Origin of the sequence: Pseudomonas rhodesiae, from assembly GCF_007858255.1 — a bacterium.
In the GTDB taxonomy this organism is placed as follows: Bacteria; Pseudomonadota; Gammaproteobacteria; order Pseudomonadales; family Pseudomonadaceae; genus Aquipseudomonas; species Aquipseudomonas rhodesiae.
Genome location: NZ_VFEU01000031.1, coordinates 1 through 56,607, shown reverse-complemented (window position 1 = coordinate 56,607; position 56,607 = coordinate 1). Strand labels below are relative to the sequence as shown.

At 57.9% G+C, this 56,607-nt stretch carries 55 protein-coding genes and 2 pseudogenes (1 of these 57 only partly in view); 25 read left to right on the top strand and 32 right to left on the bottom strand.

Annotated elements, in window-relative coordinates; all coding sequences use genetic code 11:
• The 3 genes in view from FIV35_RS26180 to FIV35_RS26170 are tightly spaced (at most 50 nt apart) and all read right to left on the bottom strand, a layout consistent with a single transcriptional unit that may run on beyond the window.
• Positions 1-894 carry the 5' portion of a thioesterase, FlK family gene (locus FIV35_RS26180; RefSeq protein ID WP_017736574.1) on the bottom strand. Its footprint begins 99 nt before the window's first position, so 894 of the gene's 993 nt are visible here — the first part of the coding sequence; the start codon lies at positions 892-894; its stop codon lies beyond the left edge, outside the window.
• Positions 891-2,504: a class I adenylate-forming enzyme family protein gene (locus FIV35_RS26175; RefSeq protein ID WP_017736575.1), complete on the bottom strand. Its 1,614-nt coding sequence runs from the start codon at positions 2,502-2,504 to the stop codon at positions 891-893. The genes FIV35_RS26180 and FIV35_RS26175 overlap by 4 nt, the downstream gene beginning before the upstream one ends.
• 50 nt (positions 2,505-2,554) lie before the next feature.
• On the bottom strand, positions 2,555-3,979 hold the full coding sequence (locus FIV35_RS26170) for a purine-cytosine permease family protein (RefSeq protein WP_017736576.1): 1,425 nt from the start codon (positions 3,977-3,979) through the stop codon (positions 2,555-2,557).
• A 143-nt stretch (positions 3,980-4,122) separates the two neighbouring features.
• Here FIV35_RS26170 and FIV35_RS26165 point away from each other — a divergent pair, with 143 nt between their 5' ends.
• Complete coding sequence (locus tag FIV35_RS26165; RefSeq protein WP_017736577.1) at positions 4,123-5,040, top strand: LysR family transcriptional regulator; 918 nt, start codon at positions 4,123-4,125, stop codon at positions 5,038-5,040.
• 149 nt (positions 5,041-5,189) lie between these two features.
• A complete protein-coding gene (locus tag FIV35_RS26160; protein WP_017736578.1) occupies positions 5,190-5,810 on the top strand; it encodes a tyrosine-type recombinase/integrase in 621 nt (206 codons plus the stop codon).
• A gap of 116 nt (positions 5,811-5,926) precedes the next feature.
• Here FIV35_RS26160 and FIV35_RS26155 read toward each other — a convergent pair whose 3' ends face one another.
• Entirely contained in the window at positions 5,927-6,145 is a 219-nt protein-coding gene (locus FIV35_RS26155; RefSeq protein WP_017736579.1) for a hypothetical protein, read from the bottom strand.
• Between the two features lie 233 nt (positions 6,146-6,378).
• Here FIV35_RS26155 and FIV35_RS26150 point away from each other — a divergent pair, with 233 nt between their 5' ends.
• A complete protein-coding gene (locus FIV35_RS26150; RefSeq protein ID WP_017736580.1) occupies positions 6,379-6,711 on the top strand; it encodes a hypothetical protein in 333 nt (110 codons plus the stop codon).
• Positions 6,712-7,195: 484 nt separating this feature from the next.
• On the opposite strand, the gene FIV35_RS26145 is transcribed toward FIV35_RS26150, so the two are convergent.
• The 5 genes from FIV35_RS26145 to ehuB form a co-directional block, all read right to left on the bottom strand.
• Complete coding sequence (locus FIV35_RS26145) at positions 7,196-7,435, bottom strand: hypothetical protein (RefSeq protein WP_017736581.1); 240 nt, start codon at positions 7,433-7,435, stop codon at positions 7,196-7,198.
• A 100-nt stretch (positions 7,436-7,535) separates the two neighbouring features.
• Positions 7,536-8,330, bottom strand: coding sequence for an ectoine/hydroxyectoine ABC transporter ATP-binding protein EhuA (gene ehuA, locus FIV35_RS26140; protein WP_017736582.1), 795 nt, complete (start codon positions 8,328-8,330; stop codon positions 7,536-7,538).
• An 80-nt stretch (positions 8,331-8,410) separates the two neighbouring features.
• Complete coding sequence (gene ehuD / locus FIV35_RS26135; protein ID WP_017736583.1) at positions 8,411-9,067, bottom strand: ectoine/hydroxyectoine ABC transporter permease subunit EhuD; 657 nt, start codon at positions 9,065-9,067, stop codon at positions 8,411-8,413.
• Entirely contained in the window at positions 9,064-9,723 is a 660-nt protein-coding gene (ehuC, locus tag FIV35_RS26130) for an ectoine/hydroxyectoine ABC transporter permease subunit EhuC (protein WP_019818793.1), read from the bottom strand. Before ehuC ends, ehuD begins: the two co-directional genes overlap by 4 nt.
• A gap of 69 nt (positions 9,724-9,792) precedes the next feature.
• Positions 9,793-10,650: an ectoine/hydroxyectoine ABC transporter substrate-binding protein EhuB gene (gene ehuB / locus FIV35_RS26125; protein WP_017736585.1), complete on the bottom strand. Its 858-nt coding sequence runs from the start codon at positions 10,648-10,650 to the stop codon at positions 9,793-9,795.
• A 276-nt stretch (positions 10,651-10,926) separates the two neighbouring features.
• Between ehuB and ehuR the strand changes: the two genes are divergently transcribed.
• The 15 genes from ehuR to FIV35_RS30130 all read left to right on the top strand — a co-directional run bounded on the left by ehuR (position 10,927) and on the right by FIV35_RS30130 (position 25,033).
• Positions 10,927-12,321: a MocR-like ectoine utilization transcription factor EhuR gene (gene ehuR, locus FIV35_RS26120; RefSeq protein ID WP_017736587.1), complete on the top strand. Its 1,395-nt coding sequence runs from the start codon at positions 10,927-10,929 to the stop codon at positions 12,319-12,321.
• A gap of 108 nt (positions 12,322-12,429) precedes the next feature.
• Positions 12,430-13,401 (top strand): hydroxyectoine utilization dehydratase EutB, encoded by a 972-nt coding sequence (eutB, locus tag FIV35_RS26115; protein ID WP_019818796.1) that lies wholly within the window; start codon positions 12,430-12,432, stop codon positions 13,399-13,401.
• A 36-nt stretch (positions 13,402-13,437) separates the two neighbouring features.
• Complete coding sequence (eutC, locus tag FIV35_RS26110) at positions 13,438-14,430, top strand: ectoine utilization protein EutC (RefSeq protein WP_017736589.1); 993 nt, start codon at positions 13,438-13,440, stop codon at positions 14,428-14,430.
• Positions 14,431-14,473: 43 nt separating this feature from the next.
• On the top strand, positions 14,474-15,664 hold the full coding sequence (gene doeA, locus FIV35_RS26105) for an ectoine hydrolase DoeA (RefSeq protein ID WP_019818799.1): 1,191 nt from the start codon (positions 14,474-14,476) through the stop codon (positions 15,662-15,664).
• A 3-nt stretch (positions 15,665-15,667) separates the two neighbouring features.
• On the top strand, positions 15,668-16,669 hold the full coding sequence (gene doeB / locus FIV35_RS26100) for a N(2)-acetyl-L-2,4-diaminobutanoate deacetylase DoeB (RefSeq protein ID WP_017736591.1): 1,002 nt from the start codon (positions 15,668-15,670) through the stop codon (positions 16,667-16,669).
• Positions 16,670-16,808: 139 nt separating this feature from the next.
• Positions 16,809-17,288, top strand: coding sequence for an Lrp/AsnC family transcriptional regulator (locus FIV35_RS26095; protein WP_017736592.1), 480 nt, complete (start codon positions 16,809-16,811; stop codon positions 17,286-17,288).
• Positions 17,289-17,433: 145 nt separating this feature from the next.
• Positions 17,434-18,906 (top strand): NAD-dependent succinate-semialdehyde dehydrogenase, encoded by a 1,473-nt coding sequence (locus tag FIV35_RS26090; protein WP_017736593.1) that lies wholly within the window; start codon positions 17,434-17,436, stop codon positions 18,904-18,906.
• An 11-nt stretch (positions 18,907-18,917) separates the two neighbouring features.
• Positions 18,918-20,303 carry an aspartate aminotransferase family protein gene (locus tag FIV35_RS26085; protein WP_017736594.1) on the top strand — a complete coding sequence of 462 codons (1,386 nt, stop codon included), beginning with the start codon at positions 18,918-18,920 and terminating at the stop codon, positions 20,301-20,303.
• Positions 20,304-20,598: 295 nt separating this feature from the next.
• Positions 20,599-20,928, top strand: a complete 330-nt coding sequence (locus FIV35_RS30010) for a hypothetical protein (protein WP_074059157.1) — start codon at positions 20,599-20,601, stop codon at positions 20,926-20,928.
• 92 nt (positions 20,929-21,020) lie between these two features.
• Positions 21,021-21,989, top strand: a complete 969-nt coding sequence (locus FIV35_RS26075; RefSeq protein ID WP_017736596.1) for a DUF932 domain-containing protein — start codon at positions 21,021-21,023, stop codon at positions 21,987-21,989.
• A gap of 75 nt (positions 21,990-22,064) precedes the next feature.
• Complete coding sequence (locus FIV35_RS26070) at positions 22,065-23,069, top strand: YqaJ viral recombinase family nuclease (RefSeq protein WP_019818805.1); 1,005 nt, start codon at positions 22,065-22,067, stop codon at positions 23,067-23,069.
• A 91-nt stretch (positions 23,070-23,160) separates the two neighbouring features.
• Entirely contained in the window at positions 23,161-24,111 is a 951-nt protein-coding gene (locus FIV35_RS26065) for a recombination directionality factor (RefSeq protein WP_034139437.1), read from the top strand.
• On the top strand, positions 24,083-24,580 hold the full coding sequence (gene radC, locus FIV35_RS26060) for a RadC family protein (RefSeq protein ID WP_017736599.1): 498 nt from the start codon (positions 24,083-24,085) through the stop codon (positions 24,578-24,580). Before FIV35_RS26065 ends, radC begins: the two co-directional genes overlap by 29 nt.
• Positions 24,581-24,593: 13 nt before the next feature.
• Entirely contained in the window at positions 24,594-24,773 is a 180-nt protein-coding gene (locus FIV35_RS26055; protein WP_017736600.1) for a hypothetical protein, read from the top strand.
• The gene (locus FIV35_RS30130) at positions 24,722-25,033 is read left to right on the top strand and encodes an SDR family oxidoreductase (RefSeq protein ID WP_170245419.1); all 312 of its coding nucleotides are present in this window, start codon (positions 24,722-24,724) and stop codon (positions 25,031-25,033) included. The genes FIV35_RS26055 and FIV35_RS30130 overlap by 52 nt, the downstream gene beginning before the upstream one ends.
• A gap of 1,127 nt (positions 25,034-26,160) precedes the next feature.
• On the opposite strand, the gene FIV35_RS26045 is transcribed toward FIV35_RS30130, so the two are convergent.
• The 9 genes from FIV35_RS26045 to FIV35_RS26005 all read right to left on the bottom strand — a co-directional run bounded on the left by FIV35_RS26045 (position 26,161) and on the right by FIV35_RS26005 (position 36,340).
• Positions 26,161-26,910 (bottom strand): fumarylacetoacetate hydrolase family protein, encoded by a 750-nt coding sequence (locus FIV35_RS26045; protein WP_019818812.1) that lies wholly within the window; start codon positions 26,908-26,910, stop codon positions 26,161-26,163.
• Positions 26,907-28,343 (bottom strand): dihydropyrimidinase, encoded by a 1,437-nt coding sequence (gene hydA / locus FIV35_RS26040; RefSeq protein ID WP_017736604.1) that lies wholly within the window; start codon positions 28,341-28,343, stop codon positions 26,907-26,909. The genes FIV35_RS26045 and hydA overlap by 4 nt, the downstream gene beginning before the upstream one ends.
• A gap of 154 nt (positions 28,344-28,497) precedes the next feature.
• On the bottom strand, positions 28,498-29,259 hold the full coding sequence (locus tag FIV35_RS26035; RefSeq protein WP_017736605.1) for an SDR family NAD(P)-dependent oxidoreductase: 762 nt from the start codon (positions 29,257-29,259) through the stop codon (positions 28,498-28,500).
• Positions 29,252-30,175 (bottom strand): allantoinase PuuE, encoded by a 924-nt coding sequence (locus FIV35_RS26030; protein ID WP_019751963.1) that lies wholly within the window; start codon positions 30,173-30,175, stop codon positions 29,252-29,254. Before FIV35_RS26030 ends, FIV35_RS26035 begins: the two co-directional genes overlap by 8 nt.
• Entirely contained in the window at positions 30,172-31,128 is a 957-nt protein-coding gene (locus FIV35_RS26025) for an NAD-dependent epimerase/dehydratase family protein (RefSeq protein ID WP_017736607.1), read from the bottom strand. Before FIV35_RS26025 ends, FIV35_RS26030 begins: the two co-directional genes overlap by 4 nt.
• A complete protein-coding gene (locus FIV35_RS26020; protein ID WP_017736608.1) occupies positions 31,125-32,783 on the bottom strand; it encodes an ATP-binding cassette domain-containing protein in 1,659 nt (552 codons plus the stop codon). Before FIV35_RS26020 ends, FIV35_RS26025 begins: the two co-directional genes overlap by 4 nt.
• Entirely contained in the window at positions 32,780-33,625 is an 846-nt protein-coding gene (locus tag FIV35_RS26015; RefSeq protein ID WP_019818817.1) for an ABC transporter permease, read from the bottom strand. The genes FIV35_RS26020 and FIV35_RS26015 overlap by 4 nt, the downstream gene beginning before the upstream one ends.
• A complete protein-coding gene (locus tag FIV35_RS26010; RefSeq protein ID WP_017736610.1) occupies positions 33,622-34,662 on the bottom strand; it encodes an ABC transporter permease in 1,041 nt (346 codons plus the stop codon). The genes FIV35_RS26015 and FIV35_RS26010 overlap by 4 nt, the downstream gene beginning before the upstream one ends.
• 67 nt (positions 34,663-34,729) lie before the next feature.
• Positions 34,730-36,340: an ABC transporter substrate-binding protein gene (locus FIV35_RS26005; protein ID WP_024947383.1), complete on the bottom strand. Its 1,611-nt coding sequence runs from the start codon at positions 36,338-36,340 to the stop codon at positions 34,730-34,732.
• Between the two features lie 459 nt (positions 36,341-36,799).
• Between FIV35_RS26005 and FIV35_RS26000 the strand changes: the two genes are divergently transcribed.
• Positions 36,800-37,531, top strand: a complete 732-nt coding sequence (locus FIV35_RS26000) for a GntR family transcriptional regulator (protein WP_231980899.1) — start codon at positions 36,800-36,802, stop codon at positions 37,529-37,531.
• On the opposite strand, the gene FIV35_RS30000 is transcribed toward FIV35_RS26000, so the two are convergent.
• From FIV35_RS30000 to FIV35_RS25985, 4 genes are all read right to left on the bottom strand, one after another.
• Complete coding sequence (locus tag FIV35_RS30000; RefSeq protein ID WP_156796360.1) at positions 37,459-38,469, bottom strand: hypothetical protein; 1,011 nt, start codon at positions 38,467-38,469, stop codon at positions 37,459-37,461. The two genes, FIV35_RS26000 and FIV35_RS30000, sit on opposite strands and share 73 nt — an antisense overlap.
• Before the next feature lie 178 nt (positions 38,470-38,647).
• Entirely contained in the window at positions 38,648-39,613 is a 966-nt protein-coding gene (locus FIV35_RS25995) for a YagK/YfjJ domain-containing protein (RefSeq protein WP_017736614.1), read from the bottom strand.
• A 332-nt stretch (positions 39,614-39,945) separates the two neighbouring features.
• Positions 39,946-40,176: a helix-turn-helix transcriptional regulator gene (locus FIV35_RS25990; RefSeq protein ID WP_017736615.1), complete on the bottom strand. Its 231-nt coding sequence runs from the start codon at positions 40,174-40,176 to the stop codon at positions 39,946-39,948.
• 68 nt (positions 40,177-40,244) lie between these two features.
• The gene (locus FIV35_RS25985; protein WP_017736616.1) at positions 40,245-41,531 is read right to left on the bottom strand and encodes a hypothetical protein; all 1,287 of its coding nucleotides are present in this window, start codon (positions 41,529-41,531) and stop codon (positions 40,245-40,247) included.
• Between the two features lie 237 nt (positions 41,532-41,768).
• Between FIV35_RS25985 and FIV35_RS25980 the strand changes: the two genes are divergently transcribed.
• A complete protein-coding gene (locus tag FIV35_RS25980; RefSeq protein ID WP_017736617.1) occupies positions 41,769-42,443 on the top strand; it encodes a hypothetical protein in 675 nt (224 codons plus the stop codon).
• 222 nt (positions 42,444-42,665) lie between these two features.
• On the opposite strand, the gene FIV35_RS25975 is transcribed toward FIV35_RS25980, so the two are convergent.
• Positions 42,666-42,902, bottom strand: a complete 237-nt coding sequence (locus tag FIV35_RS25975) for a hypothetical protein (protein ID WP_034139438.1) — start codon at positions 42,900-42,902, stop codon at positions 42,666-42,668.
• 502 nt (positions 42,903-43,404) lie between these two features.
• Between FIV35_RS25975 and FIV35_RS25970 the strand changes: the two genes are divergently transcribed.
• From FIV35_RS25970 to darG, 3 genes and pseudogenes are all read left to right on the top strand, one after another.
• Positions 43,405-43,572 (top strand): DUF4433 domain-containing protein, encoded by a 168-nt coding sequence (locus tag FIV35_RS25970; protein ID WP_231980898.1) that lies wholly within the window; start codon positions 43,405-43,407, stop codon positions 43,570-43,572.
• Entirely contained in the window at positions 43,569-44,180 is a 612-nt protein-coding gene (darT, locus tag FIV35_RS25965) for a type II toxin-antitoxin system toxin DNA ADP-ribosyl transferase DarT (RefSeq protein WP_034139439.1), read from the top strand. Before FIV35_RS25970 ends, darT begins: the two co-directional genes overlap by 4 nt.
• A pseudogene (darG, locus tag FIV35_RS25960) lies at positions 44,177-45,264 on the top strand (type II toxin-antitoxin system antitoxin DNA ADP-ribosyl glycohydrolase DarG). Before darT ends, darG begins: the two are co-directional and overlap by 4 nt.
• Before the next feature lie 89 nt (positions 45,265-45,353).
• Here the strand turns inward: darG and FIV35_RS25955 are convergent.
• The 8 genes from FIV35_RS25955 to FIV35_RS25920 form a co-directional block, all read right to left on the bottom strand.
• Entirely contained in the window at positions 45,354-46,511 is a 1,158-nt protein-coding gene (locus tag FIV35_RS25955) for a glutathionylspermidine synthase family protein (RefSeq protein WP_034139440.1), read from the bottom strand.
• A gap of 13 nt (positions 46,512-46,524) precedes the next feature.
• Positions 46,525-47,232: a DUF1190 domain-containing protein gene (locus FIV35_RS25950; RefSeq protein ID WP_034139441.1), complete on the bottom strand. Its 708-nt coding sequence runs from the start codon at positions 47,230-47,232 to the stop codon at positions 46,525-46,527.
• Positions 47,233-47,250: 18 nt separating this feature from the next.
• Positions 47,251-47,679 carry a DUF350 domain-containing protein gene (locus FIV35_RS25945; RefSeq protein ID WP_034115228.1) on the bottom strand — a complete coding sequence of 143 codons (429 nt, stop codon included), beginning with the start codon at positions 47,677-47,679 and terminating at the stop codon, positions 47,251-47,253.
• Positions 47,680-47,694: 15 nt separating this feature from the next.
• Entirely contained in the window at positions 47,695-48,366 is a 672-nt protein-coding gene (locus FIV35_RS25940; RefSeq protein WP_034139442.1) for a DUF2491 family protein, read from the bottom strand.
• Entirely contained in the window at positions 48,353-49,387 is a 1,035-nt protein-coding gene (locus FIV35_RS25935; RefSeq protein WP_034139443.1) for an ion channel, read from the bottom strand. Before FIV35_RS25935 ends, FIV35_RS25940 begins: the two co-directional genes overlap by 14 nt.
• A 72-nt stretch (positions 49,388-49,459) precedes the next feature.
• Positions 49,460-50,020 (bottom strand): rhomboid family intramembrane serine protease, encoded by a 561-nt coding sequence (locus tag FIV35_RS25930; RefSeq protein WP_034115231.1) that lies wholly within the window; start codon positions 50,018-50,020, stop codon positions 49,460-49,462.
• A 55-nt stretch (positions 50,021-50,075) separates the two neighbouring features.
• The gene (locus tag FIV35_RS25925) at positions 50,076-50,774 is read right to left on the bottom strand and encodes a PspA/IM30 family protein (RefSeq protein WP_034115232.1); all 699 of its coding nucleotides are present in this window, start codon (positions 50,772-50,774) and stop codon (positions 50,076-50,078) included.
• Positions 50,775-50,791: 17 nt separating this feature from the next.
• Positions 50,792-51,373, bottom strand: a complete 582-nt coding sequence (locus FIV35_RS25920) for a YjfI family protein (protein ID WP_034115237.1) — start codon at positions 51,371-51,373, stop codon at positions 50,792-50,794.
• 369 nt (positions 51,374-51,742) lie between these two features.
• Here FIV35_RS25920 and ycaC point away from each other — a divergent pair, with 369 nt between their 5' ends.
• On the top strand, positions 51,743-52,375 hold the full coding sequence (gene ycaC / locus FIV35_RS25915) for an isochorismate family cysteine hydrolase YcaC (RefSeq protein ID WP_034100941.1): 633 nt from the start codon (positions 51,743-51,745) through the stop codon (positions 52,373-52,375).
• A gap of 60 nt (positions 52,376-52,435) precedes the next feature.
• On the opposite strand, the pseudogene FIV35_RS25910 reads toward ycaC, so the two are convergent.
• A pseudogene (locus tag FIV35_RS25910) lies at positions 52,436-53,468 on the bottom strand (PDDEXK nuclease domain-containing protein).
• A gap of 484 nt (positions 53,469-53,952) precedes the next feature.
• Here FIV35_RS25910 and FIV35_RS25900 point away from each other — a divergent pair.
• A partial coding sequence (locus FIV35_RS25900) for a DUF6531 domain-containing protein (protein WP_146375098.1) occupies positions 53,953-56,607 on the top strand: 2,655 nt, incomplete at its 3' end.

Sequence of the window (56,607 nt, the reverse complement as noted above, 5' to 3'; positions counted from 1 at the left end):
ACCGAAAACGCCTACCTGCACGGCTTGATCGTTGTTAGCCTCCAGTGCCAGTTTGAATCGCTCATCGGAAGCAGCTTGAATAGTTGCACTTCGGTCCAGGCCTGCTGCAATCGCCAGATCGCCGAGGATCTCCAGGTCGCTGATATCCCGGTTTTCACTCCAGTAAGCTCGCATCACGTTGAAGATGAACTCCACGCCCTTTCCCTTCTCGATTGCATACAAGCTGCAACGCAAAGCTCGGGAAGGCCGTAATGGAAACTGAGGGTGGTAGCTTAGCGTCAAGCGTCTCAGTCGAGCCCAATCCTGCAAATCCTGCTGAAACCACCGCACAAATGCTGGCGATGCTTCCAGTGGTCGCCGCCCCCCGATGTGATCGATCAGGTTGGCCAAGTGCATAGGCCGCCAATGAATCGCTCGACCATGGGCAGCGGCGATTTCTCGCAAGCGCGGCATAGCCAGGTAGCACCATGGACTGTGAAAATCGAAAAAAAACTCAATTGGCTCGCCCGCACTGATCGGTTGCGGTAGGGAGAAGCGGCTGAGGTCGACCCTCACTCGTTCGTGATGGCCGCGCATCACTAACCGCCCTTGTTGGCTCGCGCTCACCGCGAAACTCAACGTGCGGCCCTTGGTCGACTCCAACACGGCTTCGCACTGGACCTCAATGCCCGGCCAGGCCGGGCTCAAATGCGCAATATCCACTTTAGTGCCAACCGTGCCCCATCCCGGAACGCAGAAAGCCTGAACGCCACTGCCCGCCGTTTCCTCCAGCAGAGCAATAAGTGCCGGCGTAGATACCACCTGCACCCCGGCATTACCGATGGCGGCAGCCGTCTGTTGAAGCCCTGGTACGAATGCGCAGTGATGCCGGTGGCCGATGATCGGTGTGCTCATGGCAATTCCTCCAACTGCATCGCCATGGCTTGGGCTTTCAGCTCGCGCTTGAGTATTTTTCCACTGGACGTCATGGGCCATTGGCTGACCTTGAACACCCTGGATGGATGCTTGAACCCAGCGATTTTTCCGGCACACGCTTGCTTCACCTGCGCAGCGGAGAGCGCCCCACCCAACTCGACCGCCGCGGCGACCACTTCGCCGTAGAAAGGATCCGGCATGGCAAATACAGCGATTTCGGTGATCGCCGGGTGGCCGCGTAGCAGGTTCTCCACCTCCACCGGGTAGATGTTCTCGCCACCGCGGATGATCATGTCGCGTAACCGTCCTCCCACAAGTTCCACTCGGCCATCGGCGGTAACGCGTCCGAGATCCCCCGTCTGCATCCAGCCATCGAGGTCGATACAACGAGTAGTCTCCAGCGGGTCACGATGATAACCGAGCATCACCATGGGCCCGCGCACCTGAACCTGCCCGGTCTCACCGCAGGCCAGCACCTGGCCGTTGTCCGGATCACACACGCGCACCTGCATGCCTGGCAATGGCATGCCGGCGGTGGTGAATCGCTGCGCACTCTCGCAACTGTCCAAAGCGATAAGGGTGCTGGCTTCAGTCTGGCCGTACACCTGTACCAGGCCTGGAATCGGGAACGCAGACGCGCAGCGTTCGAGCAAAGCCGGGTCGCAATCGGCGCCACCGCAAGTGCCCGCCCGCAACGAGCCAAGGTCGTACTGTGTTCGTCGCGGGTGCTCCAGCATGGCCAGATAAGAGGTGGGAACGCCCGTCAGCAGCGTACAGCGCTCGGCCTCCACGAGGTGCAACATTCGCTCGGCTTCGAAGGCACTGACCCCCACATACGTAGCCCCTGCGGCCAGCGCTGAGAGCACATTCATAATGCAGCCCGCGCAGTGGAATAGCGGAATGATGGAAGTCCAGCGATCCTCGGCGGTAACCGCCAGACGCGCGACGGTTCCTCGTGCATTCATCAACATGCCTTCGAAGCACAGTTCAGCGCCCTTTGGCCGCCCTGTGGTGCCGGAGGTGTACTGGATGCTGGCCAGCTCGCGAGGCGACCAGGGCCACGCCTGAAATGGCAGCTGCGGTCCTTCGCTCATCAGTGCTGCGTAACTCCAGCAATTCTCAGCGTGAAGCCCAGGTCCGTCGAAACAAATCACGTCGCGCAGAAGGGGTAACCGGTTACGAGTGTCCAGTGTCATGGACAGATAGTCACTGGAGCGAAAGCGCGCGGAAAGCAAGATCGCCACCGACTGACTGTGGTCCAGCACATGCAGGAGGTCGTCCTCGCGAAAGTGCGTATTAACCGGCACCAGCACCGCACCAATGGCAGCGATGGCGACCTGCGCGATTGGCCATTCGATTCTGTTTTCCGCCCACAATGCCACCGAGCTGCCGGGTTGAATCCCGCGCCGCCGCAAGGCACAGGCCAGTGTCTGGGAAGCAAGCAACCATTGGCTGAAGGTCAGCCGCTGAGGTGTGGAGTCAAATACGAGCGCCTCCTTGTCCGGCCAGCGGTTCGCGCAGTGCAACAGCATTGCGTATGGGTCGCCGGGCAAGTTTTCGCGTGCGAAGCGGGATTTATCCGATGTCATGAAAAGACTACCTGAGAGTGAAGTGAAGGCTGATTGGATTGGAAATCCAGTTAGGCTTTGCTGTCGAGAGCAGGCGTCAGGGACGGTGGCACCCTGGCGGCCATTCGCCGACTGACCAGGCAATAAAGCATTCCGGTACCCAGCAGGCCGACCACCCAGGAAACATCTGCATAGTTCAGCGCACGGGCGACCGGTCCGGTGTAGAAACCGCTGGAAATGAACGGCAACTCCATCAGTACCCCACAGCAGTAGGTGGCAATAACCGGCCAGTTCCAACGGCCATAGCGGCCAGCGGGATCATTGAGAGCTGCCAGGTCATAGCGCGTGCCGTTGACGAAGAACACGTCGGCCAGGCTGATCGCGCTCCAGGGGGTGATGAACGCCAGGAGAAAAATGAGGAAGGAAGAAAACGCACTGATAAAGCTGTGGGAACCGGCCAGGGCAATCAGCACTGCAACGGACACCATTCCCAGCACATAGATGAAGCGATGGGCCAGAGACACTCTGCTGACGCCGCAGAACGCGCTGACAATGGTCGCGCTGGACATGTAGCTGCTGTAAGCGTTGAGGGTCATCATGGTGATCTTGCCGAAGCCGACCACCAGATACAGGATCATGGCCAACACACCCGTCGAGCCCAGGCTGACGACAAACTCTACCTCATGGCCCGAGAAGGCGGTTCCGGCGAGGGCTGCGGCAAACACACCGAAGGTCATGGCGGCCTGTGATCCCAGTACTGTGCCCAGCGATGCAGCCAGAAAGATCTTCAACTTGGACGTCTGACTGGGCAAATATCGGGAGTAGTCCGCTACATATGGCCCATACGAAATCTGCCAGGCGGCTGCCAACGAGATCGAAAACACGAAGTTGGCAGCGACGAAGTGACGATTGTCGAGCAGCGCATGGATATCGTGCCGGGCCAGCAACGCACCGAACATGTAGATAAAGGCAATGACGCCCACCACGCTGGCTACTTTGGCGATGGAGTGGATGGTGCGATACCCAAGGGTCGCCAACAACAGGGTTACCAGGCCGAACAGAATGATGCCCTGCCAGTCCGCGATCGATAGCACTTTCGCCACCGATTGACCGGCCAGCAACGTGCCGCCCGCCGAGAACCCCACGTACAACAAACTCACCAGTACAAGCGGAATGACCGCACCATAGACACCGAACTGCACGCGACTGCGGATCATCTGTGGCAGGCCAATCGCCGGCCCCTGGGCAGCTTGCAGGCCCATGACGATGCTGCCAAGTACTTGGCCTATCAGAAGGCCAATCAACGACCAGAATACATCGCCTCCCAGCACCACCGCCAAAGCCCCGGTGACGATGGCCGTGATGTTCAGGTTCACACCCAGCCACAGTGTGAACTGACCGAAGGCGCTGCCATGGCGCTCGTTTTCCGGTATGTAATCGATGGAGCGGGTTTCAATTACCGACCTCGGTGCAACAGGCGCAGTTGAACTAGCCATGGGCGAATCCTCGATATTGTTAGTGCAGCATCTGCGCCAGATCAGCGCGTTTTTTGGAAGGACACAGGCTGTGGATGGACTGAGGTTAAGCGGCGGGGTATATAATTAAAAATATGCACTGTTGATACAGCGAATTAAAAATAATGATTCACTTCAGCCTTCGGCAAATCGAATATTTTGTAGCAGCGGCCCAATGTCGAAGTACCGTCAATGCGGCGAAGTCGCTGAGTGTGTCCCAACCCTCGATATCAAACGCGATTGCGGAGTTGGAAGCCTTATGGGATGAGCGCTTGTTCGTGAGGATTCCAGGCAAAGGGATCGAACTCAGCTCCGCCGGAACCCGCCGTTACCAGCAAGCAAGGCAGCTACTGCAAAGTGCCGCGCAGCTCTCTGCCAAGGAGACTGATAGCGTGGTGGGGGACCTTTCGGTGGGTTGCTTTGCAACGTTGGGCGCGCGACATGTCCCCACCATGGTCGAGCGCTTCAAGCAGCGCTTTCCTGAGGTACGAGTCGCCATTGTCGAAGGTGACACCGAGGAACTGATTGAACGGGTGGAGCGCGGCACCCTTGATTTAGCGCTGATCTATGACATGAACCTGGCTCGTAAGGTCAAGCTACAGGCGGTGGGACTGCAATCACCTTATGTGCTGCTGCCCGAAGGGCATCATCTGGCAGCAAAAGCCAGCTTGTGTATTCAGGATTTGCAAACCGAGCCCTTTATCCTTCTAGACCTACCTCACAGTCGCGACTATTTCCTGTCACTGTTCCGCTCGGGCGGTGTAGAGCCCAATGTCATTATGGAGTTGCGCTCGGTGGAAATGGTGCGCTCACTCGTGGCACATGGGCACGGAGTGTCGATTCTCGTCACTCGACCCGCTGGAGACTTGAGCTACGACGGGCGACCCATCGTGTGTCGCCCATTTGACGCTAGCATCCCACCGCAACGAGTCGTGATCGCCTCGTCGCAAACCCAGAACCCATCCCGCCCGGCTGAAGCGTTCGTGGTGGTGATGCGCGAACTGTTCAATGAAGCCGATACGCTTGAAACCTCGACAATCTGATGAAGGTTTTTGATTTCTCCGCCGAGCTATTTTCGACAGTCCGTTGCGGAGCAGTTTTCCGCTGGTGAACGACAGCTATGGGTCGGATAGCGACCACCAGCCATTGTGACTGATCCACTCTTGTCCTCCCTCAACGTGGAGGACGAGCCATGAACACCATTGCTACATACAGCCATCAGCCTTGGAACAAGGGAAAGCTTGTCGGTCAGAAAGCCCCGCTCCGAGTCAGAGATATCTGGGCTATCCGAGTAAGACTTCAGCTTGCTGAGAAGGCGCGTGATTTGGCGCTATTCAACTTGGCCATCGATAGCAAGCTGCGTGCCTGTGACTTAACCAAGTTGCGAGTCCGAGACATCGCCCATGGGGAGCATGTGTCGTCACGGGCCATCGTGATGCAGCAAAAAACTCAGCACCCAGTGCAGTTTGAAATCACTGAGCAAACCCGAACGGTTCTGGAGGCTTGGATGCGCGAGGCGCGTCTCCGCAGCGAGGACTTCTTGTTCCCGAGCCGGTTGCACGCCTCAGACCATCTTTCCACCAGGCAATACGCTCGAATAGTCAAAGCTTGGGTGACAGCTATTGGCCTTGATCCAACCATGTACGGAACCCACACGCTAAGGAGAACCAAGGCTTCGTTGATCTATCGCAGGACGAAGAACCTGAGAGCCGTCCAACTCCTGCTTGGTCATACGAAGCTTGAAAGCACTGTCAGATACCTGGGAATCGAGGTCGATGATGCCTTGGAAATGGCCGAGCAGACGGAAGTCTGACCATTCACTGCGACGGTCGATGCTAGACCGTCGCTATCCGTCCCATAGCCGCCAGTCAATTGTGTCTACAAAATCGGGGGGCATTCAAATCAGAGGGCAGTCTTGCGCTGAGTAATTTATGACTGGCGTATCCTCAAAATGGAATCTGTGATGGCTTGAGCATTAGTGTCCAGCGTTTCCATAGCCGACATCGCATTAGCGGCGACGCTTCCTACCCCATTTTCTGAGAGCCACTTGGTTATTTCTTCTATAGCTGCACTTAAGGCGTGCTGGTTGTGGAGGAGCAATGTCAGAGCGTCCGCCGTGGCGATCTTGCAGTCTGAGTTATCTGGCATGGCGGTCGTCCTTGAGGAATGATGCCGGAAGCCTAGCTCATCTCGTCTTTGGCTGAGACTGGCCGACAGCTGCCCGCCATGATAGGCGGCAGATGGACAGATGCTGACGCTCGCCGGTATCTGCTCTGTTGGCCTTTGTCACCTCAGGTCAGACCCAACGACGCTTTACTACAGAGTCCGGCCATCCTGATAGAATCGATCAGGTTATAGATAACACCCTTCTGAGAAATGGTATGAATACGGAATTGATGGAAGATGAGATGCGCCGGGCGCTATTCGGTGATTCTGAGCCCTCTGCGCCGGCAATTAACTCAGACGTGCAGGACACAGTCCCGGATGTTGTGATCGTACAACCGGTGAAGGCAGCGAAGAAAAAGGCAGTCTCAAAAGGCTTCACTCCTAGGTTGAGAGTTACGCTCCGTGTGGGAAACGAATTTGAAGGCGAGATGTACGAGATGGTGCATGAGGCCGATACGCTGAGCTCCCTAGTTGCAGAACAAGAAGCTACAAAGACGGCCAGAAAAAAATTCAGGTTTGTGGAAGTAGTCTCGGTCAAACCGATGTAAGTGGGTACTCTCACTTTTCGCCCGCTGGGCATCATGCCGCATTCACTTTACCGCGGGCCACCCAACAGATTCGTGTCGATTGAAGCCTCAAATATTAGGGGCGTTAGTCGTATCCCGGATTGGATTTAAAACCATCACCCGATCCCACTCTCAATGTTTAAATGGTCGCCAACCCCAAGCCACATATCTGAGGGTGGCGACAGGCAAAAATCGACCCTAAGCGGTCTTACGACTTTCGCGGAAGCGGACGTTCAAAGTGGTTGCTTCCACATTTTGGGCACGCCAACACCACGTCGGCATCTCTGTAAGGGGGTATCTGTCATTACAAAGCTCCTGAATCAGACCATATACCGGGCCATCAACCAATAGCCCATAAATCCGAATCACGTCACCGCCAGGACATGCCCCTGGATTGGGCCCCTATGCCCACAGAAAAGCGTATTTGCCTCAGCGGGACAGTGACGGATCTGAATTGAGTCGCCGATTAAACGTCAATCAGGCGAACTGCCTGGCGCGAATCAATTGTTGGAATAAATCCGATGCCTTGGTGCTCTGTGATCCACTTCCGAGTCAGCTCTATATCGAAATACCGGCCGTGGGTTTTCATCAGCACAAGCGCCGCACCCGTAATTCGACAATGCCCACAGCTCGGACAGATTCCTTCCTCGTATTCACCATCAGTTTCAACGACCGCCGCAGTTTCACCACAAATCAAGCAAGTCATGAACTACTCCTTTTGGCTTTACCAAATCCCCCAGCGGGACGATGAACTGCAATCCCAACGCGTAATCGACCCGAGTGGCGGCCAGGGCTGGTGAGCTTGCCTAGTTTGCTTCTTTCACCGCACTGAGAAACGCGCACGTGCGTTCCTGCTGCGGGTGTTCGAAGATTTGCGCCGGGGTGCCCTGCTCGTGAATCTGCCCTTTGTAGAAAAAGCACACACGATCAGCGAACTCACGGGCGAAACCCATTTGATGCGTCACCATCAGCATGGTCAGGTTGTGTTCGGTGCCGAGCTTGCGGATCACGTTGAGCACTTCACCGCACAGTTCCGGGTCGAGGGCGGAGGTCACTTCGTCGAACAGCATGACTTTCGGGCGCATGGCGAGTGCCCGGGCGATCGCCACCCGTTGTTGTTGACCACCGGACAACTGCGATGGGTAATGCCCGAGCTTGCTGCCCAGACCCACCAGTTCCAGCAAGTCTGCTGCACGTTCACGGGCCTCGGTCGGTTTCATGCCGAGCACCTGCACCGGCGCCTCGATAACGTTTTGCAACGCTGTCATGTGAGGGAACAGGTTAAAACTCTGGAACACCATGCCGATCTTGCCACGCACTCGGCGGATGTGCCGGTCATTGGCGGGCACCAATACACCGTTGCGATTGGGCATGTGGGTCAGCAAGTCATCCTCAATGCGAATCAGTCCGTCATCGATGCCTTCGAGTGTCATCAGTACCCGCAGCAGTGTGGATTTTCCGGAGCCGCTGGGGCCGATGATCGCGACTTTTTCACCCGGCGTGACGTCTAGGTTCAAATGATCGAGCACGGTAAAGTTGCCGTAGCTCTTGGTAACGTCCTGGAAGCTGACGATCGGCTTTACCGGTTTGGTTTTCTGCATGGCCGTGGCCTCTTGCGGATGCAGCGGGGTCGGGTTGCTGTGCCTTGAAAGGTCACCGGGTGTCGACAGTGGGGTAGTCATTAGCGTAGCTCCAGGCGCACTTCAAGGCGCCGTACCAGATAAGCCAAAGCGATGCTTAGGGCGAGGAAAAACAGACCGACCATGGTGATCGGCTCCAGATAGCGGAAGTTCTCGGAGCCGATGTTCTTGGCCTGTTGCATGATTTCCACCACGGTAATCGCCGACAGCACCGGCGTATCCTTGAGCATTGCCACCAGATAGTTACCCAATGGCGGCAGGATCGGCCGCAGGGCCTGCGGCAGGATTATGTTGCGATATGCGCTGTACGGGGCGATGTTCAGCGCCGTGACTGCTTCCCATTGTGCGCGCGGCACCGCATCGAGGCCGCCGCGATACACCTCGGCGATGTAACAGGCGTAATGCAGGCCGATACCCAGAATGCCCACTTGCATGGCGGTCATGCTGACGCCGTAATTGGGCAGCACGTAGTAAAGGAAATACACCTGGATCAGCAGTGGCGTACTGCGAATGAACTCGATCACAGCGGTGGTCGGCCACGACAGCCAGACTCTGCGGCTCCGTCGGCCGATAGCCAGGAACAGTCCCAGCACAATGGCGATCAGGAAACCGATCAGGGTAATGCCCACGGTGTTGAGCGAGGCGCGCAGCAAATCGGGAAGGATATGCCAGGCATAGGTCCAGTCGAACAGTGTCATGACAGACCTCCACGCAACCGCCCGCGAGCCAGATGCTGCTCAATGCGGCGCATGCCGATGTTGATGGCTTGCGCCAGGATGAAATACATCACCAGCGCCAGACTGAAGATTTCCAGGGTCTGGAAAGTGGCCTGATCCAGTTGACGAGCCCTGAAGCTCAGGTCTGACAGGGTGATCAACGACACCAGCGAAGTATTTTTAAGCAATTCGATCAGCAGGTTGGTACCCGGCGGTATAGCGGCCAGCAACGCCTGCGGAAGAATGATGCGGCGAAAGCGTTTGTAGCCGCTGAAGTTGAGTGCCGTGGACGCTTCGTATTGACCCTTGGCGACGGAGCTGATCGCACCGCGCATCACCTCGGCGCCGTAAGCACCAATGTGCAAGCCTAGGCCGACGATGGCCACGCTGTAGGGGCTCAGTTCAAGGTTGAAGGGCGGCAGCGGCAGCACAAAAAACAGCCAGAACAATTGCACCAGTAACGACGTGCCGCGAAACACTTCAATGTAAGCAATGGAAAACCAGCGCAATGGCCGCCAGGGCGACATGCGCCCCAGGGCCGCGAGAATCGCCGCGACAATCGCCAGCAGCGAACCGAAGATCGTCACCTGGAGCGTCACCCAAGCGCCTTGTATCAATAGCGGAAGTAATTCACCCATGGTTTAAACCTGTCCATCCGGGTTAAGCAGGGAAATAGGCATCGCGCCGTGGCGCCATGCCTGTTTCGACTATTGAGCGCAGAGCTCGGCAGCCGTTTTGCTTGTCACGTTGGATTTGTCAAACCCGAAAGGGGCAACTGCCTTGAGGTGCTCTTCGGAACCCAACCATTTTTTCAACTCGGCGTTGACCGCATCGCGCAGGTCTTTGTCTTCCGGACGGAAGGCGAGAGCACCGTATCCAATGTGTGACGGGTCATCCTTGAACTCGGTGACTGCTTCAACTTTTTCACCACCCTTGGCGGCCAAACCTTTCATGGTCAGTTGAGTACCCACTGCCGCATCGGCACGACCGGCGCGCACGGCTTGCAACTGGGCGGTGGTGTCCGGTACTTGGAGGATTTGCTCATCCTTTACACCCGAGTCGCGGGCATAGCCCAGGTTCACCGTGCCGGCCATGATTGCCAGCTTCACCTCGGGATTCTTGGCGATGTCTTCGTAACTGTGCAGCCCCTTCGGGTTGCCTTTGGCCGTAAGCAGCGCGTCTGGCAGTTGATACTGCGGATCGGTAAACAGCACCTGCTTGCAGCGAGCCGGCGTGATGTACATGCCGGCGGCAATCACGTCGAAGCGCCCGGCGCGCAGACCCGGGATCAACGAGCCCCATTCGGTCAACACGCCGTCAACCTGTTTGATGCCCATTTTGGCAAAGATGGCTTTGGCGATTTCCGGTGATTCACCGGTGACCCTGCCGTCGGTTTCGGTAAAGGCGAATGGGGTTTCGTTGGCATAACCGATACGGATGCTGCTGTTCTGTTTGACGGTTTCCAGTGTCGTAGCGGCTTGGGCGCCGGCGGCTAGGCCGAACATCGCGCAAGCTATGAACAGGTGACGCAATGCATGGGTGCTGCGGGAAGGGAAATTGCTCATCGATAAAATCTCCTGTTTCTTGTTGACCCGTCGGTGACGGCTCTGTGGTAGGAGGCAGTGTTACAAGAGCAAAGCGTACAAGGACTGATCTCATGGAGCTGGGCGCAGTCCGGTACAGGTCGATTGATTTTGTTGTGGGCTTTAAGGTGCCCGCTGTCGACCTTGAGCCGAGCATACAAAAGCGCTGAGCATCATTGTATTGCACTAGGACAATTGCATTGCATGGATACTAGCGCGATGCTGTCCCGACGAGCACAGACCCGAGTTTTAGCGCTGATGGACAAATGGAAAGCGGCACTGGATATCGCCCGCAGTGGCGAGTCAAAGTACAAGATTCTGGTGCAGGCGATTGCCGATGATATCGAGCAGGGTGTCTTGGCCAATGATCAGCGCCTGCCACCGCAGCGGCATGTTGCCGATACCATGGGCATCAGCGTGCAGACGGTCACCAACGCCTATAAAGAGCTGGAGCGTCAGGGGCTGGTGCGTTGCGAAGTCGGGCGCGGCAGTTTTGTGTCGCGGCGCATGAGCGATCGAGTGGCTACCTATATTCTCGATAGCCCCGAACGGGCCCTGGTGGATTTTTCCATCGCGCGGATCCTGCACACCCGCGAGCACGACCAGTTCTGGCGTGACACCTGTCTCGAACTCAGCACGGAAGAGGATCAGCCGTGGATACACGCATTTCGTCCGATTGCGGGTTTCGAGTCGCACCGCGAAGAGGCCACGCACTGGATCGGACGGCAAGGACTGCGGGTCGAGCGTGATGACATCCTGATTACCAACGGCGCCGCTCACGGCATCTTCCTTGCGCTGGCGTCTCTGGCCGGTCCCGATGATGTCGTGCTCTGCGAAGGGATCACCGATCACGGGGTAATCGGCAACTCTCAGGTATTGGGATTCACCCTCAAAGGCCTGGAAATGGACCGCTATGGCATAGACCCGGAACACTTCGAAGACATGTGCAGCAATGAGCGCATCACCGCGCTGGTGTGCACGCCCAACCTGAACAACCCGACCACCAGCCTGATGCCCGACAGTCGTCGGCGGGAGATTGCCGATATCGCCCGGCGTTTCGGTGTGCACATCATTGAAGACGATGTATACGGGCCGTTGCTGGATGAGCATCGCGCGCCGCCAATCAGCCATTACCTGCCGGAGTTATCGTTCTATTGCACTAGCATGACCAAGTCAGTGCTGACCGGTTTGCGCATCGGCTATTTGGTAGTGCCCAAGCGACTGGCGTTGCGCACCGAAAGTATCTTGCGGGTCAACAGCTGGATGGCCACGCCCATGGTCTCCGAAATCGCTGCGCGCTGGATTCGTGACGGTCGCGCCGACACGCTCGTGCGATTGCAGCGCAAACTGTTGGCCGGCAGGCAGGCGATAGTCAGCAAATACCTGGGCGAGCACCTGCTCGGCCAGCATCCTCATGCACTGAACGCGTGGGTTGGCATTCCAATACACTGGGAGGTCGACAGCCTGGTGCGGGCCTTGCGTCACCGGCACATCGCTGTCGCATCGCCTGATCCGTTCACCGTGCGTGGAACGCCGCGAGCTCGAGCGGTGAGGGTGTGTGTCGGCGCCGAATGCAGCGACGAAGAAATGCGTGATGCATTGATAAGCATGCGCGAGATATTCGGGCAGTACCCGCAAATCCATGATTTTTGACCGGGAAAAAGTCCGCAAAAAAGTTTGTCGGATAAATTGCCCTAGTACATTCATTACGACAATCCAGTCCTCTTAGACTGCGCCCAACACCACAGTCGGGACGCGGTCATGTCAACGTTGCAGCTACATGATGTTTACCTCGCTCGCCAGCGCATCGAATCGCTTGTCCGGCGTACCCCCTTGGAATACTCGCCCAGCCTTTCGCAACGATTGGGCGTGGCGGTGTACCTCAAACTCGAATCCCAGCAAATCACCGGCAGTTTCAAATTGCGCGGCGCGAGCAATGCCGTGGCGCAGCTCAGCGCCGAGGAGAAAGCGCGTGGCGTGGTGGCGGCGTCGACCGGTAATCACGGTCGTGCTCTGGCGTATGCCGCTTCCCGGCAAGGCGTGAAGGCGACGATTTGCCTGTCGCATCTGGTGCCGGCGAACAAGGTTCAAGCCATTCGTGATCTGGGCGCCGAGGTATGCATCGTCGGCCAGTCTCAGGACGACGCCCAGCGTGAAGCCGAACGGATCGCCAACGAGCAAGGCGCGACATTGCTGCCGCCGTTCGATCACCCGACCATCATCGCCGGGCAGGGCACGCTGGGGCTGGAAATCCTCGAACAGCAACCGGACGTGGTGCAAATTCTCGTGCCGTTGTCCGGCGGCGGTTTGTTTGCCGGGGTTGCGCTGGCGATCAAAAGCGTCAGCGCGAACATCATCACCCACGGCATCAGCATGCAACGCGGTGCAGCCATGCACGCCAGCCTCGCAGCCGGGCATCCGGTGGAAGTCGAAGAGCTGCCGACCCTGGCCGACTCGCTCGGCGGTGGCATCGGCCTGAACAACCGTTACACCTTCAACATGACTCGCGATCTGTGTGACCACCTGCATTTGCTCAGCGAGACTTCCATCGCCAATGCCCTACGCCATGCCTATCGCGAAGAGCGTCTGGTGCTGGAAGGCGCGGCCGTGGTCGGGATTGCCGCGTTGCTTGATGGATTGATTGAGCCGCGCGGGCCGATCGTGGTGGTGGTCAGCGGCCGTAACGTCGACATCGATCAGCACCTGCGCGTCCTCGCGGGCGCAGATGCGTGAACCCCAACAATAACGACTGAATGGAGTGCCGCATTGATGAGTGACATCACCTTATTGAGCGAAGCGGATCTGCGTGCCTGCGTAGCACTAGACCTGCCGAGCATCGAAGCCATCGAACAAGCCTTTGTGCTGCTGGCCACAGCAGCGGTGGCAATGCCGCCGATCCTGCGTCTGGACATCCCCGAGCACAATGGCGAAGTGGACGTGAAGACTGCGTACCTGCCGGGCCTGGAGCGTTTTGCGATCAAGGTCAGTCCGGGTTTTTTCGACAATCCGAAACTCGGCCTACCGAGCCTCAACGGCATGATGATGTTGCTGTCGGCGCGCACCGGTTTGCTCGACGCCTTGCTGCTGGACAACGGTTATCTGACCGCCGTACGCACAGCCGCGGCGGGCGCCGTGGCGGCTCGCGCCCTGTCGCGGGTCGACAGTCGCAGCGTGGCGCTGATCGGTGCCGGCGAGCAGGCCGCGTTACAGCTTCAGGCATTGCGCCTGGTGCGACCGATTGAATCCGTTCAAGTCTGGGCACGTGATAGCGCCAAGGCTCAAGACTTCAGCGCTGAACTGGCGCGCGACAGCGGCCTGACGGTCACGCCTTGCGCGAGCATCGACGAGGCCATGACCGGCGTGGACATTGCGATCACCTGCACCCCGAGCCGCGAACCCTTGATCGAAGCGCGCCATCTGCACCCCGGCTTGCATATCACAGCCATGGGCTCGGACGCCGAACACAAAAACGAAATTTCCCCCCAGGCGCTGGCGCAGGTCGACCGCTACGTGGCGGATCGCTTGAGCCAGACGCGAATCCTCGGCGAGTTGCATCACGCTCTGGCGGCCGGCGCTATTACCGACGAATCGGGCTTGGCCGAATTGGGGCAAGTGCTCGCAGGCCAGCGCCCAGGTCGGACCAGCGAGGCGCAAGTCACCTTGTGCGACCTCACCGGCACCGGCGCCCAGGACACCGCCATGGCCAATCTGGCCTTCGAGCGCGCGCGCTCGGCCGGCAAGGGTTTTCAGTTCGGCAGCTAATCCACTTTTTTCATCCGTGCGTCATTTATCAGAGGGCATGTGCATGTCTCAGATAGTCATCAATCTCCCGTTCGAACGGGAGGAATACGCCCAGCGTCTGGCCAAGGTTCGAGCGGCCATGCAGATTCAGGGCATCGAGCTGTTGCTGGTCACCGATCCGTCGAACATGGCCTGGCTGACCGGCTATGACGGTTGGTCGTTTTACGTTCACCAATGCGTGTTGTTGGCGCTCGACGGCGAGCCAGTCTGGTTCGGTCGCGGGCAAGACGCCAACGGCGCCAAGCGCACGGTGTTCATGCAGCACGAGAACATCGTCGGTTACCCGGACATCTACGTGCAGTCCCGGGAACGCCATCCGATGGATTACCTGTCGCGGGAAGTCATCAGTGCCCGGGGTTGGGACGCGCTGACCATCGGCGTGGAAATGGATAACTATTATTTCAGCGCCGCCGCGTATTTGTCGCTGCAGAAAAACCTGCCGCAGGCCAAGCTGATCGACGCGGTCGGGTTGGTGAACTGGCAGCGGGCGATCAAGTCGCCCCAGGAAATCGCTTACATGCGCATCGCTGCGCGCATCGTCGAAAACATGCACGGGCGGATCCTCGAACGAATCGAGCCGGGCATGCGCAAAAATGAACTGGTGGCTGAAATCTACAGCAGCGGGATCCTCGGCGCTGACGGTCATGGCGGCGATTACCCGGCCATCGTGCCGCTATTGCCCACGGGTGCCGACGCCAGCGCGCCGCACCTGACCTGGGACGATTCGCCGTTCGAAAAAGGCGCCGGGACCTTCTTTGAAATCGCCGGTTGCTACAAGCGTTATCACTGTCCGCTGTCGCGCACGATCTATTTGGGCAAACCTCCACAGCACTTCCTCGACGGCGAAAAAGCGGTGGTCGAAGGCATCGCCGCGGGACTGGAAGCAGCCAAACCGGGCAACACCACCGGCGACATCGCTGTGGCGTTTTTCAAAGTGTTGGAGAAATTCGGCATCCACAAGGACAGCCGTTGCGGCTACCCGATCGGGATCAGCTATCCGCCAGACTGGGGCGAACGCACCATGAGCCTGCGTCCCGGCGACACCAGTGTGTTGCAACCGGGCATGACGTTCCACTTCATGCCGGGCCTGTGGATGGACGATTGGGGACTGGAGATCACCGAAAGCATTTTGATCACTGAGACCGGTGTCGAGACACTGTGCAATGTGCCACGCCAACTGTTCGTGAAGGATTGAGCCATGAGCGATTTACCTGACAATCCGATCAATGCCACGGTGGACTTTGCCCGCGAAGGCGTGCAGCACGGATTCCTCAAATTGCCGTATTCCCGGGACGATTCGGCCTGGGGCGCGGTGATGATTCCGGTAACGGTGATTCAGCGCGGCCAGGGTCCGACTGCGCTGCTTACCGGCGGTAACCACGGTGACGAATACGAAGGCCCGGTGGCGCTGAGCAAGCTGGCGCAGGGCCTGACGGCCGCCGAGGTAACGGGGCGGGTGATTATCGTCCCGTTCATGAACACCCCGGCGTTCCATGCTGGTCGGCGCACGTCGCCGATCGACAAGGGCAATCTCAATCGCAGTTTCCCCGGTAAGCCGGACGGCACCGTGACCGAGAAAATTGCCGATTACTTCAATCGGACTCTGTTGCCCTTGGCCGATATCGTGCTGGACATCCATTCCGGTGGCCGCACCCTGGATTTCCTGCCTTTTGCAGCCTGTCATGTGCTGCCCGACAAAAAACAGCAGGCTCAATGCGAAGCCGGCATGCGCGCTTTCAATGCGCCTTACAGCATGCGCATGCTGGAGCTCGATGCAGGGTCGATGTACGACACCGCCGCCGAGCGTCAGGGCAAAGTCTTTGTCACGACCGAACTGGGTGGCGGTGGTTCGTCCACGGCGCGCAGTGTGGCGATTGCCGAGCGCGGGGTGCGCAATCTGCTAGTGCATGCAGGGATTCTTGAAGGTGAGATCCAGCCCGCGGAGTCAATCATGTTAGGCATGCCCGATGCCACTTGCTTCATCGATAGCGAACACGATGGCTTGCTGGAAATGTGCCGCGATCTGGGCGACAACGTGAGCAAGGGAGAAGTGATTGCCCGCGTTTACGACGCTACCCGTAGCGGCGTCGCTCCGGTGGAATATCGCGCGGCCCGCAGCGGGCTGCTGGCGGCGCGCCACTTTCCAGGAATGGTGCAGTGCGGCGATATCATTGCAGTCATCGCCGATGTATTGACCTGACCCCAACCCCTGTGAAAGTGAGCTTGCCCGCGATGGCGGCGGCACATCCAGCATCGATGTGACTGACATACCGCATTCGCGGGCAAGCCCGCTCCCACAGGTTCTGCCACAATTTTCAATGCCCGGAGGTCCTCGGACCATGCACAAGCTCGATCGCTATGACCTGAAAATCCTGCGAATCCTCGCCGAAGATGGTCGGATCACCAAGTCGAGCCTGGCCGAGGCGATCAATCTCTCGGTGACCCCGGCGTGGGAGCGGGTTCGCAAGTTGGAGTCGCTAGGGCTTATCAAGGGCTACCGGGCACAGATCGACTGGAACGCGGTGTTCAAAGGCCAGCAGGTGCTGGTGGAAATCACCCTGGCCCGACACACCGCCCAGGACATGCGGCGGTTCGAGCAACGCATGAACGAGGCCGCCGAAGTGGCATTCTGTTACGCCACCGGTGGCGGTGTTGATTACATGGCGATGATCCAGGCGCCGGACATTGACCATTACCAGCGGTTTATCGACCAGTTGTTGCTCGATGACCTGGGCATTGAGCGCTACTTCACCTACATCGTCACTAAAACCATCAAGACCGCGGGTGCCTTGCCGGCCGAGGTGGCGCAAGAACCATAAATCGGGGCAAAACCTTCACCGCAAAAAGTCCCTGTTTACCGGCGTTCAATCAGAAAAAACCTATGGTTACACCCCGCCAAACGCCAAATCATCTTGGCTGCGCTGCCCTAGCATGGATTCACGCACACGGTTTGGAGTGAACGCCATGACATACAAACATCCGCTGTTGTTCAAAGCACTTTGCTACGTAGACGGCCATTGGGTCCACAGTGACAGCGGCCATAGCGTCGCCGTGCACAATCCGGCCGATCAGAAGTTAATCGGTCATGTGCCGATGCTCGATCAGCCTCAGATCATCGCCGCCGTAGATGCCGCACACCGGGCGTTTTCAGCCTGGCGTGAACAAAGCCTCGATGACCGCGGAACGATTCTGCGGCGCTGGGCGGCGTTGATCCTTGAGCATCAGGAAGACCTGGCGCGGATTCTCAGCCAGGAACAAGGCAAGCCCCTGGCCGAGTCCCGCGGCGAAATCGCCTACGCCGCCAGTTTCATTCCATGGTTTGCCGAAGAGGCGCGGCGCCTTTACGGGCAGAACATCCCCAGCCATATCCCCGGCGCGCATCTGGGCACGATCAAGGAACCGGTTGGCGTCTGTGCACTGCTGACGCCGTGGAATTTTCCTTCGGCGATGATCACCCGCAAAGCCGCCGCCGCATTGGCCGCCGGTTGCACTGTGGTCATCAAACCGGCCCACGAAACGCCTTACTCGGCGTTCGCGTTGGCGCAATTGGCGGAAGAAGCAGGCTTCCCCGCCGGCGTGTTCAACGTGGTGCTGGGCGAACCGCAAATGACCATGCAAACCCTGGTGCAGGACGCTCGCGTGCGTTCGGTCAGCTTCACCGGCTCGACCCGGGTCGGCAAGTTGGTCCTGCAAGCGGCAGCCCAGGATGTGAAGAAGGTATCGCTGGAATTGGGCGGCAATGCGCCGTTCATTGTCTGCGCCGATGCCGATCTGGAGCTGGCGGTGAAAGTCGCGGTAGAGGCCAAGTTCCAGACCTCCGGCCAGGATTGCTGCGCGGCCAATCGGATTATGGTCGAACGCTCGATTTATCCGGCGTTCCTCAGCCGCTTTGCCTCTGCGGTGCGCGAACTGCGGGTCGGCCCCGCGCTGGTGGGTGATCAAGAGCAAAGCGTCGACATCGGCCCGCTGATGCATCAGGCCGCCTTCGATGTGACCGTCGAGCGTGTGGCTGATGCGCTGAAGCTGGGCGCGCAACGTCTGGTGGGCGGCGAAGCGCATGCCCTCGGCGGATTGTTCTATCAGCCGACGGTGCTGGCCGACGTTACGCCGCAGATGCGTATCTACCGCGAAGAAAATTTCGCGCCGATTGCTGGCGTCATGCCTTTCGCCACCCTCGAGCAAGCCATCGAAATGGCCAACGACACCGAATACGGTCTGGCTGCCTACATTTGTTCCAACCGCTTGGACCTAATCTACCCCCTGATTCGCCGCCTCGACCACGCCATGGTCGCGGTCAATGGCGTCAAGTTCACCGGCCATCCGATCCCGTTCGGTGGCATGAAAGCCTCGGGGCTGGGCCGCGAGGGCGGTACCGAGGGCTTCGAAGCCTTTGTCGAAACCAAATACTTTTGCCTGCACCATCAAGGCCAGTTCTAAGGAGATCCGCCATGAGCCAAAAACTCGATTCGTTGTTCGAACAAGACCGTGCGCACTTCATGCACCCGTCAACCCATGCCCATGACCACGCCAGCGGCACGCTCAAGGGACGCATCATCAAGAGCGCGTCAGGCATTCGTATCCGCGACCACGAAGGCCGCGACTTCATCGACGCCTTTGCCGGGCTGTACTGCGTGAACATCGGCTACGGGCGCACCGAAGTCGCCGATGCGATCTACAAGCAGGCAAAGGAGCTGGCCTATTACCACACCTATGTCGGGCACTCAACCGAAGCGATCATCGAGCTGTCGAGCCGCATCATCGACTGGGCGCCGGAGGGCATGAAGAAGGTCTACTACGGCCTGTCCGGTTCCGACGCCAACGAAACCCAGATCAAACTAGTGCGTTACTACAACAACGTATTGGGTCGCCCGCAGAAGAAGAAAATCATCTCCCGTGATCGCGGTTATCACGGTTCAGGCATCATGACCGGCAGCCTGACCGGCCTACCGACTTTCCACCAGCATTTCGACCTCCCGGCCGAAGGCGTTAAACATACCATTTGTCCGCACTGGTACCGCAAGGCACCGGCAGGTATGGATGAAGCCACTTTCGTGCGCTATTGCGCCGACGAGCTGGAGAAAATGATCCTGGCCGAAGGGCCGGACACCGTCGCCGCGTTCATCGGCGAACCGCTGATGGGCACCGGCGGCATCATCGTTCCGCCGGCCGGCTATTGGGCCGCCATACAAGCGGTGTTGAACAAATACGACGTGTTGTTGATCGCCGACGAAGTGGTCTGCGCCTTCGGTCGCCTGGGTTCGAAGATGGGCAGTCGGCGCTATGGCATGCGTCCTGACCTGATCACCACGGCCAAAGGCCTGACCAGTGCCTATGCGCCTTTGTCAGCAGTGATTGTCGGTGAAAAAGTCTGGGACGTGATCGAAAAAGCCTCCGAATCTCAAGGTGCCATGGGACATGGCTGGACGTACTCCGGGCATCCGATCTGCGCGGCGGCGGCCCTGGCCAACCTCGACATCCTGGAGCGGGAAAACCTGACGGCCAACGCAGAGAATGTTGGCAGCTATCTGAATCGTCGATTGCGGGAAGTATTGGAAGGTCATCCACTGGTGGGCGAAGTGCGCGGCGACGGCATGCTTGCCGCGGTCGAGTTCATGGCCGATCGTGAGCAACGCACACCATTCGATGCTGCGTTGAAGGTCGGTCCGAAAGTATCGGCAGCCTGTCTTGAACGCGGAATGATTGCCCGAGCGATGCCCCATGGCGACATTCTCGGTTTTGCACCACCGTTGATCTTGACCGAGGAGGAGGCCGACCTGATTGTCGACATCACCAAAAGTGCGGTCGATCACGTGGCCAGCGAGATACTGGGCTAAGCCTTACCGCTCCCCCCCAAAAAACCGCTCGATCCTTCACCGTTCGGGTGGTTTTTTGTATCGCAAGTTTGGTCTTGTTGTGAACAAACTGCGAAGAGAAGATTGTGATTACATAAACTCATTTTGGGAGTAAGGGGAGCCGGAGATGCACTGTTGAAGGCCCATCGAATGACTGCTTCTGGCCGACTCCAGCCAGTTCGCACTCAGTTAGCGCTGCTGAAAAGCAGCCATTCGATCGAAAAAAATCTCAACCACACATTACCGCAATGACATCAGCACCAAGGAGGTTCGTCCCATGTCATTGCAGTGCCCTCGCTGTCACTCCCCCAAAGTCGCTTCTTTCCATCACGCCATGAAGGCCGGCGCTGCTATCGGCGCGGTCGGTGGCATCGCACGTGGCGTTAGCGCTGCTCTGGCTGGCGGCAAGGCCGGCGCAGCGCTCGGCGTAATTGCCGGCCCTGTCGGTATAACCCTGGGCTCGGTATCCGGTGCCATTCTCGGCGGTCTTGCCGGAGGCGTCGGTGGCTGTGCGCTCGGTGCCCAGCTCGGTGAGTCGCTCGACCGCCACGTCCTGGCCCATAACCTCTGCCTGCTCTGCGGTCACCGCTTCAACCTGCCGGCCTGACCCGGCTCTTTCTCTCCTCTTATTTCTCGTCCGGTCGGTGCTGCGCCTGGCGCGGCGTTTTATGCCGACCTGCACCCAAAGGAATCACTCTCATGGCACATCTCGTCGAAACCATGGCCTACGCTGGCGCTACTCCGTGGCACGGCCTGGGCAATCAGCTGACTCAGAAACAGCCCATCGAAGTCTGGCAACGCGAAGCCGGCATGGACTGGCAGATCCTCGAAAGCCCGGTGCATTTCAAATCAGAAGTCGCCGGGCATCTGGGCGCTATCCACTCCTTTCCCGAGCAGAAGGTGCTCTTCCGCTCCGACACCAAGGCGCCGCTGTCGGTGGTCTCGCAGCGTTATCACACCGTGCAGCCTCGGGAAGTTCTGGAGTTCTACAGGGATCTCACCGAGGTCTCCGGCTACGAGTTGGAGACCGCTGGCGTGCTCAAAGGCGGACGCAAGTTCTGGGCGCTGGCGCGTACCGGGCAAGGCGCTGCGCTCAAGGGTAACGATCAGGTGAATGGCTACCTGCTGCTGGCCACTTCCTGCGACGGAACCCTGGCCACCACGGCAACGCCGACCACAGTGCGCGTGGTGTGCAACAACACCTTGACCATCGCCCTGGATGGCACCAGCCGGGCAATCAAGGTACCGCACAACACCCGTTTCGATCCCAAGGTGGTGAAGAAGCAGCTCGGCATCGCCGCCTCGCAATGGGACGACTTCATGTACCGCATGCGCGTGCTGGCCGAGCGCAAGGTTCAGTGGCATGAGGCCCTGGGCTTCTTCATGAACGTGCTGTGCGAGACCAGCCCGACCGGCGCCTTGCCGGAGCAACTGCCCAACGAGCGCGCCCTGCGCAAGGTCCAGGAGCTGTACGAAGGCCGTGGTCGCGGTAGCCAGCTGGACTCGGCGCGCGGCACCGCCTGGGGCCTGCTCAACGCCGTGACCGAATACGTCGACCACGAGCGCCGTGCGCGCAGCAACGAGTACCGCATGGACTCGGCCTGGTTCGGCCAAGGCGCGCAGATCAAGCAACGCGCCCTGGATGCCGCGCTGCAGCTCGCCGCTTAACCCTTACTCACATCAACCCTCGCGCCCGGTCAGCCTTGTGCTGGTCGGGCGTTTTTATGTCTGCAGGTGAATCCCATGAAAGCAACGTCATTGAACAGCAGCACCGGCAAGAAACGCCCTGCCCTGCGCCTGGTCAGCACCAAGGAGCTACCGCGCGAAGACTGGCTGCAGATCCGCAAGCAAGGTATTGGCAGTTCGGACGCTGCCGCAGCCGTAGGACTGAACCCCTACAAGTCGCAACTGGAGCTGTGGATTGAAAAGACCGGGCGTGATGCCGGCATGCCGAAGGCTGATCCTCAGGATGAGGAAAGCCCTATGTACTGGGGCAACGTGCTGGAGCCCATCGTGGCCTGGCATTACAGCAAGCGCACGAAGAACAAGGTACGGCGCATCAATGCCGTGCTCCAACATCCGGATCCGGAGCTGCCCTGGATGCTGGCCAACATCGACCGCGAGGTGATCGGGGCGGACGACGTGCAGATCCTCGAATGCAAAACAGCCGGCATAAACGGGGCACGCCTCTGGAAGGAGGGCGTGCCGGAGTATGTGCAGCTGCAGGTGATGCACCAGCTCGCCGTCACCGGCAAGCAGGCGGCGGATGTGGCGGTACTGCTGGGTGGCCAGATGCTGGAGATCCACCGCATCGAGCGAGATGAGCAGATGATCGCTCGGCTGATCGAGCTGGAGCGAAAGTTCTGGCACTACGTGGAAACCGACACCCCACCGCCGGCCGATGGCACCGCCTCCGCTGAATCAGCCCTGCGCTGCCTCTACCCGGAGGACAACGGCCAGGTCATCGACCTCAGCCAGCATGCTGGTCTGTCAGCGGCTTACATCGAGCTGAAAGCCGTGCGTCAGTCGATTGCCGACAAGGAAAAACGCGAGGCCGAGCTCAAGCAGATGCTGCAGCAGGCCATGGGCGATGCCAGTCGGGTGGAATTCTCCAGCGGCTACGTCAGCTGGCGCAAGGCCAAGGACAGCATCGGTCTCGATGTCGCTCAGTTGCTCCAGGACAAGCCCTACCTGCAGGCCAAGTACCCGCTGCTGAAACCCGGTGCGCGCCGTTTCCTGGTCAGCTGATTTCCGTCTCCATCAACTCTTCCCTCCCCTTGGCCAGTCCATGCAGTTCGCGCTGCGTAGCTGGCCTTTTTTCATTTCCAGGAGAGCCATCATGCTCAAAGGTTTAGCTATCACCCCGCCGGTGCTCGGCCGCATCTCGATAGGCAAGGTCGTCGAGAAGAACGGCAAGCGCCTGCCGGAAAAGGATGACCAGTTCACCATCACCTCACAGGTGCAAGGCAAGGACGGCTGGCTGCTCCACCCGCTCAATGACGAGCTGCGCCAGAGCAAGGACGACAAGCTGCGCAACATTCCGGTACGCCTGCTGTTCAACGAGCCGGAACTGAATTTCCGCGCCGACTACACCTTGTTCGACCGCCAGTCCGGGCGCCCGCTCTGCGTCGGCAATGGCGAAACCTGCAAGCGCGTCACCCAGGACGGCATGCAGACACTGCCCTGCCCTTCGCCGGATGCCTGCCCGCTAGCCAAAGGCAATGCCTGCAGGCCCTACGGCCGGCTGAACGTGATCATCGGCGACGACGATCCGCTGGGCAGCTTCGTGTTCCGCACCACCGGCTTCAACAGCATCCGCACTCTGGCGGCTCGCCTGCATTACTTCCAGGCCATCTCCGGCAACCGCCTGGCCTGCCTGCCGCTGGAGCTGCGTCTGCGTGGAAAGTCCACCCGGCAAAGCCATGGTACGCCGATCTTCTACGTCGACCTGACGGTACGCGGCGGTATGGTGATGACGGAGGCGCTGCAGGCCGCCAATGGGCTCGATGCACAGCGGCAAGCAGCAGGCTTCGATCAGGCCGCCTTGGATGAAGCGGCGCAGCGTGGCTTCGGCAATGGCGCCTTCGAGGACAGCGAGGAAGACTCTGGTGCCATCGCCGAAGAGTTCTACCCCGCCGAGGAAAGCCAATCTCCATCCCCCAACACCTCCCAGCGCTCTGCGAAAGCCAGCCTGGCCGAGAAGCTGGACGCACAAGCCCAGCGCCACACCCCACCGATCGATAACCATCAAGGAGCCCACCATGCGCCTGCACAAGCTGAAGGCCAGTGAATCGACCGGCACCTACCTGGTCGATTCACCGGTCACCGAAACCGACATCCTGCTGATGGCCCGCCAGTTGGCGAGTCTGCGCCTGCGCCGGGGGCGAGCACTGACCTCACCGAAGGAAGTGTTCGGCCACCTGCAGGCGCTGCTGGGCGATTACGAGCATGAGGTATTCGCCCTGCTTCTGCTCGACAGCCGGCACCGGGTGATCGTCTTTCATGAACTGTTCCGGGGCACCCTGGACAGCGCCAGCGTCTATCCCCGAGAAGTCGTCAAGGCTGCCCTGGAGCACAACGCCGCGGCAGCCGTGCTGGTCCACAACCACCCTTCCGGTGATCCGGAACCCAGCCAATCAGATCTCACCCTGACCCACAAACTGCGGGAGGCCCTGAACCTAGTCGGGGTGCGAACGCTGGACCATATCGTGGTGGGCCAGGAGGGCTGCGTATCGCTGGCGGAACTGGGCTACCTGTGAGGAGAACACGACGATGAAGCTACTGCGGATCTTTGCTGCCGTGTTCCTGTTCGCCGGCATCCTCGCGGGCTGCCTGGCCCTTCTGCTGCTGGTACTTCTGATGGTGCGCTTTCCACCACTGCTGATTGCCGTGGTGCTGGCATGCTGGATCGTCAATCGGTTGCTGAAATCTTCACGAGGAGCACCTCGGTAAGCGGCATCATCAGTATGGGCAGTCGCAAGGCTGCCCATACTGGAACAGGAGTATTTTCTTTTTTCCCCTGTTCATCGGGCAATGCTGAATTTCTGGCAGTGTTTGACCAAGCCTCGCAGCCTTATGACGAACAGAGAACCCTGGGCCGCATCGGCCAAGCAGACGAGATTGGGGCCGCCGCGCTCTTCCTGGCGAGCGATGCGTCGAGCTACGTCAACGGCGCCGAACTGTTCGCGGACGGCGGCGCCTCCCAGACCTGAGCAGGCCACCAACCATTCGCTCCGGTTAACGCCGACCCTTAGGTGGATTTCTAAGGAAGCTGCATCGGTGTAGTGCTGGTGCGGATGCTGGACCGTCGCCGTGGTGTCGTGTTGCCGGTGCGGGTATACGTAGAGCCTCCAGGCGGAACCCCGGTAGCGTGTAAGGACTGACGCAAAGGGATCAGCAGATAGGCCATGCTCTAGGTGCCGCTGCGTACACATACATTCTTGGCACCGAACAAGTTCATTTGCTGGATCGGCCGCGACCTTTGCTATGGCGGCATTGTCCTCACGCTGGCCGGCGACGTTGCTTCTGGCGACCTTGGGAGACGGACCAATGCGGCGCCCGCGGCCAATGTGAGCTTGACCTACCTAACTTCAACTTCCTTAGGACACTCTGATGGATGAATTTTCTGGTTCGTTAATCGATCATCTGGGTATTGGTGTTTCGGACATTTCACATGCTCGCGCCTTCTACGAACAAGCGCTGAAGCCGCTGGGGATTACCCTCCTCGCGAGCATAGAAGCCCCCCTCCGCAATCAGCTCCTCGGAGATTGGGCTTCGGCTCTTCTGGCAAGCCATTTCTCTGGGTGCATGCCACCACCTCCCCTAGCATCGGGGCGCATATAGCTTTGATCGCCCAGAGTCATGAGGCAGTCGACGCGTTCCATACGGCCGGGCTGGTCGCTGGGGGTCAAGACAACGGAGCGCCAGGAATCAGGTCCCATTACCACGCCGGATATTACGCGGCCTATGTGCTAGGCCCTGATGAGGTAAATCTGGAAGCCGTCTGCCAAGCATCAGATTGAGAGCTTCAGCTACGAACGAAGTAGCTGCCCGGGGGCGTTATCGTTGATTCCAGAAAATTCGGCTTGATGCGCACCGACTAATCAGCCATTTCCTGCAAAGACTCAGCTATCTGAGTCCCTGTTTTAGGGTTTTGTCGGGGCGTTTTTTCCCACGCCGACAGAATTGAACTGTCGGAAACCAGAGGCTGGCTTACCCTTTACCTTCAGAACCTCTCGCGCAGCATCGCCATCAGATTGCGCGGTTCGCCATAACTCCTCGCATTCCATAAACGCCATGTTTCAACGCTCTCAGGGCGGGTGGCAGCTTCAAGTCGCCTCTAAGCGGGTCCTGTTGAGAGCAATACCTCTCCTAATTCTGGAAATTTAATTTTCACATTTGCGACTGGCGGGGCCCAAAAAAGGCCTGTCCAGCTTCCTGTGGCGATCAGATCACCAGCCCTCAAGGGCCGGTTCTGCGATGCAGCATGCCTCGCCAACCACGGCAGCGAGGCCAGTGGATCAGTGAAGGGATGGCTTCCAACATCAACTATCTGCAGCCGCCCATCCACCCAGACCTCGACTGCCTGCTGCGACCAGTTTGCCGGAGGCTGAGTCGCTTCGCCCAGCACCAATGCGCGGTTGAGTTGCTGATCAGCCAGGCGAAGCAAGGGATGCGCCTGCTCTCCCTGTTGAAAGCGGGTATCACACAGCTCGATCCCGACATGCCATGCATCAATCGCTTCATAGGCTGCTGCATGATCGGAATCGCCATCGACATCTCGCCCAAGTCGCACGATCAGCTCACCTTCGATGCCGAAACGGCTGCAATAGCCCTCAGGGACCGCCCAACCCGATAAATGAATGGAGTGGCTCGGCACGCGCGCAGTGCTGACCAGCCTTCCAGGGCTGCCGCCAAGCTTCCACGCAGTCTCCGACGAGTCACCGAACCAGCCAAGCTCGGCGGCGACAAGTTCCTGAACCTGGTAAGCATCGGCTTCAGTCAGCAAACCAAGCCCGTCATATGGCACATTACGCCGCTGTCGCCATGCTTGGACCAATGCCGCCGCTACCTGGGTCGCGCCGTTCATAGCGGCAGTTCATGCGGGCGACGACGAGTTTGAGCGGGAGCAGGCTTCTGGCACGGTAAAAACTTCCCGCGGCCCGCGGCGCCTCTTGGTTCGCCGTCCCAAACGACCTCTCCTCGTGCCAGCGTTATGGCCGGCCATGCACTCAACTGCATACCTTCATAGGGGGTGTAATCCACATTGTGGTGCAGCATTTCGTTGGTAATGCGTACTGGCTCACCTTCGTTCCAGATGACCAGGTCAGCATCGGCGCCAATTGCGACGCTGCCTTTGCGTGGGTACAAACCATACATTTTTGCGGCATTGGTGGATGTGAGTGCGACGAAACTCTGCGGGGTAATCCGGCCTTTGCGAACACCTTCGGACCAGAGAAGCGCCATTCGCGTTTCGATCCCAGGAATACCATTGGCGACTTGTTCAAACGTCGGGCTTTCACCATGGGCTTTTTTACCGTCGTGGCCTTCGTACCGGAACGGCGCATGGTCCGATGAAAACACCTCGAATGAACCATTTTCCAGGCCGTCCCAGATGACCTGCTGGTTGGCAGGATCGCGCGGTGGTGGGCTGCAGATGCATTTCGCGCCTTCAAAGCTGTCGTCGCATCCGAGCGAAGCCGCCGTCAGGAACAGATACTGAGGACAGGTCTCGGCGTAGACCTTCAGGCCTTTGCTCTGCGCCCAGCGAATCTGCTCGACTGCGTCACGACCAGACACATGGACGATCAGAATTGGCACATCCACCAACTCGGCCAATGCAATCGCTCGATGCGTGGCCTCACGCTCAACCAGCATGGGCCGGGAGGTGGCGTGATAACGGGGCGCGTCCAGGCCTGCAGCCAGCAGGCGCTCGGTAAGCCAGGCGATGCAATCGCTGTTCTCGGCATGCAACATCACCATGGCTCCTTCCCGACGTGCCACCGACAGCGTCTCGAGAATTTCCCGGTCACCGAGCTTCAACGCGTCGTAGGTCATGTAGATCTTGAACGAGGTATAGCCCTCGGCAATCAGAGCGGGCAACTCCCGTTGCAGCACATCAGGCGTGGGGTCAGTCACGATAAGGTGGAATGCGTAATCGATCACCGGCTTGTCGCCAACTCGCCGATGGTAGTCCTCGACAGCGGCACGCAAACTCTCGCCTTTCTGCTGGCTGGCAAAGGGAATGACCGTGGTAGTGCCACCGCAGGCGGCAGATACGGTGCCACTGTAGAAGTCGTCCGCCATGACAGAACCGTCGCCGGTCGGCTGATCCAGGTGCACATGGCTATCGACGCCCCCCGGCGTAACGTGCCGCCCCGCCGCGTCAATCTCTTTCAATCCAGTGGGCAAGTCAGTCGCCAGTGAAACAATTTGTCCATCACGAATGCCGATGTCGCAGGTAAAAATGTCAGCGGCTGTAACCACGCGGGCATTACGGATAACAGTGTCCAGAATTTGCATATCAACCTCTTTCAAGCAGGAGCCAGCCACCGTTATTCCGGGCGTAGCAAGCCACGCCCGGCTGCTCGAAGCGTTCGAACCTACGGGTGGTATCTGGAATCACGGGTTCACATTGCGTCGCTCGAATGCCATGCCTCGCGCGCGCATTACGTAGTCAGAGCATTACATCGCCGCCATTGGGGGACAGTGTTTGCCCGGCATAAAATGCGCCAGCGCTCGAAGCCAGGAGCAAAGCGGTAGGTGCGATTTCATCTACCTGGCCGAAGCGCCCCACCGGCAACTGTGCTTTCTTGGCCTCAAGCCATTGCGCGCTGTGATTGCGCAACAAGTCGGTATCGACCGGCCCCGGCGCAATCGCGTTGACCATCACATTGTGTGGCGCACCCTCATAAGCCAGTGCTCGGGTAAACCCCACCACCCCGGCCTTCGCCGCACAGTAATGCGCCAGCCCTGGCGCGCCCTTGTATGCCAGTTGTGAAGCAACGTTGATGACGCGGCCATACTGGCGTTCGAGCATCCCGGCGAAAAAGGCGCGAGTGACCAGCATCGTCCCGCGCAGATTTATCCCGATGATACGATCCCAATCCTGATCATCGGTCATGGCAAATGGACGGTCGCCGCCACCCACACCGGCCGAATTGACCACGATGTCGACCTGCCCCAAACGCTCCTGCGCCCAGGTGCAGAAACGGTTTACCGCCGCTGGATCAGAGACGTCGCATTCGCTGGCGTGTAGTTCAAGGCCTCGCGAGCGCACGCGATTCTGGAACGCCTCGGCATTCTGATGATCTGCCACATGGCAAATGGCAACTTCTGCACCATGCTCCAGAAACAATTGCGCAATCGCCGCACCGATTCCCCTGCTTGCGCCGGTGATAACAGCCTTGCGGCCCGAAAGATCAAACACGTTACTCATGACCGACTCCCAGTGTTCGAGCGGGATGGACGCTCTGCCAGTGGTTGGCAATATCGATGCGTCGAGTGATCCATACGTCAGGGAAACTCAAAACGTAATCGAGGAATCGCTCCAATGCAGCTGCCCGGGCCGGATGCCCCACCAAGCGCAGGTGCAGACCGACCGACATCATCTTGGGTTGGGTTTCTCCTTCCTTGTAGAGCATGTCGAACGCATCTTTGAGGAAGCTGAACCATTGGCTTCCGGTACTGACGCCAGCCGCGAACTGTCCGTCGTTGTTGGTCAACGAATACGGGATGATCAGGTGAGGTTTGCCGCTTACCTGGGTCCAGAACGGTAACTCGTCCCCGTAGTAATCCGAGTCGTAGGTGAACCCGCCCTCCTCGACCAGCAGCCGACGGGTGTTGACGCTCGGGGAGTAGCGGCAATACCAACCCTGGGGCCGAACGCCCGTTGTACGCTCAAGGGATTCCACCGCTTTACGGATGTGCTCGCGCTCCTGTTCCTCGCTGAGCTGGTAGTGCTGGATCCACCGCCAGCCGTGGGAGCACACATCGAAGCCCGATTCGCGGATGGCTTCACAGGCATCCGGATTACGCTCCAGGGCGAGCGCGCAGCCATAGATGGTCGCTGGCAGGGAACGCTCCTGGAACAGGCGCATCACCCGCCAGAAACCCACTCGGCTGCCATATTCGAATAGCCCTTCAGCGGCCAGATCCCGGCCCTTTACACCGGTATTGAGGCCGCTGCTTTCGGTGAACCACGTTTCGCTACTGTCCTCGCCGTCCTGAATGGACGGCTCCGAGCCTTCCTCATAGTTCATGACGAAATTCAGTGCGAGTCGGGCGCCCCCGGGCCATTTAGGATCAGGAGGATTACGGCCATAGCCGACAAAATCTCGTTGAAGATCACTCATGCTTTCTGCACCTCGAAACTATGAGGAAGGTGAGTCGATTCCAGCCAGCGCGCGTACGCTTGAATGCCGTCATCAAGGGATATTTTTGGCACGTAACCCAGGTCACGGCGCGCCGCATCAATACTGAATTTCTGCTGGAATTCATCGACAGGATCCGCGCCCGGCTCAAGGGCGATATCGGCACCGGGAAAGATAGTGCGCACGACCTGCGCGATCTCTTCAAGCGTTACACGGGTGTCGCCGGTGACGTTGTAGGTGGTGCGTGGCAGCACGGGGGCATCCAGCGCACAAAGCAAGCCCTGAACGGCGTCTTCAACGTGAATGAATTGCCTGGGGAAGTCCGCTCCGAAAGACATTCGGGTGGCGCGCCTGGCCAAGGCATCTTCAATCATCTTACGAATCACACAGTCAGTGGTTCTCCCCGGGCCGTAGACCCAGGACAGTCGAACACTCGCCGCAGACAGCCCATACTGTTCGGCGTAGGCCGTGGTGATGTACTCGGAAGAAACCTTGCTGGCACCGTAGAGGCTGCCTGGCTTGAGTAAAACGTCTTCGTAAGCGGGACCCGACTCGACCACCCCATAAGCACTGGTCGAGGAGCAATACACAAAGCGCCGAACAGCGTGAACACGCGCCAACTCAAGTACGTTGGCGGTACCGACAATGTTCACTTGCACCATCGAATACGGCGCATCACGCGCCACCATTGGCCCGGAAAACGCACCGCAATGAATGATGGAATCGACTCCATCCAGAGCGATGGCATGCAGGCGATGGATATCGCCAAGGTCGCACGCTGTGATCTTGACCCCCTCCTGGGTGACCGAGGCGAGCCGATCCAGTGCCAGCACCGGTCGGCCCTGCTCGACCAGACGACGCACCACCTGGCGACCTACCAACCCTGCCGCTCCGGTGACCAATACCGGTTTGCTTATCGATTGATCGAAACTCATGCGCGCAGCTCCGCCTGTGGGGCGCGCATTGGCGCCTCTTCTCGGACCTCGATAGGCAGTTCGGCCTCGAGCAGCTTGCGGGTATAGGCCTCCTTCGGATTGGCAAAAATCTCCTCCGTCGGGCCTTGCTCGATGATCTTGCCGTGGCGCATCACGGCAACGTAATGCGCCAATGACCGGACTGAGTTCAAATCATGGGTAATGAACAGCGCCGACAGCCCCATACGCTTTTGCAAATCCCGCACAAGGTCGATGATCTGCGCTCGAACCCGAATGTCGAGTGCCGTTGTCGGCTCATCGAAAATCACAAAATCAGGATTGACCGCCAAGGCCCTGGCCACGCCTACGCGCTTCTGCTCGCCGGCCGTCAGCTCATGGGGGTAAACATCTGCCTTGGCCCTGGATATGCCAACCAGATCGAGCAACTCCAAAACCCGCGCCTGTTTGGCCGCGCGGGTCAGCGGTGCGCCCAACTTGAGAGGCTCGGCAACGAGATCGCGCACCCGCCACCTGGGGTTAAGCGCCACATAAGGCTCCTGGAACACCATCTGCATCCGCCGGCGCACGTTTCTGAACTGCTTATCAGAGAGGGTCAGTGTTTCCTGGCCATCGAACCGGATCGAGCCCGAGTCCGATTGCAGTAAACGAACCAGGCATTGGCCGGTCGTGGTTTTGCCGGATCCGCTTTCCCCAACCAGGGCCAAGGTCTCCCCTTTGCGGATGGTCAGCGACACATGGTCTACCGCGCGAACCGGCTCAGTGGAGCCCTCCACATGGAACAACTTCACCAGGTTCGTGACCTCTAGCAGCGGTGCAGCCTCGGCGCCGGGTTGTGCCGGCTGGCCATCCATCGGCAACGGACGTACACGGGCTGCCTCCAGCAACTCCCGGCTATAGGGATGCTGAGGACCATCGTTAAGAAAAGAGCGGATGGTGGTGAGCTCCACCAAACGCCCGGCTTTCATGATGCCGACCCGATCGCAGTAGCTGGCCACCATGCCGAGGTCATGGGTAATCAGAACAACCGCCAGCCCAAGCTCACGCCCTTTTTCCACTAGCAGGTCCAGCACCTGCAGTTGGATCGTTGCATCAAGCCCCAGGGTCGCATCATCGGCGAGCAGAATTTTCGGTTGTGCGATCAACGCCATGGCGATTACCACCCGCTGCGCCATACCACCGGAAAGCTCATGCGGGTAGGCGTGCGCCCTTTTCTCAGGGTTCACAATTCCGACTTGCTCAAACAGGCGAATTGACTCCTGCCATGCGTCTTTTTTGTTGATCCCTCGATGGGCCCGAAGAACTCTGGCGATTTGCTCGCCCACCTTCACTACCGGGTCCAGCAACGATTTAGCGTTGGTTCCGATCAGCGCAACCTCGCCGCCTCGATAGCCGCGTCTTTGCTGCGGTGTCATCGTGGAAATCGCGTGCCCGTTGACCCGTATCTCGCCGTCAACAATGCATCCGTCGCCTGGCAGCATGTCGATAATGGCGCGCGCAAGAAGCGACTTTCCTGCACCTGTCTCACCAACAATGCCGAGAATCTCCCCCTTCTTCAGCGAGAAACTCACTTCCTGTAAGGCAGGCGGCATTGATCGGTCCGAAAACCCGACGCTGATGTTGCGTACCTCAAGTAAGGGTTCGTTGGTGTTTGTCATGAGGAGCTCCTTGTCTGCGGGTCGAACAGTTGCTTGGCCGCGTCTCCGAGAAGCGCAAACGTCAGTACTGAAAAAACGATGGCGAGCCCTGGAAACAGCGCGACCCACCAGATACCCAGGATCATTTGCTGCGCGCCGTTGCTGACCATCAGACCCCATTCCGGAGTAGGCATGCGCACGCCGGCACCGACGAAGGACAGGCCCGCCGTCAGCAGAATGGCCATGCCGATGCTGATGGATATCTGCACGATGGCAGGCGTCAACGCATTTGGCAGGATGTGCTGGAACATGATTGCGCTGTCCGTGGCACCACTGCATCTGGCCGCGGCAATAAACGGACGATCACGCAGCGACAAGACTTCAGCCCGGATCAGCCGGGCGAAGACCGGTGTGAAAAGTACGGCCAGCACAATGGCAACGTTCCATATTTCCTGGCCCATGACGGACACCAGCACCATGCCCAGCACAAACACAGGAAATGACTGGATAAAGTCAAAAAAACGCATCGCCAGGGAGCTGCCCCAGCCTTTGTAGTAGCCAATGGCGAGCCCGAGTGGAACGCCAATGACAAAGGCGATGGCCACGGCGGTCACGCTGATCAGAAGGTTGATTCGGGTCGCGAAAATGACACGGGAAAAAATGTCCATGCCGGACACATCGGTGCCGAAAAAATGAATCAACGATGGCTCTTGCAGTGCATTTATCGGATCAGCGGTTTCCGGCGAGTAAGGGGCAATCCATGGCGCAAAGATGATCGCCACAAACTGAATAGCCAGCAGCACCAGGCCGATGATCAAGGTTGCCTTGCCGGCAACGCTACGCTGTGCAGATAGCGGTCTCATACTTCAATCCTCGGATCAGCAATGCCGTACAGAACATCTACGACGGTGTAAACGATGAGAATGAAAGCGGCAGCGACCAGCACAAATCCCTGTAACGCGGGGTAATCGCTGTTCATGACAGCGGATACCGCGTACTGGCCGAGGCCGCCCCAGGCGAAAATCGTTTCAACCAGAACCGCCGCGCCCAGCAGAAAACCGAAGAGAAAACCGACCATGGTGATGATCGGTGGCAGGCTGTTGCGCATCGCGATCCGAACCAACTGCCATTCAGAAAGACCGCTCGCCCGTGCATGACGAATGAACTCGCTGCGGTAGTTATCGGCGAAAACAATCTGGGTCATCTTCATCAACGCGCCGGCGTTGACGATGGTCAGCGTAAGCACCGGCAACCACAGGCGGCCGACAGCCGAGGCGAATGCGGCGGTATCACCGGCAAGCAACGTGTCTATGGTCAGAAACCCGGTAACGGCTGGCGGCGCAGTGAGTATCGGGTCCAGCCTGCCGAACGGTGCGGGAGCAATGCCGGCGACATTGAACAGAAAGTAGATGAGCAGCAGACCCACCCAGAAGTCAGGCACCGCGCCCGCCGCCAGGCCGTAGACCTTGCTGAACCGATTGATCATTCCGTTGGGCTTGGTCACTGCAACAACCGCAAGCACCACGCTCACCATGATCGTCAGAATCATTGCGTAGGTAATCAGCTCGAGCGTTGCCGGCACCCGGTCGAGCAAATCAACGGCCACAGGGTTGGAGGTGAACATCGACGTTCCCAGGTCACCGTGAACGACCGTTGAAAGGTAGCTCGTGAACTGCGACCAGATGCTGCCGTTGAGGCCCAGCCGCTCGCGCAGGCTCAGAATCTGCTCGGGCGTGGCCATATTGCCTAGCATCAGCAGGGCCGGGTCACCAGGCAGTAAACGAATCAGCAGAAACGTGGCAAGCAGCACGCCAAACATCTGCGGAACAAGAATAGTCAGCCTGGCCAGTACGATACGTAGTGGGCGAGGCAGCGACCGCAATGAATTGCTAAGTCTCATACTGGTTTCCTTGCAAGTAGTCTTGCGCAGCTAGCGGGGCAAAGCACCACCCCGCTGCTGGCTCTACTTATTTCTTGTAGAGGTCGTACCAACTGTTGCTGTTGGGCGTGTACCAACTGAAACCAGCGACATTGGCGCGGGTGGCCAGTTGGTAGCCTGGATTCATCAAAAACACCCAAGGCGCCTCGTCCACAACAATTTGCTGGACGCGCTTCATGCCAGCATCCCTCGCCGCCTCGTCCGTGCTCGACAACGCGTCGTTGATCAGCTTGTCGACTTCGGCATTGTTGAATTTCGGGTAGTTGATAAGTGAGGCGCTGTTAAGCCAGAGATTCGCCACATAAGCCGCATCGGGGACAATGGCCATGTCGCGGAAGAAATACATGGGGATCGTGCCCTTGGAGTACTTCTCCACCAGCGTCGAGGCGGGCAACTTCACCAGTTCCACGTCAACGTTGGCGCGGGCGAACGCGGTCTTGAGGATGACGGCAATCTCTTCCTCGATCTGATCACCGGTACGGTAGCCAAGCTGGGTTTTGAAGCCCGATTCCTGGCCCGCCTCTTTCAACAGTGCCTTGGCCTTCTCCACATCCTGGGTGTACGTGAAATATTCATCGGTATAGGACGGATAGATTTCAGAGATCGGGCTCTTGGTTGCCCGTGCCTTGCCGTAATACACCGCCTTCAGAATATCTTCGCGCGGCACCAGATAATTCAACGCCTGGCGAACCTTGGGGTTATCGAACGGAGGTGTGGTGTTGTTCATTTCAACGCGGTGAATGTAGTTGCCAAACACCTGCCAAATCTTCAGCTGAGGATTCTTCTCCAGCATCGCCAGCTCACGTGGCGAAAGCCATTCGGCTACATCCACGGCCCCAGCTTGCAGTGCTGCCAGGCGGTTGGCCGATGTCGGCATTTCGCGGAATATGATTTTCGAAAGACGCGGCACGCCCCGGTAATAATTCGGGTTGGCTTCGTACACCACCTCCTGGCCTGACTGGAATTTCGTCACCTGATAGGGCGCGAACGAGGCCGAGTGAGTGGCCAGCCAACTGGATGCGTAAGGGTCGTCACTGGTGACGTTCTTGCGGGCAGCAGTGGCGTCCAGAATGCCGAGGTCATTGTTGACCCAGATTCGCTCGATCAGCGGAGAGGTCTTGGGCAAGGTGACCGTGACGGTCATTTCATCCTGCTTCTTGAACGCTTCTTCAAAGGATTTGATGCCGAGGATCTGGCTCATGTACCAGCGGAAATTCGCGTTCTTGTTCCAGCCCCTTTCGAACGACCACATCACATCGTCGGCGGACAGGGTGTTGCCCGCTGCGCTCTTGACGCCACTGCGCAAATGAAAGGTGATCGAGGTTTTGTCGTCTGCCACCGTCCAGCTTTCAGCCAGCGCCCCCACCAGCTTGTCGAAGTTTTCCACCTGCACACCGTCGACGACCTTGGTGTCGTAGGCCAGCAGGCGCTCGTAGATGTTGCGCTTGGCTTCGTGGGTGGCTTCGGTCGGCGGATATTCCTGATCGAGCGACTCAGGCGTGCGAGGGCCTGCAACCACCAGGATGGCGCTCGCATTCTGGGCAAATGCATTCGGAGCAACAGCCCCACCAAGTAGCGAAACGACTGCCAGCGCCTGCGCAGCGGGCCTCAGAAGGAACCGCATTATTTTCGTATTCATAGGATAGGATTCTTGGTTGGAGGTGATTGAGTAAGCCCTTCTCAAATACGAAGACGTGATGCCAATAAACTTATGGCTCACCCCCCCCGCTCTAGAATGGCTGTCTATGGCTTGGGCAGTGAGAGAATCGATAGCTGACATGCAGCCCCAAGATTGTTGCTAAACAATTTGAAATTGTGACAATCACATAGCAATCCCTGTGCCATCGGTGTGACAAAACTTCGCTCCCGGTTTGAACGTCAATGACAATAGTCTTACAGGCCCCGAAATCAGGAACTTCACGATGTGCAACGGGGTAAGCCAACAGCCAGTCAAGCACCAACCAACCCTGGCCGAGTTCTTGCTCACTCTCGGTGCGCACCCATGATTCGTGGTCATTCGAGGTGCACATTTGAACAATCCCGGGTAATTCTGTGACAATCGCTAATTCTTTGGTAACAAACCATGCAGACGGCACCCATGCTCATCGACGACTCACCCACAGCACGTCCTCGCAAAGCCCGCACTACTGGCCAGATTCTTGGAACAGCCGAGAAACGCGACGCCATTTATGAGCGCATCCTGAATGCGGTGATGGAACACCGGCTCATCCCTGGTACCAAGCTTGTGGAGGAGAAGCTTGCCAGCGTATTTGAGGTCAACCGCACCCGCATTCGCGAAGTGCTCGCCCGGCTCGCACATGAAGGTGTTGTCACCACGATTCCCAACCGTGGCGCGTTCGTAGCCAGTCCGTCTGTAGAGGAAGCTCGGCATATATTTAACGCACGCAGGATTCTGGAGCCGGCGCTAATTCGGACGCTCGTAGCGCACGCGGGTGAAAACCAGATCACTCAACTCTATGACCATGTGGCCCTAGAGCGCGCTGCTCGGGAAAACAATGACAAGCGCGCGGTTATTCGCTTGTCTGGAGAGTTCCACCTACGGATCGCAGAAATGGTCGGCAGTCCCCCACTTTTGAAACTTATGCGAGAGCTGTCTTCGCTGACCTGTCTGATTATCCTGTTGTACGACGCGCCCAATGTGCCGGCATGCCCAAACCATGAGCATCTTGAGATCGTGAACGCTATCAAGTCAGGCGAAACTGAGGAGGCGGTCAGGCTCGTGATAGAGCACCTGAATCACATCGAGAACACGCTGGATCTTTCGATAGGGGAAGAACAGGAGGTGGATCTGGACGAAATCTTCGGTTGAACGGTACGAAATTGGGAAGATATTCCGAACCCCTCCTTGCAGAGCATTAAGGTCCATCCCACAACGGTGTTTGCCGCTCCTTCGACACCCGGTTTTAGCTGGTAATTGCACTCCGGACCGAAGCAGAACCAGTCAATCGAACCCTCGTAGTCGATCCGCTCTTGGGTTGCCGCAATCAGAACAGCCAGCCATTCGAGGTTTTCACGACATCTAGCTGCATCAGCGGTGGACGATTCGGGGAAAATAATCGGTGACAGGTGGCGCTTCAGCGACTGCCCGAGCCGTGACTCGTTCAGGCGAAAATCTTCCTCCGGGCAAGCCTGGAGTTTCCTCAGGATAATGCGGTTGTAGAGCTTCCACTGCTGACCGGAACGATCATCGGAAGCGTCTTCAGAAAACGCCTGATAGGCCAGCACGCTGAGGTAGGAAAACAATTCCAGCAGGGATAAGTGCCCAAGCTGTTTTTCAGCGTTGCCAATCAGCTCATCAAAGGGCTTGAGCTGATCCAGCAAACGGTCACAGACACCGAAGAATATCTGCCACTCTCCCCCCACGAGCGCTGCACGAAGCGCAAGCCATAGCGGCGAAGCAGTACGCTCAAACAGCTTCGAGTAGCGGATTGCCCATCTGAGGGTGTCTGGGGCATGGCTGGCCAGCTCCAGCAGTAGGTCGACACTGACTGCATTGTCGAAGAGCAGCACCCGACTGAGAGCAAGGCTTGCCAGCTCGGAGCGAGTGACCGCCTCCGCATCATGCCAAAACGGTGCTGAAGCCAGGCCAGTCGCGCGGTCAAGTGCAGAGAGGTTTTTACCTGCAGGCCGCTGATCCAAGAAATGATGCAAAGATTCATCAAGAGCACGGCCTTTGCCGAGTGCAGGCTGATTCCTTTCATACACCGACTGGTAATGCTGCCGGCATCGTTCTCCTTTCTCTGTCATCCCACAGCACTCACAGCAGCCTTAGATTCCTGGACAGAGCCTAAACCATCGGCCGACCAGGACTCCACAGGCACCGCGCTAGCGTCCAGCACGCTGGCAACCCACCAGATCACCAGCGCGAGCTTGAACTACCGACCCAACCTGCGTGATCAATATGGTCGCCAGGGGAGCGAACCGATTAGTCGCCCCGCAAGCCTTTCTTTGCCTGCCCCTTACGCAAGCAACGAGCACCAACCGGCTTGAGTCGCAGGTGTTGATCATTCTTGACCAGGTAACGCATGGCGTAATGCACGTTACCCCGCGCGTTCAGGTCTCGCCGGTGGATCAGGCCAATGCCAAGCCTGTCTTGGTATTTATCCTTTTCGAGGTTGCAGTTGTTGAAGCAGCCCTGACCACGGGTAATGCGCTCCCACAGCTCACCGATCCGCTGGGCCTTGTAGATGTCGGCATTCACTTCAGCACCGTTGAAGAAGAACGCAGCATGGATGTGATAGCCCCGATCCTCGCCTTGCTCAACGCTGCAGATGTAGCCGGTTTCATGGTCAAAAATCAGGTTACGCTCACGCTCAGCAATCAACCGATTCAGGTCGTCGAATACGCGCTCCACACGCAACCTCGCTTGGACCTCTGTCCGGTAATACAGATCAACCCTGACCACGCAGGTACGGGCATAGCGATCAAGCACGGCATCCACGTAGCTACCGATCTCGATCTCCTGCTGAATAGCCAGGTAGCGCTGGTCAGCGTCCCGACGCATGAACCTCTTTTGGGTGCGGAGAGTACGGATGCACTTGGTCAGTTCGTTCAGTGTCTCGCTGGTGCTCAGGTAGCGTGTTCCGTCCTCGCTCAAGCAGGTAATGCCACATGGGCTGAGCTCAACCCCAATGGTCTGGCAGGCTTGCTGAAAGAGGCTCAAGTGCCAGCTGGACTGGTACTCCACATCTCCCTCGAACAGCGCGATCATCTGCTCGATCCCATCGAAGTACTTTGACAGCCTGGTTTCACTGACCAGTTCATCACCATGCTTCGAGTATCTGATTCGGTAGGCTTGGCTATCTGAACGCTGGATGGCGTTGATGAGACGCTCAATCCGGATAGAGGTATCGGACCGGGATGGACTGGTGTGGGTGTTTCGTTTGGTCATGGTTGTGTACCTGATTAGTTTTTGGCATATCAGGTACGTGATGTGTATTTTTTCACCGATGACCTAACCCATAGGCAGGGTGTTAGAGTTCGTGCTGCCATTAGAGCTCAGGCTATTGCGTGGTTATAAATTGATAGTCCAGAGCTATATAACTAGATCCCGATCCAAGCCCCAGCGGCCACCCCAGGCTGGCCGAGCAATGGGAGCAACATTGCTCGGCCAGCCGAGAGATTCGCCGCGCTTAACGTTGGGAGAGTTAGCTGAGAACTTTGCCCCCCAACGGCATAAACGCCATGACCAGCCTTAGCGAGTCATGGCGTTTATGATCGGCTCTACTTGGCTACACTTAGGCGGCTGGTGGAACGCATTGCAGCCTCCTCCGCCAGGTCACGCTCTTCGATCCTGGCCAGAATCCAATCAAAGACCTCGCTTTCGACAAATCCAATTGATCTATCGCCTAGCGAGACCGGGGAAACGAACCTGCCTTCCCCGATGTACTTGTACAGGGTCGACCGAGACAGGCCAGTTGTATCGATTACCTCTTTCAATCGCATGATTCGCATGAGCAGGCTCCTCTGTATGGCTCAGAGGATCTGCGGTGGCGGTAAAAAATGACCGGCCTGTAGCTCGCCTAGGGTGCCTTGGTCAAAAGCGCCACCTCATAGCGCAGCGCCAGGTCCAATGCATCCTCTCGCACATACGAGTCAAGCCTCCCTCCGCGCACGTCCCATACCCAAAGACATGTATTGCTGGCTCTGGGGGCTGGATAGACAACCAGCGACACAATGCTCCAGCCATCGCTTCTGACTGGAGCAGGGATGAGTCTAACCAGCTGGGGCCTGTATCCTTGCCACACTTTCATTCGGCGCAGCCCTTTGTAGATGCTCTCGGCCCATCTACACGCTTCAGCATGGAAGCTTTCCATCAAGCCATCCCATGGGCCAGGCACACCCCGATCAGCACCAACAGTCAGTGGCCCACCCAGCTCACCAGCAATCCTTTCAAGAACTGCCGCTTTAACGTCAACAAGCTCGTACTCAGGGGCCGCCCAAATAGCCGTCAGCAGGTGGGATGTATGGCTTGCCAGCTTGTGATAGAGCATATCCAAAGCTCTAGGCCCCAATACTTTTAGTGCCTCTGTCGTAGGCATTGCCGATTCAAGCATGTCGTACTTGTTCGGCCCCTGAGTTGCGTACACCACCAATCCCCGCTGCCTCTGCTTCACACGGAGCTGTGGGTGATCAAGGTTCAGGTAGTAAATGCTCGTGACCTTTGAGCCAACGAAAACCCCATTCGACAGCCCCGGCACATAGCTACGAACGAACCCCAAGCTCAAAAGACGCTTCAATTGATGCTTGATCGATAAGGAGTCGAGTCCAGTCATGGCCCTGAGCCTCGGCCCTCCAAGCCCAGTCACGACACCGCACTCGTCAGCCTCGCTGAGAAGAGCGGCCAATAACATCCGGGAGGCAGCCCCCAGCCGCCCCTTGGCACCAGGGGCAGCAGGTCGACCGTCTTTGCGGGTAGCGGAGCGGGATGACTTTTCCTCCTGATCTGTCGATGCCGACGTTTCACCCTCTCCAACTGCGTAAATGTCCGGCTCAAGAAAAAGGCGAAGCATTAGCTCTTGGTGGGTGAATTCTCTGCCTACTTCGGCGAGCACTCTAAGCAAGCGCTCCGAGGCAACGTATCCAACACCAGGACGCCCAACCCCGCCTTCCTGCTTGCTTTCCCTCAGAAGCCTAGCCCTGACCAACTCTTGCGATGCGTCCCGGACAAATCTCTCCGTCAAGCAGAGCTGCTTCGCTACCGACTTGATCTTGTAAGGGGCCTCCAGACTCAAGTCATTCATGCATAGAAATGCTTGCAGGAAGAATCTTGATTCAGCCTCAACATCAATCTTCAAGAAGGCTATCATAGCTCTTAACCTAAAATTTCATGATCAAATTAGATCAGACTTTATACCCTATTTTCCCACAAACCATAATTCATGTAACAGGACGATTAACACATCCTGTAATGAATGAGTTAACCTTACCATTAAACACGCATGACGTATGCCAATTAACAGATCTGTTAATCTCACTGTTAACGATCGTCAAAAATCGAACGAGTGCGGCGCACCGGCACCGCTAAACGGGAGGGGTAAGAGGGGATGGCTGAGACTGAAAATGCGCCAAGCTGGCTAAATGAACTCGATCGCAAAGAGGCGGAGTGGGCAGCGAGCTACCTGTCGAAGCGATGGCCTGAAGGGCTTAAGGCCAAGCCCAGCCCGACACCCCCCATGCTTTACCACTCGCTCGCCGAGTCGATCCATGAGCTAGAAAAATATGCAGCAGGCGTAAAGCTCATTGAACGGATGAGAAACTCCATCAGACAGCGGCGCTATAGACTGGCGGAAGGCGGGCGAAAAACGTGCTCTTTCACCCTGCCTCTCAACACCAAGGACAAGCTAAAAATCCTTGCAAAAAATGCTGACACCACCGAAACAGCGATCATAGAAAGCCTGATCGCAGGCGCCCTGCAGTCGAGCCAAGATCAGAAAGAGGGAAAGCGACGCGAGGCCCTGGAGAAAACAATCACCCGCAACTCAAGCAAGCTTGCGCAGGAGCTGAACAAGATCAGGCTCGAGGTGACCACCAAGCACCTGGACGCCAGCCTGAGACGACTGGCTGGCTGGCAGGTATACCTCAACGAACAGACCCCCGAACTTTCGGCTGAGCAGGAGTCAGAAGCTAACAGGATTGCCGAGAAGCGAATGCGCGAGATCCAGGAGGCAATCAGGGCCGTCCTAGCGAAGCATGAAATGATGAGCCCTAGGAACATCTGAGATCAGCCTCCCAGGGCAGCAACTCGCATCAGTGTGGGTCAAAGTGTGGGTCAATACGACAAGCAAAAATAAAGTATTTTAAAATCAACAACATATTTAATAAGAACACCGGCCACAAGCCGGCTTTTTAATTGCCCGATAAGTACCCCCGACTCAAGTGTCCAACAGCTATTGGACAATTGATTAATCAAAAGCGGGTCGCTCTACCTTCTCTCCATCGCTTTACGTGGGCTGCAAACACTCCACAGCTCGATCCGCCACTATCTTCGCCATTTCCACCAAATGCATCACCGCTCTTTGCGGCGCAGCCACTGGTTCACCGAGCACTTGCGACGTAGCCACCGCACACTGCAGCAACTCAGCCACACGCACCCAGGCATCCTCAAAGCTCAATTCTTCATTTACGACGAATGGATTGGTTGCATGCGAAGACTGTGAGTCCGAAATAACGTTATCCATAGAAAAACCTCTAGCAGTAAGTGATTACCACCGTCCTTTCGCGACTAAACAATCAGAGGTGGCGGCTGTACGCAGGTTAGTCGACCGGCCGCTAGGCACCGGCGCACCCGAAGGTGCCCTGCGCACAGCCACCATAAAGTGCAGGTGAGAAGACACCTGTCTTTGAGATGGCGCATGCGCCTAGCGAAGTCCGGGCGACTAAACCCGATCACTGAATAGTCAGTGACGATCCGCAGCCTAGTCGTGCATTTTCTCTGGCGCAAGCGGCTGGGATTTTCTAGGAAATGTCCCGCAAATGAAAGGGATCTAACCTGCTGGCACAACGAATTCGAGAACGCTGTAGGACTGCTGACTCATATGATTTTTCAGCAGTTCTCCATGATAAGGACGGCCATTGCGTACCAAAGTGATATCACAATAGAATCACTTATCTCATCCTGCCAACTGATGAGCGAGCAGGAATGAAACAACTTCAGCTCATACACAGGTCAAGGAGACCGATATGCCGGATATCAAGGAACAAAAACTCCTCTATCACCTCACTTCGCTGGACAACCTGAGCAGTATTTTTCAGAACGGACTTAAACCGCGAGCGCAGCTCAGGGCGTTCGAAGATGTGGCTGATGCCGAGATTCTGAAAAAACGACAAGGTCTCCAGAAAAGGCTCTGATCTGGCGGATCGTCCATCGCGACAATCTGCCCTGGATTCTGGACAACGGCCTGCACTGCGCCAGCTCCGAGGTGCAGGCCGCACAGTATGTGAACATAGGCAATGTTGATTTAATCGACAAACGCCGCACGCGCGTCGTTCCTATTGCTCCTGCAGGCTGTTTGTCAGACTACGTGCCCTTCTATTTCACCCCCTTCTCTGTGATGATGAAAAATATTCACTCCGGGTGGAGCGTTCAGCAGCGCAACAATGACGAGATCGTAATTCTCGTCTCAAGCCTCCACCGAGTCGCCGAGCTTGGCCTACCGTTCGTCTTCACAAACGCACATGCGTATCCGGATTGGACAGACTATTACAGCGATCTGGCGAATCTCCACGAGATCGACTGGTCTATCCTTCAACGGCGTGACTTCAAACGTGACCCCGATGACCCTCGCAAAATGGAGCGGTATCAGGCTGAAGCGCTGATTCACCATCACCTACCGATTACAGGACTCCTTGGCATCATGTGTTACACCGATGCGATGAAAGAACGCATAGAGCAGGACGTTGCCGCCAGAGGCCTGACGTTGTCTGTGCATGCGCGTCCGGGATGGTATTTTCAATGATCAGATTTACCCAAGGCAACCTTCTGGAAGCCAACACCGAAGCCCTCGTCAACACGGTGAATACCGTGGGCGTGATGGGCAAGGGCATCGCGCTGATGTTCAAAGAGCGCTTTGCAGAAAACTACCGCTTGTACGCGGCAGCCTGTAAGGCTGGCGAGGTAGAGACCGGAAAAGTTCACGTGACTGCGGTCAACGAATTGGACGGTCCTCGCTGGATCGTTAACTTCCCGACCAAACGTCACTGGCGATCACCATCACAGATGGCATGGATAACGGAGGGTCTACACGATCTACGTCGTTTTTTGATCAAAAACCATGTGAAGTCTGTAGCGGTCCCCCCCTAGGTGCAGGTAACGGCGGCCTGAAATGGGCAGACGTTCGCGAACAGATCGTTGATGTCTTGAGTGATCTGGATGTTGATGTGCTTGTGTTTGAGCCCTCTAATCAGTACCTGAATGTCGCCAAGCGGAGCGGCGTGGAGAAGCTCACACCAGCCCGTGCACTTATTGCGGAACTGGTTCGGCGATACTGGGTGTTAGGCATGGAATGCAGCCTGCTTGAGATTCAGAAGCTGGCTTGGTTCCTGGAACGCGCTATTGAGAAGCGGCCAGACCTCAAGAACCCGCTGGACCTTAAGTTCGTCGCTCATAAGTACGGGCCGTATGCCAATCGGTTGGAGCATCTGCTTAACAACTTGGACGGTAGTTATCTGCATTGCGATAAGCGCATCGGTGATGCGGAAAACAGTGATGTGATCTGGTTCGACCAAGACCGCAAAGCCTTTCTACAAACCTATCTTAAAACAGAAGCCAAGGAATACTCCGAAGCCCTGGAATGCGCTACCGAATTGATTGACGGCTTTGAGTCACCGTTTGGTATGGAGTTGCTGGCGACAGTCGATTGGTTGCTCAGCCAGAAAAATATCTCCCCTAGCGTCCCTGCTGTGCGCGAGGCATTGAAGCAATGGGAGGGCGGAGCCGGTGCTGGAGCTCGCAAGAACAAACTGTTCGACGACCAAGCGCTTGAGATTGCACTCAAACGACTTACGCATAACCACTCCAATGCTCAGATGGCTACCTGCTGAGAATCAGAAATTTGCCCGCTGACGCGGGCATTTAGCCAATCGGTTGAGGCGTGCCGGCCAGTACTGACTGAGAAGCCCAGCAGACTGTTTCAATCCAATATCAAATGCGGCAAAAACCGGCTCGAATCCTTGGTAATCAAACTATTATCCTCCCGCACCCCAATCCCCGCCGCCTGGTCCCCGATCACCCAGGACCCAATCAACGTATAGCTGTCCCCAAACCGCGGCAACGGCGCAAATTCCTGCAGGATAAACGGCGCATCCGTGTAGGGCCCGTCCTCCTTCACAACCAGCCCATCAGCCGTTTGCAGCTCAATGTTGGCGCCTTCCCGCGAGAAAAACGGCTTGCGCACCCACCCCTTCGGCACCGCTTTACCCGGTTCGGTATCCAGATGGGCGGTGAGCAGATTCGGGTGGCCTTTGTTGAATTCCCACAACAGCGGCAGGATGCCTTTATTGGAAATGATGGATTTCCACGCGGGCTCGAAAAACTGGGTATCACTCTCGGCAATCGCGGCGCCGAAGGGTTCGTGGAAGATGAATTCCCAGGCGTGCAGTTTGAACAGGTGGGGAATCCAACGGTCCTGGAGGTCGACGAAGCGGCCTTCGGGGGTCAGGCCGATGTCTTCGATGTCGATGTGGCGTGATTCGATGCCGACTTTTTCCGCGACCAGGCGCAGGTAGTCGGTGGTGCCTTTGTCTTCGACCGAGTCTTTCATTGAGGCGAAGTAGAACGGCTGGTTGACCTGCAACTGCGCGAAAGCCTGGTGCAGTTTGGTGTCGATGCTGTTGAACTGGTCGGCATGCTTGGGCAGCAGGCCGCGCTCGATGCATTGCTCCAGCCAGCCCCACTGAAACGCCGCAGCCTCGTAAAGGCTGGTCGGTGTGTCGTAGTTGAGCTCCAGCAGCTTGGCGGGGCCGGTGCCGTTGTAGGAGAAATCCATGCGCCCATACAGGTGCGGATGACCTTCCAGCCATGACGTTCTGATCATGTCGAAGAAAGGCGCGGGGATGCTCAGGCGTTCGAGCAGTTCTTCGCTCTGGACGACGCGTGCCACGAGGTCCATGCACATGTCATGGATCTCGGTGGTCGGGTCTTCCAGGTCTTGCTCGATTTGCTTGAGCGTGAACTGGTAGTACGCGCTCTCGTCCCAATAGGGTTCGTTGTCGATGGTGTGGAACAGAAAGCCGAGGCTGTCGGCCGTCTGTTTCCAGTCATGACGCTCTGCGCAATGAATCTTCTTCATGCCCGGGTTTTCCTTAACTGCTCGACCCGCCGCCCCAGCCGCTGCGTGCGCTGGCCTTGCTGCCGAAACCGCCACGGGAGGTGGCCGATGCCACGGAGCTCGACGTGCTGGATGAACGCAGCGTGTTGGTGTAGTTGCTGCTGCCATACCGGGCCTGGTTCGAGCGGCCGAACGTGGCGCCATTGGAGACGCGCTGATTGAGCGTCGAGTTGGCGTAGTCGCCGCGATCATCGCGATAGCGATACACGGGCTCAGAGCGGTAGCTGTTGCGATTGCTGCTCAGCATGTTGCCGATCAGCAGACCGGTCAGCAGGCTGCTGGTGGAGAAGCCGGAGCCGCCGCTTGCCTGAGCGTTGCCCGCCTGAGCGTTGGCAGCGTCGACCTGGGATTGTGTCACCTGGCCTTCGGCGGTCAGCTCGAAACCGCCCAGCTTGGGAATGAACTGGCCGTTGGAGTCCAGTTGGCACCAGCCGGCGACAAAGTCGGCATCGCAGTCGGCCTGGCTGGCGTACACCGGGGCGATGCGGCGATGCTCGGCCATGGCGGTCATGTAGGCGTCCGAGCAGACGTCCACCGGAAGCTTTTCATCGGCGCATTGCTGAACGGACTGGAAGTTGTACTTCTTCTGCAGATCGTAGGTTTTTTCCGTCGGCCCGCAGCCAGAAATCGCCATGGCGACCGACGCTGCCAGCGAAAGCTGGACGTACTTGCTTCGTTTCATCGGGAGCTCCGTGCGCAATCAGTTCTGGGTGGGCGTCATGCAGGCGGCATTCAACATGCCGACGCTGATAGCCACGGCGGCCACGTAGATGCCTGCCGCGAGCTCGCCCTTCCTGATGCGCTCGGACGTGCCTTTGAGCACCAGGCTGGTCAGCAGAAACGCCAACAGTTGGACGACGGCCGCGATCACTGCCCAGACGACGAAGTCGAGAATGCTGATCGAGTAGGCAATCACATTGCTGGCCGGAATGGCGAACCCGACGATGGCACCGCCCAGGGCAACGGCTGCGGAAACATTGCCTGCACGGATCAGTTCGAATTCTTTGTGCGGGGTGATGCGGGTGTAGATGAACTGGAACAGTGCGAACAGTACGGCAGCGCCCAGTATGTAGGTCACAAACCCGAGCACAGCGGTTTTGTTCAATGAAATGGAGAGAGCTTCTAGCATGTGTTTCTTCCTTTTTTAGAGCGCTTTCAAGTCGGTTGTGTACAGCGAAATGCCCAGCGATGTGCTCAGGCTGACGGTGCCTTCAGCGTCTTCCTCGACGGAAAACAGCAGGAACTCACGTCGATCGGTCAGGCCTGTATCCCGTGCGTATAGCATCGAACGGTGCTCAACGCTGTAGGCGTCTTCGGGGTTGATCACCTGCTCACTCATGGCCACCAATTCTGTCTGACCTTCCTCGCTGCCCCATACACGCGCGTATTCGACGCCGTTGTGGGTGTAGGTCGGCAAACCGATCAGACTCTGCGGCCCCGCCAGGCGGCGCAGTTCGGCCTCGCTGCTGAGGGTGACGTAACTCAGGTAGTTAAACAGGATCACCGACTCGACCTGCCCGGTGATATCGCCCGTGGTGTGCACCTGCAGCCAGTAATCTTCGTCGTTCATGTAATAGCGCGAAAGCCAGGTCGACTGCCCGAGGTCAACGGTGCCGTTGCTCCAGATTTCCTGGGTGCCGGGGATGATCACCGTGGTTTTGCCGTCGAGCAGCAATTTCAGGCTCGTGTCGAATATCACGCCTTTGCCCGGCGCCAGGCCCAGCGGCCCGGTGCTCGGCACGGCTTGGCCAGGCTCTTTCGATTGTGTATTGGCGTGCGGGGCCTCAAGCCCCATCAACTGTTTAAACCATCCCATTGGAGATTTCCTTGAGGCGGGTGGAGGCGATGTAGAAGAGTTCGCCACCTGCAACGCGCGTGTTGCTGGGCGGGTTGATCGAGGGTTGCGGGGCGCCTATGGCGCGATAGCCGATGAGAGTGGCGTTATGGCGTTCTTTCATTTGGGTGTACAGGTCGCCGAACGTGGCCTCAAAGGCCTCGGGCAATTTCATCAAGTATTGGGTGGCACCCTGGCCCACGCACAACAGCTCATTGATGACCACCGACGAGCCCGGATCCTGGGACGCGCGCACCAGCATTTCGATAGCCATGCTTGATGTGCATTCCAGGCTCGGGGCGTAGGAGCTGGCCAGAGCGGCAATTTCGCTTTCATTGAAGTGGGCCACCACATGACCGACCGGGCTCAGTTGATTCACCGCCAGCACGGTGGCCAGCGTCAGATCATCAGACGGAGTGCGCACCAGCACACGCTCGGCACCGGGCACGCCGGCACGCAGCAATAACGCTGTCGAAGACAGGCTTTCGCCACGGATGAACGCCGCCTTGCCCGGCATTGGGTTTTCTTCGAGGGTGCAATCGCAAATGACGATCAGGTTGTCGTTCGAGGTCTCGTCCTGGAGCAACAACTCAATGACTCGCTCACTGGACGCGCCCTCCCAGCCAATGAGCACGGTATGACCGACCTTACCGGTGAAATCGCCTTTGCCCTTCATGCCTTTTCTCCATGCATCGATGACAGTGCTGGTGGTTTTGCCGATGGCTGCCGTCAGCAGCGCAATGCCCCCGAGCATCACCCAGGCAGCCACGAACACGCGCCCCGCCGAGGTCTGCGGCGCAAGATCGCCATAGCCGACCGTCAGCGTGGTGGTGAGGTAGAAGTAAATAAATGTGGCGGGAGCGGTGAGGTGCTGTTCGTCCAGGTACACCAGGCCCAGGTAGGCGGTGATCAGGTGTATCCCCAGGGCGATCACCAGCCCCGCCCAACCGAAGCGGTGAAAGAGCGAGGAAGCGTACCTGCGCAACAGAAGAAAAATCGACACGTGTCCCTGGCTCCTTGGGTACTTGATTACCTGATGACGTTGTCGCCTCGACATCGGGATGCTCAAGCGCGCTCAGCCGGCATTAAACCTGCTGCGTGGTTTGGAGAGAAGTACCTTGGCTGCAATAAATCCGGCGAATGCGCCAAACAGATGCCCTTCGAAGGAAACACCCTGGCGAGGCAGGAAGCCAAGGATCAAGCCGCCATACAGTGCCGCGACGACAGCGGCCGTTATCAGGTTGCCCCAACTCCTGTGGAACCAGGCGCGAGACAACAGGTAGGCCCATAGCCCGAAGACCCAGCCGCTGGCGCCCACGTGTATGCCGGCAAAACCGAACAGCCAGACCAGCAAGCCACCCAGCACAATGATGATCGCGCTGACGGTCACAAACCGATTGAGCCCTTCGATCATCACCAGGCTGCCCAGCATCACAAAGGCAATCAGGTTGGCGCTCAGGTGGGCGAACGAGCCGTGCAGAAACGGTGACGTGAGAATGCCGGGCAGCCCCTGCAGCGTTCTCGGGATCAGGCCGAACGCCATAAGGCTGTAACCGGTCGCCACATTGAGCAGTTGCAGCGCGACCATCAAGAAGGCCAAGCCTGCGATTGTCTTGAAACCCTTCAGGGCATCCATCCTGACCTCGATAAAAAAGGGAGGGCAGACACTGCCCTCCCAGCGGCGACGTTGCTTACTCCGCCGACTTTTGCTTCAGGCGCTCCAGAATCGCATTGGCGCTGCCTTCATCCGGCGTGATGCCGGCGTCGCGCAGCTTGCGCTCCAGATCGGTCCCCGTCGAAGCGTCAGCCAGCTCATCCTGAGCTTGCAGTTCAGCGGCGCGTTGCTGCTGCTTGGCCTGCAAACGATTCAGCGTACCGACGGCGGTTTCCAGCTTGCCGTTGGCACCGCCGCTGGCGATGGAGGCGCTGACCTGGGCCTTCTGTACGCTGTCGCGAGCCTTGGCCATATCCACTTGCTGGCGCAGGCTTTTGATCCGGCTTTCGGCCTTGGTGATGTCCTTGCGCATGCCTTCCGCATAGCCACCGAACTCAATGGCTTGCTTATTCTCGACATCCCGCTCGTTGGTCAGGGTCGAAATCGCTTCGGCCACTTCCAAGGCGAGGTCTTCACGATTGGCCTGCAGGGCAGCCACCGCCTTGGACTCCAGGTCCTTGATCTTGGCGTCGTACTCGTTGACGCGATCAGTCGCCAATTTGTGCTTGGCCATGATGCTGACCAGCTCACGCTTGGCGTTGGCCAGCGCGGTGTCGGCATCGCGAATTTCCTGATCGAGGATGCGCAGGGCCTGTTGGTCGACGATCGATTCGCCGACTTCGTTGGCACCGCCACGCAGCGCGGTGAACAATTTGCTCCAGATGGACTGAGTCATTGGATACTCCCGAGTGCTTAATTGAAGAAACGTTCGAAGGCTTCGCTGGCGCGCTGCACGTTGTCGACCAAGGTTTTCACCTCGGTCACGATATTGGTCAGGCTGGAGTCGGAGCTCAATGCGCCGAACATGTTGTAGACCACTTGCCCGTTCGGCATGGTTTCGATACCGATCGAGGACAGCGGGAACATCTCCCGGCTGCGCAACACCGCGTCATTGAAGGTTGCGACATCGTTGATGGACTCGGCATCGACCAGCACGGTATCGACGATGATCTGCTCGCCCACCACCGCGATGTAAATCGGCAAGCCACCGAAGTCGTTCATTTCCAGCTTGATGCTGGACTCGGAGCCTTGGACCAGAGACAGCGTAATGTCCTTGGACACCACCTCGTCCAGGGCCTGAAGAGCGGTGAAGAGGCGATCGATATTCCAGTTGGTACCTGCGCTCATGAAATTCTCCGACATGAATGAACCAGCCAGAATCGGCTGGCGAAGCTGTTTCTCCATTTGCTTGAGCAGGCTTCGATTTTCGGGAAGCACCCAAGTCTCGTGTTTCACATAGCCGGCGGCCGCCAGGCCTGCGCGCATCTGCTTCATGTAGAAGCTCGATGGCTTTTTGACCGACGGTTTCAAGCGCTCTCCTTGAAGACGGGTTGAATCGGTATCGGCCCCTGGGGACGGGGTCGATGGAGAGCTGCTTTTCATGGTGCTGACCTCGCTGTGAAAAACTCACGCGTGAGAAAATCTACAGGCAATTTTCAGCAGGCTCAATAGCTCACGCGTGAGATTTTTTGTCGTACTTCTTTCACTGACACTAAAGGTCGCTGCTGCTAAATGACCGAAATTGTCACCTTTGAGTTGACGGTATTACCCATATCAGACGATTTATCATGCCGTCACCACCCATTAATCTGTGCCCATGTTGAACGCAACGCCCTAACCCACTTAAACAAAAAGGATTCAACCATGAGCACTGCAACCTACAACCGCCTCAACAAAGACGACGCCATCGTACTGCTGGTCGACCACCAGACCGGCCTGATCTCTCTGGTTCAGGACTTCTCGCCCAACGAGTTCAAGAACAACGTACTGGCCCTGGCCGACCTGGCGAAGTTCTTCAACCTGCCGACCATCCTTACCACCAGTTTCGAACAAGGCCCCAATGGCCCGTTGGTGCCGGAGCTGAAAGAAATGTTTCCGGACGCGCCTTACATCGCCCGCCCTGGTCAGATCAACGCATGGGACAACGAAGACTTCGTCAAAGCGATCAAGGCCACTGGCCGCAAGCAGATCATCATTGCCGGTGTGGTCACGGATGTCTGCGTAGCGTTCCCGACCTTGTCGGCGCTGGCGGAAGGGTTTGAGGTGTTTGTGGTGACGGATGCGTCGGGCACTTTCAACACCACCGTGCAGCAAGCGGCGTGGAGCCGGATGACACAAGCCGGTGCACAGTTGATGAACTGGTTCTCGGTGGCTTGTGAGCTACATCGCGACTGGCGTAACGATATCGAAGGGCTGGGCAATCTACTGTCTCAGCGTATCCCGAACTATCGCAACTTGATGAATGGGTATGCGGCGCTGACGGCTCATCAGAAGTAAGTCAGCCGAGATTCGCGATAAGCCTGCCCTCAAAAGCGGGCTTTCGTTATTCAACCGAGCTTAACCCGCCAGTTCCCGCTCAATTTGCTCGATGCTTGGCAAACTGGTTTGCAGCTCTGCGGGTAATGCCCCTACCAGTTGATATTCCGCCACTCCGATAGGTCGGTTGTTATCGCGCAGTGCATACTCAGCTACCACCGCATTCTTGCTCTTGCACAATAATAGGCCAATCGTTGGCCCATCTTGTGGATGCCTAAGCTGAGCATCTACAGCAGCAAGGTAAAAGCTCAGCTTGCCTAGGTGTTCAGGCTTAAATTTTCCCGCCTTGAGCTCGATCACCACGTAGCAACGCAGCTTCACGTGGTAGAACAACAGATCAACGAAGAACTCATCGCCACCCACATCCAAGAGAACTTGTTGGCCGACGAACGCAAAACCAGCGCCCAACTCCAACAGAAAGTCGGTGACGTGTTTGATCAGGGCATTTTCTATGTCGCGCTCCTGCGCATCCAGGGCCAGACTGAGAAAATCAAAACGATAAGGATCTTTCAGCGACTCACGCGCCAGCGTCGGATTGTGGCTTGGGCAGGTGGTTTTCGAAATTGCTGACTGCTTTACCCGTGCGCTCCAGTAGGCGAGTTTCGATTTGCATCACCAGCGTGTTGCGGGACCAACTGTGTTCAATCGCCTGCGCGATGTACCAACGACGGGATTCTGGCCCCGGAAGTTTGTCGAGCAGGACCACATTGTGGCCCCACGGCAATTGTGCAGCAGCCTGTTGCACAAATTCCGAATCCGGCCAAGCTTCAGCAAATGCACGCATGTACTTCAGGTTGCGGGGCGAAAAAACTCTCATGCAGGGAAAACTCGTACGCAAATCTTGAGCAAGACGATCAACAACCTTGCTCCCCCACCCCTGCTGGTTCTGGCGGGTCAGAATCTCGTGACCGATATTCCAGTAAAGGAGCACCATTTCTCGATTGACTGCCAGTGACGCACGCTGTTGTGGCGCGTGGATGCGCTTTTTAAGGCCGGTCAGCCAATCGCTGTAGCCCGTCGGAGGCGCCGTCAAACGGATAGACCTTTCGCTCATGCCTGTTTCACTCTTGAGTTTTCGGCAGGCTAGTCAGAGGCCTTTGCAGTAACAAGGGGTCGTAAGCACTTCAGGAGGTGCCCAACACATCTTACGAAACGGTCCTACTGGCAACTGCAAATCAGCTTATTGCAACACTCTCTGAAGCAGATCGGCGGACGATTTGGAAAAGGGAAAGGCCAATGCTTTGCCCTGGGATCGAGCAGAACACGCTATTGCCAATTTAAGAAGCGAGACCTGGCCAGGCAAATCGCCGTATTGCAGAGGATGCAGGCTGGACTGATTGAATTTGAACCCCAACTTAAAGAAGCACAAAGCACTGCTCGTCAATGAGCATAATCGCCATTTGAAGTAGCCCCCAACTGTGATTGGGGCTGACTATTACGCGACCGTCATAAGCCCTTTCTGATTTTCCCCACCGTTCATCCAGCCGCTTTTTACTGCGGCAGACTCCGACGCCTTGCCCTCTGCCGAGACGTCACGGATGACCCACGCTTCCCACATTGCCTCTATCGAACATGAGCTGGATGGCTTTCATCAGAGCCTGGTGACTTATCGCCAGCAGATGGGCGCCTGGTATTCGCGGACGGTGGACTCGGTGAGCCATGCGGCAGATATGCCGTCGTTGCTGGGGATGGATCGGGTGTTGCGCGTCGGTGACTCGCAGACAACCGTAAGCTTGAGCGACCCTAACTTTATCGGCAGTGTTGCCGTGTGCCAGTTGGGCGGCGAGCTGAAGATAGAGAGCAAATTCGACTCAGTGTATGACGTGCCGATTGGCGACATTCCGGTCGAGGTTATCGGGCTGGATGACGGCAGTTCCACGCGGGTCATGTTGGATGAGCACGGCAAGGGCTCACACCACTGCGCCGCTGGCGGGCGCTATCAGGTTCGGGTACAGGGCGGTGTTTCCCAGGAGCAGGTTGACGCGTTGTTCGCCTCCTACGCCGGGCTGATGGCGGACCTGGAGCGGTGGCTTCGCGAACAGTGGCAAGGCTTCAAGCCGCATTGGCAGCAGTCCACGGCCAGTGCGATTGGCAGCGGCGTGCTGGCGGGCAGTTGGGCCGCGATCCGGGACGTGTGGGACAGCATCAAGCTGGTGCAGGCGATTCTTGAAAACCCGTTGAAGTACGTCGAACAGCTGGGAGCCGAAGCGGCCAAGCTGGCACAAATCGCCACCGATGCGCCCAAGGTCATGGAACAGGCGATGTTGCTCGCCAGTGATGAGGCGGCGCTGTTCCTGCTGGTGCGCACGGCGATGATCTGGTTGGACGCATTGCCGCCCAGTGAGATTGCGCAAGTGGCCGCTGGGTTTGTGGTGTCGCTGCTGATTGACCTAGTGATTGGCGCGGTGCTGACCATCGCATTGCCGGCGGCGGCTGTGGCGTATTTGAGCCTGCGGTTGGCCAGGTATGGCGCACAGATTGTTAAAGCGGCTGTTGGTTTTGTTCAGAGCGTGCTGGCGATTCTGACGAGGTTCATGCAGGCGGTGGATCGCTACAAGGCGGTGGCGGTTCGCGGTGTGGTCGGCAGAGTGAAGCAAGGCACGCTGCAGATGCGCTGGCGGGCGCGGCAGAACGCGGTGCTGAAGCAAAAAGAGCCTGTGGATGATTTGCCTGCTGTATCGACGAATCCGAACGGCGATGCGGCGGCTTCTGCGGATAAAACCGTCACTAACGGCTGCCCCGTATCGATGGTCACCGGCGAGGAATTGCTGACCCTGACTGACGGTGTTCTGGATGGGGTATTGCCGTTCGAGTGGACGCGCCTGTATCGCACCAGTGCGGTGGAAGTCGATGTAGGGCTGGGGTTTGGCTGGAGCCATGGGCTGGCGCAGCGGCTGCTGGTTTCAGGCGATTCGGTGGTGTGGACCGACCATGAAAATCGCTCAATTTCCTTTCCAATGCCCACCATTGCGAGGCCGGCAATCACCAATAGCCTGGCCGAAGCAGCGATCTATCTGGGGGCTTCGCCGGATGAGCTGGTGCTGGCCCAGGCGTCGCGCTTCTACCACTTTCGCGACGGTGTGCTGACAGCGATCAGCGATGCGTATGACAACCGCCTGCGAATTTTCCGCGACGTGCTCGGACGTATCGAGCGGGTGGATAACGGGGTGGGTCGCTCGTTGTTTCTGCGCTATGGGAGCGGGCGCATTGTCGCGGTGGACTACCAGATTCAGCGCGCCAAAGGCCGTGGTCCGTATGTCTGGACGACTGAGCAAAACGTCGTTTCCTACGCCTATGACGACCTGGGCCGACTGGTCTCGGCGACCAATGCCGTCGGCGAGAGCGAGGTGTATCGCTACGACGAGCAGCACGTCATTGTGGAACGCGGCCTGGCCGGCGGGGCGAGTTTCTTCTGGGCGTGGGAACGCTCCGGCAAGGCGGCGCGCTGTGTGCGGCACTGGGCCAGCTTCTCGCAGATGGACACGCGCTATGTGTGGGGCGACGACGGTCAGGTCACGGTGCACAACGCCGATGGCAGCCAGGAAATCTATGTCCACGACGACCGTGCGCGATTGGTGCAACGCATCGATCCGGATGGCGCGCAGCACTTCAAATCCTACGATGCCCAAGGGCGGTTGACGGTCGAACAAGACCCGCTGGGGGCGGTGACGGCGTATCAGTACGACGAAGCCGGACGGCTGGTGGCGTTGTTTCCTGGGGAAGATGAGCCCACTACCTACGAGCATGACTACGGTTTCGTACGCGTGGTGCGCCGGGGTGAAGCGGTCTGGAAATACGAGCGTAACGATCAGGGCGATGTCATTCGTAAGATCGATCCTGACGGTCACGTTACCGACTACAGCTACAACAAACATGGGCAACTGATCGGCGTCTGGTACCCGGATCACAGCTGCCATCGCTTGGCGTGGAATGAGCGCGGGCAACTGGTTGAGGAGCAGTTGCCCAATGGTGGCATCAGGCGCTATCGCTACGACGACCTGGGCCGCGAGGTGGCGCGTGAGGATGAACATGGCGCGCTGACCCAGTACCAGTGGGACGCTGTGGGTCGGCTGACTCGTCTGACCCTGCCAGGCGGTGCCACCCGCGAATACAGCTACAACCCCTACGGAAAAATCACCGCCGAACGCGACGAACTCGGCCAACGCACCGCCTACGCCTACGCTGACGGCCTG

What these genes read in the sequence shown, in the direction of transcription:
- FIV35_RS25920 (WP_034115237.1), bottom strand. Translation starts at nt 51,373, where the DNA reads ATGAAGCAGATGCGCGCAGGCCTGGCGGCCGCCGGCTATGTGAAACAC.
- FIV35_RS26155 (WP_017736579.1), bottom strand. Translation starts at nt 6,145, where the DNA reads ATGCCAGATAACTCAGACTGCAAGATCGCCACGGCGGACGCTCTGACA.
- FIV35_RS26085 (WP_017736594.1), top strand. Translation starts at nt 18,918, where the DNA reads ATGAGCCAAAAACTCGATTCGTTGTTCGAACAAGACCGTGCGCACTTC.
- FIV35_RS25980 (WP_017736617.1), top strand. Translation starts at nt 41,769, where the DNA reads ATGGCTGAGACTGAAAATGCGCCAAGCTGGCTAAATGAACTCGATCGC.
- FIV35_RS25945 (WP_034115228.1), bottom strand. Translation starts at nt 47,679, where the DNA reads ATGCTAGAAGCTCTCTCCATTTCATTGAACAAAACCGCTGTGCTCGGG.
- doeA (WP_019818799.1), top strand. Translation starts at nt 14,474, where the DNA reads ATGTCTCAGATAGTCATCAATCTCCCGTTCGAACGGGAGGAATACGCC.
- FIV35_RS26170 (WP_017736576.1), bottom strand. Translation starts at nt 3,979, where the DNA reads ATGGCTAGTTCAACTGCGCCTGTTGCACCGAGGTCGGTAATTGAAACC.
- FIV35_RS26075 (WP_017736596.1), top strand. Translation starts at nt 21,021, where the DNA reads ATGGCACATCTCGTCGAAACCATGGCCTACGCTGGCGCTACTCCGTGG.
- FIV35_RS26000 (WP_231980899.1), top strand. Translation starts at nt 36,800, where the DNA reads ATGCTCATCGACGACTCACCCACAGCACGTCCTCGCAAAGCCCGCACT.
- FIV35_RS25975 (WP_034139438.1), bottom strand. Translation starts at nt 42,902, where the DNA reads ATGGATAACGTTATTTCGGACTCACAGTCTTCGCATGCAACCAATCCA.
- FIV35_RS26010 (WP_017736610.1), bottom strand. Translation starts at nt 34,662, where the DNA reads ATGAGACTTAGCAATTCATTGCGGTCGCTGCCTCGCCCACTACGTATC.
- FIV35_RS26095 (WP_017736592.1), top strand. Translation starts at nt 16,809, where the DNA reads ATGCACAAGCTCGATCGCTATGACCTGAAAATCCTGCGAATCCTCGCC.
- FIV35_RS26165 (WP_017736577.1), top strand. Translation starts at nt 4,123, where the DNA reads ATGATTCACTTCAGCCTTCGGCAAATCGAATATTTTGTAGCAGCGGCC.
- FIV35_RS30130 (WP_170245419.1), top strand. Translation starts at nt 24,722, where the DNA reads ATGCTGGATCGTCAATCGGTTGCTGAAATCTTCACGAGGAGCACCTCG.
- FIV35_RS30000 (WP_156796360.1), bottom strand. Translation starts at nt 38,469, where the DNA reads ATGACAGAGAAAGGAGAACGATGCCGGCAGCATTACCAGTCGGTGTAT.
- FIV35_RS26150 (WP_017736580.1), top strand. Translation starts at nt 6,379, where the DNA reads ATGAATACGGAATTGATGGAAGATGAGATGCGCCGGGCGCTATTCGGT.
- FIV35_RS26070 (WP_019818805.1), top strand. Translation starts at nt 22,065, where the DNA reads ATGAAAGCAACGTCATTGAACAGCAGCACCGGCAAGAAACGCCCTGCC.
- FIV35_RS26020 (WP_017736608.1), bottom strand. Translation starts at nt 32,783, where the DNA reads ATGACAAACACCAACGAACCCTTACTTGAGGTACGCAACATCAGCGTC.
- FIV35_RS25995 (WP_017736614.1), bottom strand. Translation starts at nt 39,613, where the DNA reads ATGACCAAACGAAACACCCACACCAGTCCATCCCGGTCCGATACCTCT.
- FIV35_RS26035 (WP_017736605.1), bottom strand. Translation starts at nt 29,259, where the DNA reads ATGAGTAACGTGTTTGATCTTTCGGGCCGCAAGGCTGTTATCACCGGC.
- FIV35_RS26175 (WP_017736575.1), bottom strand. Translation starts at nt 2,504, where the DNA reads ATGACATCGGATAAATCCCGCTTCGCACGCGAAAACTTGCCCGGCGAC.
- eutC (WP_017736589.1), top strand. Translation starts at nt 13,438, where the DNA reads ATGAGTGACATCACCTTATTGAGCGAAGCGGATCTGCGTGCCTGCGTA.
- ycaC (WP_034100941.1), top strand. Translation starts at nt 51,743, where the DNA reads ATGAGCACTGCAACCTACAACCGCCTCAACAAAGACGACGCCATCGTA.
- FIV35_RS25950 (WP_034139441.1), bottom strand. Translation starts at nt 47,232, where the DNA reads ATGAAACGAAGCAAGTACGTCCAGCTTTCGCTGGCAGCGTCGGTCGCC.
- FIV35_RS26055 (WP_017736600.1), top strand. Translation starts at nt 24,594, where the DNA reads ATGAAGCTACTGCGGATCTTTGCTGCCGTGTTCCTGTTCGCCGGCATC.
- ehuC (WP_019818793.1), bottom strand. Translation starts at nt 9,723, where the DNA reads ATGGGTGAATTACTTCCGCTATTGATACAAGGCGCTTGGGTGACGCTC.
- FIV35_RS26045 (WP_019818812.1), bottom strand. Translation starts at nt 26,910, where the DNA reads ATGAACGGCGCGACCCAGGTAGCGGCGGCATTGGTCCAAGCATGGCGA.
- eutB (WP_019818796.1), top strand. Translation starts at nt 12,430, where the DNA reads ATGTCAACGTTGCAGCTACATGATGTTTACCTCGCTCGCCAGCGCATC.
- FIV35_RS26015 (WP_019818817.1), bottom strand. Translation starts at nt 33,625, where the DNA reads ATGAGACCGCTATCTGCACAGCGTAGCGTTGCCGGCAAGGCAACCTTG.
- FIV35_RS25925 (WP_034115232.1), bottom strand. Translation starts at nt 50,774, where the DNA reads ATGACTCAGTCCATCTGGAGCAAATTGTTCACCGCGCTGCGTGGCGGT.
- ehuB (WP_017736585.1), bottom strand. Translation starts at nt 10,650, where the DNA reads ATGAGCAATTTCCCTTCCCGCAGCACCCATGCATTGCGTCACCTGTTC.
- FIV35_RS25940 (WP_034139442.1), bottom strand. Translation starts at nt 48,366, where the DNA reads ATGGGATGGTTTAAACAGTTGATGGGGCTTGAGGCCCCGCACGCCAAT.
- doeB (WP_017736591.1), top strand. Translation starts at nt 15,668, where the DNA reads ATGAGCGATTTACCTGACAATCCGATCAATGCCACGGTGGACTTTGCC.
- ehuD (WP_017736583.1), bottom strand. Translation starts at nt 9,067, where the DNA reads ATGACACTGTTCGACTGGACCTATGCCTGGCATATCCTTCCCGATTTG.
- radC (WP_017736599.1), top strand. Translation starts at nt 24,083, where the DNA reads ATGCGCCTGCACAAGCTGAAGGCCAGTGAATCGACCGGCACCTACCTG.
- FIV35_RS25985 (WP_017736616.1), bottom strand. Translation starts at nt 41,531, where the DNA reads ATGATAGCCTTCTTGAAGATTGATGTTGAGGCTGAATCAAGATTCTTC.
- FIV35_RS25955 (WP_034139440.1), bottom strand. Translation starts at nt 46,511, where the DNA reads ATGAAGAAGATTCATTGCGCAGAGCGTCATGACTGGAAACAGACGGCC.
- hydA (WP_017736604.1), bottom strand. Translation starts at nt 28,343, where the DNA reads ATGCAAATTCTGGACACTGTTATCCGTAATGCCCGCGTGGTTACAGCC.
- FIV35_RS25990 (WP_017736615.1), bottom strand. Translation starts at nt 40,176, where the DNA reads ATGCGAATCATGCGATTGAAAGAGGTAATCGATACAACTGGCCTGTCT.
- FIV35_RS26025 (WP_017736607.1), bottom strand. Translation starts at nt 31,128, where the DNA reads ATGAGTTTCGATCAATCGATAAGCAAACCGGTATTGGTCACCGGAGCG.
- FIV35_RS25970 (WP_231980898.1), top strand. Translation starts at nt 43,405, where the DNA reads ATGCCGGATATCAAGGAACAAAAACTCCTCTATCACCTCACTTCGCTG.
- FIV35_RS26145 (WP_017736581.1), bottom strand. Translation starts at nt 7,435, where the DNA reads ATGACTTGCTTGATTTGTGGTGAAACTGCGGCGGTCGTTGAAACTGAT.
- ehuR (WP_017736587.1), top strand. Translation starts at nt 10,927, where the DNA reads ATGGACAAATGGAAAGCGGCACTGGATATCGCCCGCAGTGGCGAGTCA.
- ehuA (WP_017736582.1), bottom strand. Translation starts at nt 8,330, where the DNA reads ATGCAGAAAACCAAACCGGTAAAGCCGATCGTCAGCTTCCAGGACGTT.
- FIV35_RS26005 (WP_024947383.1), bottom strand. Translation starts at nt 36,340, where the DNA reads ATGAATACGAAAATAATGCGGTTCCTTCTGAGGCCCGCTGCGCAGGCG.
- FIV35_RS26090 (WP_017736593.1), top strand. Translation starts at nt 17,434, where the DNA reads ATGACATACAAACATCCGCTGTTGTTCAAAGCACTTTGCTACGTAGAC.
- FIV35_RS30010 (WP_074059157.1), top strand. Translation starts at nt 20,599, where the DNA reads ATGTCATTGCAGTGCCCTCGCTGTCACTCCCCCAAAGTCGCTTCTTTC.
- FIV35_RS26160 (WP_017736578.1), top strand. Translation starts at nt 5,190, where the DNA reads ATGAACACCATTGCTACATACAGCCATCAGCCTTGGAACAAGGGAAAG.
- FIV35_RS26065 (WP_034139437.1), top strand. Translation starts at nt 23,161, where the DNA reads ATGCTCAAAGGTTTAGCTATCACCCCGCCGGTGCTCGGCCGCATCTCG.
- FIV35_RS26030 (WP_019751963.1), bottom strand. Translation starts at nt 30,175, where the DNA reads ATGAGTGATCTTCAACGAGATTTTGTCGGCTATGGCCGTAATCCTCCT.
- FIV35_RS25930 (WP_034115231.1), bottom strand. Translation starts at nt 50,020, where the DNA reads ATGGATGCCCTGAAGGGTTTCAAGACAATCGCAGGCTTGGCCTTCTTG.